This window comes from Burkholderia sp. Tr-20355, from assembly GCF_017104685.1.
In the GTDB taxonomy this organism is placed as follows: Bacteria; Pseudomonadota; Gammaproteobacteria; order Burkholderiales; family Burkholderiaceae; genus Burkholderia; species Burkholderia seminalis.
The window spans coordinates 1-41,560 of record NZ_JAAGPK010000067.1; the positions used below are offsets into that span (position 1 = coordinate 1).

At 67.4% G+C, this 41,560-nt stretch carries 31 protein-coding genes and 1 tRNA gene; 23 read left to right on the plus strand and 9 right to left on the minus strand.

Features of this window, described 5'->3' with window-relative positions; genetic code table 11:
• From G3N62_RS18675 to G3N62_RS18690, 4 genes are all read left to right on the plus strand, one after another.
• Positions 1-251, plus strand: a 251-nt coding sequence (locus G3N62_RS18675; RefSeq protein ID WP_206141278.1) for an SPOR domain-containing protein, incomplete at its 5' end; no start/stop codon positions are given.
• 4 nt (positions 252-255) lie between these two features.
• Positions 256-750, plus strand: coding sequence for a CvpA family protein (locus G3N62_RS18680; RefSeq protein ID WP_124668865.1), 495 nt, complete (start codon positions 256-258; stop codon positions 748-750).
• Positions 751-801: 51 nt separating this feature from the next.
• A complete protein-coding gene (purF, locus tag G3N62_RS18685; RefSeq protein ID WP_034185821.1) occupies positions 802-2,334 on the plus strand; it encodes an amidophosphoribosyltransferase in 1,533 nt (510 codons plus the stop codon).
• Between the two features lie 248 nt (positions 2,335-2,582).
• Positions 2,583-3,773 (plus strand): O-succinylhomoserine sulfhydrylase, encoded by a 1,191-nt coding sequence (locus G3N62_RS18690; protein WP_034185822.1) that lies wholly within the window; start codon positions 2,583-2,585, stop codon positions 3,771-3,773.
• Positions 3,774-3,879: 106 nt separating this feature from the next.
• Here the strand turns inward: G3N62_RS18690 and G3N62_RS18695 are convergent, their stop codons facing one another.
• The 4 genes from G3N62_RS18695 to G3N62_RS18710 form a co-directional block, all read right to left on the minus strand.
• Positions 3,880-4,842 carry an NAD-dependent epimerase/dehydratase family protein gene (locus G3N62_RS18695; RefSeq protein ID WP_124668866.1) on the minus strand — a complete coding sequence of 321 codons (963 nt, stop codon included), beginning with the start codon at positions 4,840-4,842 and terminating at the stop codon, positions 3,880-3,882.
• Positions 4,829-5,875: a GDP-mannose 4,6-dehydratase gene (gene gmd, locus G3N62_RS18700; RefSeq protein WP_124668867.1), complete on the minus strand. Its 1,047-nt coding sequence runs from the start codon at positions 5,873-5,875 to the stop codon at positions 4,829-4,831. The genes G3N62_RS18695 and gmd overlap by 14 nt, the downstream gene beginning before the upstream one ends.
• A gap of 35 nt (positions 5,876-5,910) precedes the next feature.
• Positions 5,911-6,975, minus strand: a complete 1,065-nt coding sequence (locus G3N62_RS18705) for an acyltransferase (protein WP_034185825.1) — start codon at positions 6,973-6,975, stop codon at positions 5,911-5,913.
• 75 nt (positions 6,976-7,050) lie between these two features.
• Positions 7,051-7,443 carry a hypothetical protein gene (locus G3N62_RS18710; protein ID WP_080287701.1) on the minus strand — a complete coding sequence of 131 codons (393 nt, stop codon included), beginning with the start codon at positions 7,441-7,443 and terminating at the stop codon, positions 7,051-7,053.
• A gap of 23 nt (positions 7,444-7,466) precedes the next feature.
• On the opposite strand from G3N62_RS18710, the gene G3N62_RS18715 reads away from it, so the two are divergent.
• Genes G3N62_RS18715 through G3N62_RS18725 form a run of 3 tightly spaced genes read left to right on the plus strand, consistent with a single transcriptional unit; the run spans position 7,467 to position 13,628 of the window.
• The gene (locus tag G3N62_RS18715) at positions 7,467-9,659 is read left to right on the plus strand and encodes a hypothetical protein (RefSeq protein WP_185733029.1); all 2,193 of its coding nucleotides are present in this window, start codon (positions 7,467-7,469) and stop codon (positions 9,657-9,659) included.
• Between the two features lie 40 nt (positions 9,660-9,699).
• Positions 9,700-11,166: a flippase gene (locus tag G3N62_RS18720; protein ID WP_034185827.1), complete on the plus strand. Its 1,467-nt coding sequence runs from the start codon at positions 9,700-9,702 to the stop codon at positions 11,164-11,166.
• Entirely contained in the window at positions 11,163-13,628 is a 2,466-nt protein-coding gene (locus tag G3N62_RS18725; RefSeq protein ID WP_034185828.1) for a glycosyltransferase family 4 protein, read from the plus strand. Before G3N62_RS18720 ends, G3N62_RS18725 begins: the two co-directional genes overlap by 4 nt.
• A gap of 343 nt (positions 13,629-13,971) precedes the next feature.
• Here the strand turns inward: G3N62_RS18725 and G3N62_RS18730 are convergent, their stop codons facing one another.
• The gene (locus G3N62_RS18730) at positions 13,972-15,150 is read right to left on the minus strand and encodes an acyltransferase (RefSeq protein WP_034185829.1); all 1,179 of its coding nucleotides are present in this window, start codon (positions 15,148-15,150) and stop codon (positions 13,972-13,974) included.
• 216 nt (positions 15,151-15,366) lie between these two features.
• Here G3N62_RS18730 and G3N62_RS18735 point away from each other — a divergent pair, with 216 nt between their 5' ends.
• Both G3N62_RS18735 and galU read left to right on the plus strand, forming a co-directional pair.
• Positions 15,367-15,510: a hypothetical protein gene (locus G3N62_RS18735; protein ID WP_006479318.1), complete on the plus strand. Its 144-nt coding sequence runs from the start codon at positions 15,367-15,369 to the stop codon at positions 15,508-15,510.
• Positions 15,511-15,739: 229 nt separating this feature from the next.
• Positions 15,740-16,627 carry a UTP--glucose-1-phosphate uridylyltransferase GalU gene (galU, locus tag G3N62_RS18740; protein WP_034185830.1) on the plus strand — a complete coding sequence of 296 codons (888 nt, stop codon included), beginning with the start codon at positions 15,740-15,742 and terminating at the stop codon, positions 16,625-16,627.
• A 307-nt stretch (positions 16,628-16,934) separates the two neighbouring features.
• On the opposite strand, the gene G3N62_RS18745 is transcribed toward galU, so the two are convergent.
• The gene (locus G3N62_RS18745) at positions 16,935-18,053 is read right to left on the minus strand and encodes an acyltransferase (RefSeq protein ID WP_124668871.1); all 1,119 of its coding nucleotides are present in this window, start codon (positions 18,051-18,053) and stop codon (positions 16,935-16,937) included.
• 257 nt (positions 18,054-18,310) lie between these two features.
• On the opposite strand from G3N62_RS18745, the gene G3N62_RS18750 reads away from it, so the two are divergent.
• Both G3N62_RS18750 and G3N62_RS18755 read left to right on the plus strand, forming a co-directional pair.
• Positions 18,311-18,760 carry an HU family DNA-binding protein gene (locus G3N62_RS18750; RefSeq protein ID WP_034185832.1) on the plus strand — a complete coding sequence of 150 codons (450 nt, stop codon included), beginning with the start codon at positions 18,311-18,313 and terminating at the stop codon, positions 18,758-18,760.
• Between the two features lie 294 nt (positions 18,761-19,054).
• Entirely contained in the window at positions 19,055-19,846 is a 792-nt protein-coding gene (locus tag G3N62_RS18755; RefSeq protein WP_034185986.1) for an AadA family aminoglycoside 3''-O-nucleotidyltransferase, read from the plus strand.
• A 70-nt stretch (positions 19,847-19,916) separates the two neighbouring features.
• Here the strand turns inward: G3N62_RS18755 and G3N62_RS18760 are convergent, their stop codons facing one another.
• From G3N62_RS18760 to G3N62_RS18770, 3 genes are all read right to left on the minus strand, one after another.
• The gene (locus G3N62_RS18760) at positions 19,917-20,390 is read right to left on the minus strand and encodes a VOC family protein (protein ID WP_069705043.1); all 474 of its coding nucleotides are present in this window, start codon (positions 20,388-20,390) and stop codon (positions 19,917-19,919) included.
• Between the two features lie 381 nt (positions 20,391-20,771).
• Positions 20,772-21,929: a porin gene (locus G3N62_RS18765; RefSeq protein WP_034185834.1), complete on the minus strand. Its 1,158-nt coding sequence runs from the start codon at positions 21,927-21,929 to the stop codon at positions 20,772-20,774.
• Between the two features lie 395 nt (positions 21,930-22,324).
• Positions 22,325-23,263: a YihY/virulence factor BrkB family protein gene (locus G3N62_RS18770; RefSeq protein ID WP_059558658.1), complete on the minus strand. Its 939-nt coding sequence runs from the start codon at positions 23,261-23,263 to the stop codon at positions 22,325-22,327.
• A 142-nt stretch (positions 23,264-23,405) separates the two neighbouring features.
• Here G3N62_RS18770 and fdnG point away from each other — a divergent pair, with 142 nt between their 5' ends.
• From fdnG to G3N62_RS18830, 12 genes are all read left to right on the plus strand, one after another.
• Positions 23,406-26,477, plus strand: coding sequence for a formate dehydrogenase-N subunit alpha (gene fdnG, locus G3N62_RS18775; protein WP_082744713.1), 3,072 nt, complete (start codon positions 23,406-23,408; stop codon positions 26,475-26,477).
• 10 nt (positions 26,478-26,487) lie between these two features.
• A complete protein-coding gene (gene fdxH / locus G3N62_RS18780; protein WP_034185837.1) occupies positions 26,488-27,402 on the plus strand; it encodes a formate dehydrogenase subunit beta in 915 nt (304 codons plus the stop codon).
• Positions 27,399-28,025, plus strand: coding sequence for a formate dehydrogenase subunit gamma (locus G3N62_RS18785; protein ID WP_034185838.1), 627 nt, complete (start codon positions 27,399-27,401; stop codon positions 28,023-28,025). Before fdxH ends, G3N62_RS18785 begins: the two co-directional genes overlap by 4 nt.
• Positions 28,026-28,134: 109 nt before the next feature.
• Positions 28,135-29,070, plus strand: coding sequence for a formate dehydrogenase accessory protein FdhE (gene fdhE / locus G3N62_RS18790; protein WP_185733018.1), 936 nt, complete (start codon positions 28,135-28,137; stop codon positions 29,068-29,070).
• A 74-nt stretch (positions 29,071-29,144) separates the two neighbouring features.
• The gene (selA, locus tag G3N62_RS18795; RefSeq protein WP_124668873.1) at positions 29,145-30,584 is read left to right on the plus strand and encodes an L-seryl-tRNA(Sec) selenium transferase; all 1,440 of its coding nucleotides are present in this window, start codon (positions 29,145-29,147) and stop codon (positions 30,582-30,584) included.
• Positions 30,581-32,506 carry a selenocysteine-specific translation elongation factor gene (gene selB, locus G3N62_RS18800; protein ID WP_124668874.1) on the plus strand — a complete coding sequence of 642 codons (1,926 nt, stop codon included), beginning with the start codon at positions 30,581-30,583 and terminating at the stop codon, positions 32,504-32,506. The genes selA and selB overlap by 4 nt, the downstream gene beginning before the upstream one ends.
• 30 nt (positions 32,507-32,536) lie before the next feature.
• A tRNA-Sec gene (locus tag G3N62_RS18805) sits at positions 32,537-32,632 on the plus strand.
• Between the two features lie 794 nt (positions 32,633-33,426).
• Positions 33,427-34,428, plus strand: coding sequence for an FHA domain-containing protein (locus tag G3N62_RS18810; RefSeq protein WP_124609409.1), 1,002 nt, complete (start codon positions 33,427-33,429; stop codon positions 34,426-34,428).
• Between the two features lie 17 nt (positions 34,429-34,445).
• Positions 34,446-38,453: a TOMM system kinase/cyclase fusion protein gene (locus G3N62_RS18815; RefSeq protein ID WP_124668934.1), complete on the plus strand. Its 4,008-nt coding sequence runs from the start codon at positions 34,446-34,448 to the stop codon at positions 38,451-38,453.
• 33 nt (positions 38,454-38,486) lie between these two features.
• Positions 38,487-38,831: a BMA_0021/BMA_0022 family TOMM bacteriocin gene (locus G3N62_RS18820; RefSeq protein ID WP_049029779.1), complete on the plus strand. Its 345-nt coding sequence runs from the start codon at positions 38,487-38,489 to the stop codon at positions 38,829-38,831.
• A 16-nt stretch (positions 38,832-38,847) separates the two neighbouring features.
• Complete coding sequence (locus tag G3N62_RS18825; RefSeq protein WP_124668935.1) at positions 38,848-39,210, plus strand: BMA_0021/BMA_0022 family TOMM bacteriocin; 363 nt, start codon at positions 38,848-38,850, stop codon at positions 39,208-39,210.
• 80 nt (positions 39,211-39,290) lie between these two features.
• Positions 39,291-41,528, plus strand: coding sequence for a TOMM precursor leader peptide-binding protein (locus G3N62_RS18830; protein WP_124668936.1), 2,238 nt, complete (start codon positions 39,291-39,293; stop codon positions 41,526-41,528).
• Positions 41,529-41,560 lie beyond the last annotated feature (32 nt).

Sequence of the window (41,560 nt, forward strand, 5' to 3'; positions counted from 1 at the left end):
TCGGCGACGCGTCGTCGCCGGCATCGCCGGCCGGTGCGCGCTTCGCGGTGCAGCTCGGTTCGTTCAAGGACGACGCGACGGCCCGTTCGTGGGCAACCAAATTGAAATCGGCGGGAGTGCCCGCATATGTCGAGCATCGCAAGCAGGCGGACGGCAGCACGGCTACACTGTTGCGTGCGGGCCCGTTCGCGGATCGCTCGGCGGCCTCCGCCGCGATCGCGAAGGTGCGCGAAGCCGGGTTGACGCAGTAACACGATGCTGACGGCTTTCGACTACGCTGTATTGGCGGTGATTGTGTTGTCGGCGCTGCGCGGGGCGTGGCGCGGCTTCGTATCGGAGATATTCGGGCTGATCGGCTGGATTGCGGCGGTCGTGATCGCGGGCCGCTACGTCGGGCTGGTCGTGCCGTACATTCCGGCGAATTGGCCGGGCGGCGCGCTGACGCAGTGGGCGATCGCCTTCGCGCTGCTCGTGATCGGCGTCGTGCTGGTCGCCGGTGTCGCCAACGCGCTGCTGTCGCGGATCGCGCAGGCCAGTGGCCTGGGCGGCGTCGACCGCTCGCTGGGCATGATGTTCGGGCTCGTCCGCGGCTGTGTGCTGGTGGTGCTGCTGGTCGCGGCGGCCGGGCTGACCGAACTGCCCAAACAGGATTTCTGGCGCAATGCGCTATTGCGTCCTTTCGCCGAACAGGGCGTGCACGAGCTGAAGCAGCTCCTGCCCGACGGCATGGCCCAGTACGTACGCGTGTGACGACGCGGCTGGGCAGGACGGAACCGTTTTTGTCATTCTGAAGGACATGCCATGTGCGGCATCGTAGGCGTTATCTCCCAATCCCCGGTCAATCAGCTGATCTATGACAGCCTGCTGCTGCTGCAGCATCGCGGTCAGGACGCGGCGGGCATCGCGACGGCGGACGGCAGCAATTTCCACATGTACAAGGCGAACGGCATGGTGCGCGACGTGTTCCGCACGCGCAACATGCGCAGCCTGCCCGGCACCTACGGCATCGGCCAGGTGCGCTACCCGACGGCCGGTTCGGCGTCGAGCGAGGCCGAGGCGCAGCCGTTCTACGTGAACGCGCCGTTCGGGATCATCCTCGCGCACAACGGCAACCTGACGAACTGGCAGCAGCTGAAGGACGAGATGTTCCGGATCGACCGCCGGCACATCAACACCAATTCCGACAGCGAAGTGCTGCTCAACGTGTTCGCGCACGAGCTGCAACTGTCGACCACCGGCCTCGAGCTCGATCCGGCGTCGGTGTTCAAGGCGGTCTCGGGCGTGCATCGCCGCCTGGAGGGGTCGTACGCGATCGTGTCGCTGATCGCCGGCTACGGCCTGCTTGCGTTCCGCGATCCGTTCGGCATTCGTCCGCTCTGCATCGGCAAGCTCGAGACCGAGCACGGCACCGAATGGATGGTCGCGTCGGAATCGGTGGCGGTAGAAGGCATCGGTTTCGAATTCGTGCGCGACCTGGAGCCGGGCGAAGCGATCTTCATCGACAAGGCCGGTAATTTCCACAGCCAGCAGTGCGCGGAGAACCCGACGCTGAATCCGTGCATGTTCGAATACGTGTACCTTGCGCGTCCGGATTCGTGCCTCGACGGCGTGCCCGTCTACAACGTGCGCCTGCGCATGGGCGACTATCTCGCCGAGAAGATCAAGCGCGAGCTGCCGAACGTGCCGATCGACGTCGTGATGCCGATTCCCGATTCGTCGCGCCCGGCCGCGATGCAGGTCGCCGCGAAGCTCGGCGTCGAGTATCGCGAAGGCTTCTTCAAGAACCGCTACGTCGGCCGCACGTTCATCATGCCGGGGCAGGCCGTGCGCAAGAAGTCGGTGCGCCAGAAGCTCAACGCGATGAGCATCGAGTTCAAGGACAAGAACGTGCTGATCGTCGACGATTCGATCGTGCGCGGCACGACCTCGCATGAAATCGTGCAGATGGCGCGCGATGCGGGCGCGAAGTCGGTGATCTTCGCGTCGGCCGCGCCGCCCGTGAAGTTCCCGAACGTGTACGGCATCGATATGCCGACGCGCGGCGAGCTCGTCGCGCATGGCCGCACCGACGAGGAAGTCGCGAAGATGATCGGCGCCGACCACCTGATCTACCAGGACGTCGACGACCTGCGCCGCGCGGTGCGCGACATCAACCCGAAGCTCGAGCGCTTCGAGGCATCGTGCTTCGACGGCAACTACATCACCGGCGACGTGACGCCCGAGTATCTGGATGCGATCGAGCGCGCGCGTCTCGCGCCGGCGTCGCAGGCCGATCGCGATACGGCCGGCGACACCGAACGTTCGCAGATGAACCTGCAGCTGTCGGTCGAGTGACACCGGCGCACGCTTGTATCGAGGCGTGATAGGATGTGGCCTTGCGTCGATTTGATATCAGCTTGCGGACGCGGGGCACCTTCCCAAAACAGCTAAAGCGAAGGCCGGCGGCAGCCGGCCCGAGTCGATCGCTGTCGTACCGCACCGAAGCCCGCTGATGCCGACGCATAGCGGGCTTTTTGTTTTTTTGGCCTGGTTTTGATCTGGCCTGCGCGACGCGCGCGGCCATCGGATACGGAAAACGGAACATGGACGACTCCCTCAACTTCGACACGCTTGCCGTGCGCGCAGGCACGCTGCGCAGCGACTTCAACGAGCACTCGGAAGCGCTGTTCCTCACGTCGAGCTTCTGCTTCTCGAGCGCGGCCGATGCGGCCGAGCGCTTCGCGAACTCGGAAGACTACTTCACCTATTCGCGCTTCACGAACCCGACCGTCACCATGTTCCAGGAGCGTCTCGCGGCGCTCGAGGGCGGCGAGGCGTGCATCGCGACGGCGTCGGGGATGGCCGCGATCATGTCGGTCGTGATGTCCGCGCTGCAGGCGGGCGACCACCTGGTCAGCTCGCGCAGCCTGTTCGGCTCGACGCTCGGGATGTTCTCGCAGATCTTCAGCAAGTTCGGGATCACGACGACCTTCGTCGACCCGACCGACCTCAACGCATGGCAGGAAGCCGTGCGGCCGGAAACGAAGATGTTCTTCCTCGAGACGCCGTCGAACCCGCTGACCGAACTCGCCGACATCGAGGCGATCGGCAAGATCGCGAAGGCCGCGAACGCGCTGTTCGTCGTCGACAACTGTTTCTGCAGCCCGGTGCTGCAGCAGCCGCTGAAGCTCGGCGCGGATGTCGTGATGCACTCGGCGACGAAATTCCTCGACGGGCAGGGCCGCGTGCTCGGCGGCGCGCTGGTCGGCTCGAAGGAATTCATCATGGGCAAGGTGTTCCCGTTCGTGCGCAGCGCGGGCCCGACGTTGTCGGCCTTCAACGCATGGGTGCTGCTGAAGGGAATGGAGACGCTGTCGCTGCGCGTCGAGAAGCAATCGGCGAACGCGCTGGAAATCGCGCGCTGGCTCGATTCGCATCCGGCCGTGGCGCGCGTGTTCTATCCGGGCCTCGAATCGCATCCGCAGCATGCGCTCGCGAAGCGCCAGCAGAAGGCTGGCGGCGCGATCGTGTCGTTCGAGCTGAAGGGCGACACGCCCGAGCAGCAGCGCGCGAACGCCTGGCGCGTGATCGACAGTACGAAGCTGGTGTCGATCACCGGCAACCTCGGCGACACGCGCACGACGATCACGCATCCGGCCACCACGACGCACGGCCGCATCACGCCGGAAGCGCGCGCGGCGGCCGGGATCACCGAAGGGCTGATCCGCCTGGCGGTCGGCCTCGAGCACGCAGCCGACGTTCGTGCCGATCTGGCGCGCGGCCTCGAAGGCTGAGTCGAGCGGCCGGTTTCCGGGCCGGCATGAATGACACGGGCCGCTCGAAAGAGCGGCCCGTTGTCGTTTCGGCGCACGCGACGGCGCGTGCGATTCGTTGCCCGGTTCAGCCGGCGTGCGCGGGCGGCGCGTCGCGCATCGTGTCGACCATCCATCGCAGCGTTTCGTCGAGCGGCGTGACCGGCAAGTCGCCCACCGCGCGCCGCAGCTTGTCGCGCGACCCGCTCAGGCTTTTCACCTCGTTGTGCCGCACGAAGCGCGGATCGATCGTCACGTCGATCACGTAACCGGCGATGCGCGACAGCATCGCGAGCACTTCCTTCAGCGAATACGCGCGCTCCGAGCACACGTTGAACGTCTCGCCGGCCGGTGCGGCTTCGACCAGCTTCAGATAGGCGGCCGTCACGTCGCGTACGTCGGAGAAATCGCGGCTCACGTCGAGGTTGCCGAGCGAGATCCGCGGGGCGTTGCGCGCGTAGTGCGCGACGAGCTTCGGCAGCAGGTAGGCGTCGCTCTGGCCGACCCCCGTGTAGTTGAACGGCCGCGCGATCACGATCGGCAGCCGGTCGGCCCACAGCTTCGCCGCATATTCCATCGCGAGCTTGCTGACCGCGTAGTCGTTCGCCGGGGCCGGCGCGACGGTTTCGTCGAGCACGCCGGCCGTCGAGTTGCCGTAGATGTTCGCGCTGCTGGCCAGCAGCACGGCCGACGGGCGGCGGTCGAGGCCCGCGAGCGCGGCCAGCAGGTTGCGCGTGCCGGTGATGTTGACCGCGTAGGTCTGCGACGGCTCGTCCTGCGCGACGTGCGCGCGCGCGGCGAGATGCACGACCGCATCGGGACGCGCGTCGGCCGCGGCCGCGCGCATCGCATCGGCGTCGAGCAGATCGACGGGCAGCAGCGTGCAGTGCGCGAACGCCGGATCGTCGGGCCGCGGCGCGCCGGGCGCGACCGTGCCCCAGACGTCATAGCCGGCCGCCTGCAGGCGTTCGGCCATGTAGCGGCCCGTGAAGCCCGTCAGGCCCGTGACGAACGCACGGCGCGACGGGCGTCCGGTTTCAGAACGTGTCATGGTGTTGGTTCCGCGTCAAATCCGCTTCGACCATCATCTGGCAAAGTTGTTCGAGCGTCGTCTTCGGTGCCCAGCCGAGCTTGGCCTTGGCCTTGTCCGCGCAGCCGATCAGCAGGTCGACCTCGGCAGGGCGGTAGAACTTCGGATTCACTTCGACGAGCACGGTGCCGGTCGCCGCGTCGAGGCCGCGCTCCTGTTCGCCCTTGCCGGCCCATTCGATCTGGTAGCCGGCCGCCGCGAAGGCCATCCGCACGAAGTCGCGCACGGTCTCGGTGCGATTGGTCGCCAGCACGTAGGTGTCGGGCTCGTCGGCCTGCAGCATGCGCCACATTCCTTCGACGTATTCGAGCGCGAAGCCCCAGTCGCGTTTCGCATCGAGGTTGCCGAGCTCGATGCGCGTCGCCTTGCCGAGCTTGATCTTCGCGATCGTGTCGGTGATCTTGCGCGTGACGAACTCGCGGCCGCGCAGCGGCGACTCATGGTTGAACAGGATGCCGCTGCTGCCGAACAGGCCGTACGACTCGCGGTAGTTCACGGTCATCCAGTGCGCGTACAGCTTCGCGACGCCGTACGGGCTGCGCGGATAGAACGCGGTCGTTTCGGTCTGCGGAATCGCCTGCACCTTGCCGAACATCTCCGACGTCGACGCCTGGTAGAAACGCGTTTTCGGGCTCACGACGCGGATCGCCTCGAGCAGGTTCAGCGGGCCGATGCCGGTCACCTCGGCGGTCGTCGCCGGCTGGTCGAACGATACGCCGACGAAGCTCTGCGCGGCGAGGTTGTACAGTTCGTCGGGCTGCGTGCGTTCGAGCAGGCGCAGGCTCGAGCCGGCGTCGGTCAGGTCGTGTTCGACGAGCGTGAGGTTCGGGTGCGTGTCGACGCCGAGCTCGGCGATGCGCCAGAAATTCACCGAGCTGGTGCGGCGGTAGGTGCCGGTGACCTCGTAGCCCTTGTCGAGCAGCAGCTTGGTCAGGTACGCACCGTCTTGGCCCGAAATCCCGGTGATGATGGCCTTCTTGCGAGTTTGGCTCATGGCGTTGTCCTGGTAGAAACGATGGATGGTGAAATTCAGGCGGTCGTGCCGGCGGCTGCCGGCAGCGCGCGGCGTGCGGGGCCGCGCGTCAGGCGCCGTTCGAAGCCGTACCAGCTCAGGGTCGCGTAAGCGAGCGTGATCGCCAGCGCGAGCGCGGCCGTGACGAAACGGTTCAGGTGCAGCGGCCAGAGCGCATACAGCACGCTCAGGTGGATCAGGTACACGGTGTAGCTGACGGTGCCGACGTAGACGAGCATCGGGTTCGTCAGCACGCGTTGCACGAGGCCGCGCCCGCGCAGCGCGATCACGACGATCGACGTGCACAGCAGCAGCGAGATGCTGTAGAGCGCCGCATTCGACAGCGGCGTGTTCGCGGCGCGAAAGCGCGGGAACGACAGGTGCAGCCAGCCGAGGATCGCGAGCGACACGAGCGCGCCGACGATCGCGAGCGGGTAGAACGGCTCCAGCGCGCGCCGGTCGCGGCGCAGCACGATCGCGAGCAAGGCGCCTGCCGCGAGCAGGTCCATCCGGAACGGCGTCAGGTAGTAGATCGGCCAGAACGAATCGAACCACGGCGTCGCGATCGCGCGCAGCACCGGCGCGGCGACGATCAGCGCGGCGGCGATCCACAGCAGCGCGCGCTCCGAGCACCACAGCACGACGAACGGCCAGAAGATGTAGAACTGCTCCTCGACCGCGAGCGACCACAGCACGTTCAGGCTGTCGTGGCCGATGCTGCCGAGCGACAGGCCGATGTTGGTCGAGAAAAATGCAAACCACGGCCAGTGCGGCAGCCAGCTCGCGCCGAACAGGAGCGTCGACACCACCAGCAGCAGCACGTACGGCGGCAGGATGCGGCGCACGCGGCGCGCATAGAAGTGGCTGAAGTACGACTGCCCGCGCGCCTTGCGATCGAGCAGGATGCCGGTGATCAGCAGGCCGCTCAGCACGAAGAACAGGTCGACGCCCATCCACAGCGGCGCTTTCAGCGCGTGCTGCAGGAACACGGCGCCCACCGCGATCGCACGCAGCCCGTCGAGCTGCACGATGCGGCCGTGTTGCGGCGGGGTCAGGTCGGCGGTTCGCGAGGTGCCCGTCATCGCGCCGCTCCTTTGCGACGCGCGGCGCGGGCCGCGGCGTGTCGCACATCCGATGCGTGAACGTAATGCATGCCTTTAAATGAAATATCGAGTCGAAATCGATTCTAGGGAAAAGAAATCGGCAAAAAAACGCGCGCCATTTATCTGACGGAAAACATTCAAATGCCGATTATTCCGGTCTCGAGATGAAAGATTGACGCCGGAGGCCCGCGGCAGGCGGTGCGGAGCGGCATTTTCTACGCGGTGGCGAGCGCAAGGCGGTCGATATTGCCGTTTTCGGATGCCGATTACTGCATGTTTCGCTTCGATATCTCCGGCAGAAACATCCCCAAATATTTCCAAATTTCTTGTGATTATTTTTGCTTGTAACCTGCATCGCGACGTTTGAAACCCATTTAGCGGCAGGGTGCGCCGGCGGTAATCCGCGGCGGCGCCGGCCGCTGTTGCATCAAGTCTGGAGAAGCGCATTGCGACGTCTGATTCTGGTAGGCATGACGGTAGGCGCGGCGCTGCTGACGAGCACCGCGCCGGCCGAAACGGTGTTGCCCGCGACGACGTCGTGGATCGGCAACACGTTCGGCTATGGCGATGGCAGCTGGACGCAAATCGACATCCGCGCGATCGCGGTGACGCCTGACGGCAAGGTGTATACGAATGCGCCGTGGGACGAGAGCGGGGCCGAGGCGAGCGTCTACCAGGACGGGAAGATGCTCGGCTTCGCCGGCGGCACGCACGGCTGGGGCAATCTCGGCGGCAATGCCATCGCGGTGAACGGCAAGTACGCGTATGTCGCGATCGGCGTCGGCAACGAGCGCGGTCACCTGCAGTCGCCCGGCATCTGGCCGGACAAGGGCAAGCAGTGGTTCGGCATCTCGCGGCGCACGATCGGCGACATGAAGCAGCCCGCGCCGTTTCGCGCGTCGCCGCAGGTCGCGCCGGGCGGGCGCGCCGACGCCGGCCGCGCGCGGATGGCCGCGAGCTTCATGATGATGAACGAGGTACCGGCCCCCGCGCGCTCGGAAGTGGGCGAGGCGAAGGCGGAAGTGGGCGGCCTCGCGGCCGACGACAAGACGTTGTTCGCGACGAATCCGTCGCGCGACGTCGTGGATGTCTACGACGCCGAGACGATGCAGCAGAAGGGCACGTGGAGCGCGCACGAGCCGGGCCGCATCGCGCTCGCCGGGGACGGCACGCTGTGGCTGCTGACCGATACGCTGACCGGGCCCGCGCATCTCGTGCACGTGCGCGCCGACGGCCGCAAGCTCGACGATGCGCCCGCGCTGCCGGAAGGTACCGACGCCGTGGACGTGGCGGTCGACGCGAAAGAGCGCGTGCTCGTCGCGGACAACGGGCCGCGCCAGCAGATCCTGATTTTCTCGAAAGGCGGCAAGGGTTATGCGCAGTCCGGCACGTTCGGCGAGCGCGGCGGCATTTTCGCGGGCCCCGTGCCGGGGCGTCCCGGGCCGCAGCGCTTCAACGGGCTGACGGGCGTCGGCGTCGACCGCGCGGGCAACATCTACGTGTCGATGAACGGCATCGGGCCGCGCCACGACACGATCGGCGCCGGGCTCGGCGCGGTGCTCGAAAGCTACACGCCGGACGGCAAGCCGCGCTGGCAGGTGCAGGGGCTGCTGTTCGTCGACGGCGCGTGGCTCGACCCCGCGCGGCCGAACAGCGTGTACACGGGCAACAAGCGCTTCGAGCTCGACCTGTCGAAGCCGCCGGGCCAGGACTGGAAATACGTCGGCTTCCTGTCGAACCGCTTCAAGTATCCGGACGACCCGGTGTTTCACACCGATCAGTATCCCGGCATGCCGCTCGCGCGGCGGCTCGACGGCCGCACGCTCCTGTACCTGACCGACATGTACGCCGATCACCTGAAGATCTACCGCTTCGACGCGAAGCGCGACGGCGAGGTCGCGATTCCGTCGGGCCTGATCGCGGGCCGCGCGCGGCCGGTCGACAAGGTGGCGAACAAGCCGCCTGGCGGCGACTGGCTGTGGCGCGACGCGAACGGCAACGGCCGGCTCGACGCCGACGAATTCACGACCAACACGACGACCAAGGCGAGGGCGGGCGGCTGGGGCTGGTGGGTCGACACGAAGGGCGACATCTGGCGCACGAGCGACGTACGCGGCATTCACCGCTTCGCTTACGGCGGGCTCGACAAGGCCGGCAACCCGGTCTACTCGTACGACAAGGTCACGACCTACCCGATGCCGCAGCCGTTCACGCAGCTGCGCCGCGCGATCTACGACGCGCAGACCGACACGCTGTACGTGACCGGCTACACGGCCGATGCGCCGCCGCAGCCGGGCATCAACAAGGAAGTCGGGCGCGTGCTGGTGCGCTTCGACAAGTGGTCGACCGGCTCGCCCGTGGTGCGTTACACGGTCGCGCTGCCGTGGCAGCTCGATGCGAAACCGATCCTCGACCTGATCGGGATCACGGTCGAGGGCCGCTACATCTTCACCGTGGAGCCGGTCGGCAAGATCCACGTGTACGACAAGGACACCGGCAAGGAAGTGGGCGTGATGAGCCCGGGCGCCGAGGTCGGCAAGGCATCCGGCTGGGTCGACGTGCCGTTCGGCATCAGCGCATTCCGGCGCGAGAACGGCGAATACCTCGTGTTCGTCGAGGAAGACGCGCGCGGCAAGGTGCTCATGTATCGCTGGAAACCGTGACGGGCGGCGCGCCGTCGTCGACGTCACTCAAGGCTCAAGCATGGACAAAGGCATACTCAAGAACGTTTCGATCAACTTCATCGGGCTGATCCTGCCGACCTTCGTGTCGCTGGTGACGGTGCCCGCCTACATCCACGCGCTCGGCGTCGAGCGTTATGGCGTCGTCAGCCTCGTGTGGACGCTGATCGGCTATTTCGGGATCCTCGATCTCGGGATGAGCATGGCCGCGCAGAACCACATCTCCAAGGCGCTCGCGAGCGGCAATGCCGACGAAAGCGCGCGCGTGTTCTGGAGCGCGTTCTGGCTGAATCTCGGCACCGGCATCGTCGGCGGGCTGCTGATCTATTTCGGCGCGTTCGTCTACACCGCGTACTTCACGAAGGTGTCGGCCGCGATGCAGCACGAGGTGTATCTCGCGTTGCCGTGGCTCGCGCTCGCGATTCCGCTCGCGAACGTGTCGTGGGTGTTCGCCGGCGCGATCAACGGCGCCGAGCGGTTCGGCGTGTTCAACACGAACCAGACGATCGGCACCTTCCTGTTCCAGCTGCTGCCGCTCGGCGCCGCGTGGTGGATCGCGCCGAACCTGCAGACGGTGCTCGCGGCGGCCGTCGTCGCGCGCCTGATCGCGGCGGTGATGCTCGGCCAGGCCAGCATCAAGGTGCTCGGCATCCGGCGCATCGATCCGCCGCAGTGGGGCACCGCGAAAGGGCTGTTCAACTTCGGCGGCTGGATGCTGATCGCGAGCACGACCAGCATGATCGCCGACACGCTCGACCGCGTGATGCTCGGCGCCGGCATGGGCGCGAAGTTCGTTACCTACTACACGGTGCCGCAGAACCTCGTCACGCGCCTGAACATGCTGCCGAACGCGCTCGTGCGCACGCTGTTCCCGCGCCTGTCGGCGGTCGGCCGCGACCATGCCGACACGCTCGCGCGCCAGTCGCTCGAATTCCTGAACGGCGTGTTCACGCCGGTCGGCATCGTCGCGATCTTCGCGCTCGCGCCGTTCCTCACGCTGTGGGTCGGCGCCGATCTCGCCGCGCATTCGGCGCCGGTCGGCCGCGTGCTGGTGATCAGCGTGTGGCTCGTCGGCCAGGCGAGCGTGACGCGGATCCTGATCCAGTCGCAGGTCAATCCGGCCCGCGCGGCATTCGCCGGGCTCGTCGAGATGCCGTTCTTCGTCGGCGGCCTGTGGTTCGGCATTCATCACTTCGGGCTGATCGGCGCGGCGGTGGTCGTCGCGGCGCGCGCGCTGGTCGACTACGGCGTGCTGCTGTACCTGTCGGCGATCCGGATGCGCGCGATCGTGCTCGACATGCTCGCGCACCTCGCCTTCCTGCTGGCGAGCCTGTTCCTGGCGCAGGCATGGCCGGGGCTCGGCGAGTCGATCGGCATGTGCGCGGTCGTACTGGTGCTGAACGTCGCGTGGTCGCTCACGATGACGCCGGGGTTGCGTGCGCTCGTGCGCGACCTGTTTGTCCGTCTCAATGCGAGGAAAACCGTATGAATCGCGATCTGGCGGAACACGCCGTATTGAATCTCTCCACGGCCGATGCCGCCGTGGCCGAAGCCGGCGACGTCGCCGCCCTGCGCCGGCCCGTGCCGGCCGGGCGCGCCAGCGCGCGGCAGCCGTCGCGCGCGCTGCGCGTGGCGATCGTCCACGACTGGCTCGTCACCTATGCCGGCGCCGAGCGCGTGCTGGAGCAGATCGTCGCGTGCTTTCCCGACGCCGACCTGTTCAGCCTCGTCGATTTTCTCGACGACCGCGCATTCGTGCGCGGCAAGCCGGTGACGACGTCCTTCATCCAGAAGCTGCCGTTCGCGCGCACCAAGTACCGCGGCTACCTGCCGCTGATGCCGCTCGCGATCGAGCAGCTCGACGTGTCCGAGTACGACCTCGTGATCTCGAGCAGCCACGCGGTCGCGAAGGGCGTGCTGACGGGGCCGGACCAGGTGCACATCAGCTACGTGCATTCGCCGATCCGCTACGCGTGGGACCTGCAGCACCAGTATCTGGAGCAGTCGAATCTCACGCATGGGCCGAAATCGCTGCTCGCGCGGATGATTCTCCACTACATCCGCAACTGGGACACGCGCACCGCGAACGCGGTGGACGGCTTCGTCGCGAATTCCGCGTTCATCGCGCGACGCATCAAGAAGGTCTACCACCGCGACGCGGCGGTGATCTTCCCGCCGGTCGACGTCGACGCGTTTTCGCTGAACGCCGACAAGGAGGATTTCTACCTGACCGCGTCGCGGATGGTGCCGTACAAGAAGATCGACCTGATCGTCGAGGCTTTCTCGCACACGCCCGAGCGCAAGCTCGTCGTGATCGGCGACGGCCCCGAGATGCAGAAGATCCGCGCGAAGGCCGGCCCGAACGTCGAGATCATGGGCTATCAGCCGTTCGCGGTGCTGCACGACCGGATGCGGCGCGCGAAGGCGTTCGTGTTCGCGGCCGAGGAGGATTTCGGGATCTCGGTCGTCGAGGCGCAGGCGTGCGGCACGCCGGTGATCGCGTACGGCAAGGGCGGCGCGCTCGAGACCGTGCTCGACCCGCAGTCGAACCCGAACCCGACCGGGCTGTTCTTCGACGAACAGACGCCGCACGCGATCGTCGCGGCCGTCGACGACTTCGAGCGCGCGCCGCAGCGCTTCACGCCGGGCGCCTGCCGCACGAACGCGGAGCGGTTCTCCGCCGATACGTTCCGGCGGCGTTTCCTCGACTACGTGGAGGCGGCGCTGCCCGGTTCGACCGCGCAGCGCGGCACGGCGATCGCACCGATGCCGGCCGCGCGCGGCCCGGCGACGCTCGTGCTCGACCAGAGCGGCGTGCTCGGCGGCGCCGAGCTGTCGCTGCTCGAGATCATGAAGCACATGCGCGCGAACGCCGACGTGCTGCTGTTCGACGACGGCCCGTTCCGCGCGGCGCTCGACGAGATCGGCGCGCGTGTCGACGTGGTCGACCAGGGCGCGCTCGCCGGCGTGCGCAAGCAGGGCGGCGTGTCGTTCGGCGCGGTGAAGCAGCTCGTGCGGCTGGTGCGCGACGTCGCGCGCCGCGCGCGCCGCGCCGAAGTGATCTATGCGAACACGCAGCGCGCGATGGTCGTCGCCGCGCTGGCCGGGCGGCTCGCGCGCAAGCCGGTCGTCTGGCATCTGCGCGACATCGTCAGCACCGACCATTTCGGCAGCAAGCAGTTGCTGGCGATCAAGTATTGCGCACGGCTCGGCGTGACGCGCGTGATCGCGAACTCCGACGCGTCCGCGCAGGCGTTCCGCACGCTGACGGGCTTCACGCCGCAGCACGTCGACGTCGTGTTCAACGGTATTTCGGCCGAGCCGTTCGACGCGCTGGAAGGCGTCAACCCGGCCGCGCTGCGCACGCGCCTCGGGTTGCCCGAGCACGCGTGGCTCGTCGGCTCGTTCAGCCGCCTCGCGCGCTGGAAAGGGCAGCACGTGCTGCTGGAGGCCGCCGCACGGCATCCCGACATGCACGTGGTGCTGGTCGGCGCGCCGCTGTTCGGCGAGGACGAATACGCTGCGCAGCTGCACGAATTCGTCGCGCAACACGGGATGGACGAGCGGGTGCATTTCCTCGGGTTCCAGCGCGACGTGGCCGCCTGCATGACGGCGGTCGACGTCGTCGCGCATACGTCCATCACGCCGGAGCCGTTCGGGCGCGTGATCGTCGAAGGGATGCTCGCGCGCCGGCCGGTCGTCGCGGCCCGCGCGGGCGGCGTCGTCGAGATCATCGAGGACGGCGACAACGGGCTGCTTTGCGAGCCGGGCGATGCGATCGCGCTGGCCAGCGCGCTGGAGACGCTGAAGCGCGACGGTGCGCTGCGCGAGCGGCTCGTCGCGAGCGGGCGCGCGACGGCGGTGCGCCGCTTCGGCACCGAGACCTATGTGGAGCGCGTCGAGAAGATCCTTGCGGATACGGCGAAGGCCGCGAAGGCGAAGAAGCGGTAGCCGTTGCCGGCGCGCGCCGGCGGGAAACGAGCCCTCATGCGGCGGTGCGCCGCGTGAGGGCTTTGCTTTTCAGCGGGCATGATGGGTCCGGCGAGCGCCGGGCCGGGCGGTTTGCGGCGCGCATGACGCGCAAGACCGGCCGATCGCGTCTGGATGGCGACCATGAAGCGGGGCAGCCGCGCGGCGGAAACCGGCCGGGAACGGCATGGGCGGGCCCTGGCGCGGTCGGACGACGGCAGGCTGCCCATCCCCGCACACCCCGGCATGCAACCGCGTGCCGGCCATGAAAACGCCCCCGCACGGCGACACGCCGCACGGGGGCGCCGATACCCGGCCGACTGCGTCAGACGGCCCGTTCGGGCCCCGGCGCGACGACGCGGGCCGGGCGGGTCGGCTTGAAGCTGGCCGACCACATCATCGCCGGCCGTTCGAACAGCCGGTAGAACAGGTACGCGACGGGGATCGCGGCGGCCATGAACGCGAACGACGGCCAGATCGACAGCTGCAGCTCGGAGTGGAACAGCACCGAGCCGAGGCAGACGAACAGCGGCAGGTGGACGAGGTACAGCGAGTAGCTGAAGTCGCCGAACCAGCTCAGCACGCGCAGCGGCGGCGTCGGGCGCGGCGGGCGGGCGAGCGCGCGGTACAGGAAGCACGCGAAGCCGGCCGACCACAGCTGGAACGCGCCGTACTGGCCGAAATGGAACGCGCCGCAGCCGGCGGCCAGCAGCACGGCGGCCGCGGCGTACCACGCGCGCGACGGCACGGGGGCGGCCGCGCCGCGCGCCTGCTGCGCACGCACGTCGGCGATCCATGCGCCGATCGTCCAGGACAGCCAGTACGACGTGAAGAACTGCAGGTCGTGCCGTTCGAGCAACCACGCCGACGCGACGTTGACGAGCGCGATCGCGGCCACGACGGCCGGCATGCCGATGCGCCGGCGCAGCGCGAACAGCAGCGGGTAGATCGCGTAGAACTGCACCTCGAGCGACAGCGTCCACAGCGCGCCGTTCGACCCGTACGTGTAGCCGGCCACGCCTTGCAGCGAGAACAGGTTCACGAGGAACGCGACGATGCCGACGTCGCGGATCTTGTGGCTGACGGGCTCGATCTGCAGGCTGACCGAGTCGAGCGCGAGCGTGAACAGCAGCGCCGCGAGCAGCACCGGATAGATGCGCGCGAACCGGCGCACCCAGAAGTTCGGCGCGTCGAGCCGGTACGCGGGATTGGCCGCGAGCTTGAGCGCCGCGTTGCGGTGGATGCAGTAGCCGCTGATCACGAAGAAGATCGGCACGCCGGCGGAGCCCCACGCGAACGGGAAGGTCAGGTAGCCGGCGATCACGCCCGGGTTCAGGGCATGACCGTAAGCCTGATGGAAGCTCTGCATGCCGACCCAGACGACCTGCCGGCAGTGGAAATAGGCGACGAGCAGCGCCGCGAAGCCGCGCATCGCGTCGATCACGTGTTCCTTGTGATCGGTGACGGGCGGCGCGGCCAGAGACGATCCGCTGAAAGCTTGCATGCGATTCGATTCCTTGCGACGGATGGAGGGGAAGTTTCACCCCATCGTAATGCGCAAGAATTCGATCAATGAATAAAAAAATCTTGCCCGGAAATAACGGTTTTCCACATGATGGATTTATCCCGGTCTGAAAGCGGTTCCGCGGGCGCGTCAATTATTTACCGATTTTTTTCTGATAGTTTGAAGTTCCAGATGATTGATGCAAGGAGCGGCAAGATGGACATGCATTGGATCGCGAGCGCTGCAGTACTGCTGGTCATGGCCGTGCTGTCGGCGTACCGGGAGGCGCTGAAGAACGAACCGATTCGCCCGGGTCTCGAACGGGGCGGCGTGCCCTATATCGAGGAATTCGAATCGTAAGAATTTGTATCCGGAAAATCGGTAATTTGTTTCTGTATCGGCACTCGGTCCGGCAATATCGACCGAATGGAAGGGATTATATTTTTTTCGGAATCATTGGGCAATCGTCCATATCGATAATGAGCGGAGTGGAATTGGCAGTGCCGTCGATTCTCGATATGCCGTTCGGAACACAATCGCGCCGGGTCGCGGGTCGACGCGGCGCAGTCAACGCAATCAGGATGCGAACATGTTGAAAGTCACCAAGGCCGTGTTCCCCGTTGCCGGTCTCGGCACGCGGTTCCTCCCGGCAACGAAGGCGAGCCCGAAGGAAATGTTGCCCGTCGTCGACAAGCCGCTGATTCAGTACGCGGTCGAGGAAGCGATCAACGCCGGTATCACCGAGATGATCTTCGTGACCGGGCGCAGCAAGCGCGCGATCGAGGATCACTTCGACAAGTCGTACGAGATCGAGGCCGAACTCGAGGCGCGCGGCAAGGAAAAGCTGCTCGAACTGGTGCGCGGCATCAAGCCGAGCAACGTCAACTGCTTCTACGTGCGCCAGCCGGAAGCACTCGGTCTCGGCCATGCGGTGCTGTGCGCGGAGAAGCTCGTGCACGGCGAGCCGTTCGCGGTGATCCTCGCCGACGACCTGCTGCATGGCGAGCAGCCGGTGCTCAAGCAGCTCGTCGACGTGTTCGACCACTATCACAGCTCGGTGATCGGCGTCGAGACGATCGCGCGCGAGGACAGCCGCTCGTACGGCGTCGTCGAAGGCCGCGAATGGGAAGAGGACGTCATCAAGCTGTCGGGCATCATCGAGAAGCCGGCGCCCGAAGATGCGCCGTCGAATCTCGGCGTGGTCGGCCGCTACGTGTTCATGCCGACGATCTTCGATCATCTGCGCAAGCTCAAGCCGGGCGCCGGCGGCGAACTGCAGCTGACCGACGCGGTCCAGTCGCTGCTCGCGAACGAGCAGGTGCTCGCGTATCGCTACTTCGGCACGCGCTTCGACTGCGGCAGCAAGATCGGCTATCTCAAGGCGACCGTCGAGCTCGCGCTCCAGCATCCGGAAGTGAGCCGCGAATTCGAGGCCTACCTGCGTACCTGTTTGCCCGCGCTGGCGGCTGTCGCATAGGCCGCTGCGCGCTCCGTCGTTTCAGGTGGTGGTTGTTCCGTTGGCCCCGGCCGCTCAGGCGCCGGGGCTTTTTTGCGTCCGCACGTGCGTGCGCGGTCGTGGTGCGCGAAGGCGGTGTGTCGTACCGGATTCGGGCGTGGGGCGCGGGGGCGCGGTACCGGCGCGGTGGTGCGCCGCGGCTGAAACCGGTGCCGAAGGGCCGACCCCGGGTGTATGCGTCGGCGGTTCCGAGAGCGTCACACACACGACGTGCGTGAAGGCGGGGCTGTTTTTCCGTCGTCGGACCGGAGGCGCGTCTGCGTGACCTTCAGCGCGGCGACGCGCTCGGTTGCGTGGCGAAGTGCCGGGCGAGCATCGTGGCGATCGGCTTCTTGAAGTCGAGCAGCCGCTTTTCGAGATAGCGCCAGGACAGGTGCGCAAGCAGCACGGCGAAGGTGAATTGCAGCATCTCGGGCAGTGCTTCACGGACGAATGCCAGCATCGGCACGTGCGCGAAGGACGCGGGCAGCACGCCGAAGCGCGTCGGAATCAGGTTGTGGAACAGGTAGAAGCCGTAGCTGATCGTGCCGAGATAGACGAGCGGGCCCCAGTCGAGCAGCGCGACGACGGGGTGGTCGGGCTCGCTGACGAGCCACAGCATCAGCGCGCCGAGCGACGCGGACAGGCCGAGGTCCGCGAGCCCCGCGACCGCGTCGGGCAGCGTCGTGCACGCGGGCAGCACGAGGAAGAACACGACGCCGGCCGCGCCGAGCCAGCCGGGCGGCACGCGACGCACGGCGGCCGTGCCGCGATCGGCAAGCGCCATCGCGCCGACGCCGCCGAGCGCGATCAGTGCGAAATTCCACGGGGAAAACGCGTAGATCAGCACCGGCGACGCATCGGACAGGTAGAGCGCGAGATGCGCGAGCGCGCACAGCGCGACGGCCGCGATGCCGAGCGCGACGTGTCGCGCGGCCGGTACCGCGAGCAGCGCGAGCGGCGCGATCAGGTAGAACTGCTGTTCAACCGCGAGGCTCCAGAAGTGCGACGTGGAGCCGGGCCAGCCGTCCTTCACGACACCGATCCAGTAATTCGACAGGAACACCGCGTGCCACGCGAGCCCCAGGTTGACGCCGCGCTGGTAGAACAGCGCGTGCGCGATCGCGAGCGCGGCGAGCAGCAGGTAGTACACGGGAAAGATCCGCAGCGCGCGCTTCGCGAGGAACAGCGCGAGCGCGTGGCGGCGCGTCATGGTGCCGCGTTCGACGGCCTGGCGGTTGCGATGCAGCTCGCCGACGATCAGGAATCCGCTGATGAGGAAAAACGTCCACACACCGAGCTTGCCGACGTCGACGGCAAGGACGTGGCCCTTGTGGGACAGGAAAACGAGGATGACGGCGAGGGCTCGCAGGCCGTCGAGTCCTTTGACGTATCTGACTTCGCGCATGGAGGCATCCGGGCATTGAGCGTGCCCAGTATAGGTGCGCAAATATCGAACGTAATTCGCGTTCCGACGTATACGTGAAGGCGTTTTTTGATGCTCGAGCGTCGATGAAGTCGGTCGCGCGCAACAAAACCTGCGGGAAACCCCGCGAAAACGCATAAAAGTACTGCACGAAGCGTCAAGGCGCTTGTAGAATCCGGCGTTGAAGCGCGCGCGTTGCACGCTTCGTGTATCCAACGACCACACCTGGTAGGAGAAACATGGCGACTTCCGCAAAAAAGGTGGCCAAGAAGGCTGCCGCACCGGCGACCAAGAAAGTGGCTGCCAAAAAGGCTGCGCCCGCGAAGAAAGTAGTGGCCAAGAAGGCTGTCGCGAAGGCAGCACCGGCTGCTCCGACGCCGCTGAAGGACAAGTTCACGAAGGCATCGCTCGCAACGCACATCGCTGAGCGCGCAGCTGTCGAAGTGAAGGCGGTCAAGGCAGTGCTCGCCGCACTCGAGAACGTCGTGCTGGGCTCGGTCCACAAGAAGGGCGCAGGCGAATTCACGCTGCCGGGTCTGCTGAAGATCACGGCACAAGTCGTGCCGGCGAAGAAGAAGCGCTTCGGCAAGGATCCGTTCTCGGGCGAAGAGCGTTGGTTCCCGGCGAAGCCGGCCAGCGTGCGCGTGAAGGCTCGTGCGCTGAAGAAGCTGAAGGACGCGGCAGCGTAATGCCGCGCAACGACTGCCGAATACGTGTCGGCAGCCGTTGCGGAGTCCAGCGATCCCCGTACGCGAAAGCGTGCGGGGATTTTTATTGTGCCGCGCCATTCGCGCGGCGGCGAAGCGGCGGCGCGGCGACGATGCGCGCCACGACGTGCGACGCGCGTTGCATCGCGTGCCGCCCACGCGCGATACCGAATGGCGAACTGCGAACCGCAGTGGCGCCGGACGCGGTTTCGCCGCAGCCCGGCCATGCGCCGCTCGCGCCGCGGCCGTTGCGTGTGCATCGCAACGCACGCAGTCGTGACTGAATTCATCCCGGACGAAATCGCCGGACAGGTCGGCACGGCACGCGCCGCGATCGAGCGGCATCTCGGCGCAACGCTGGCAGCCATCCACCTGTTCGGATCGGCGCTCGACGGCGGCTTGAAACCGCGCAGCGACATCGACCTGCTGGTGACGGTGGCGGCGCGACTCAACGAAACGGTGCGGCACGCGTTGATGCACGATCTGCTCGCCGTGTCGGCGCCGCCGCACGGCGCAGGCGGCTTGCGCGCACTGGAGGTCACCGTCGTCGCGCACGGCGACGTGGTGCCGTGGCGTCATCCGGCGCGGCGCGAACTGCAGTTCGGCGAATGGCTGCGCCGCGATCTCGAGGCCGGCATCGTCGAACCGCCGCTCGTCGATCACGATCTGGCGATCCTGCTGACGAAGGCGCGGCAGCACAGTGTCGCGCTGGCCGGGCCGCCCGCGGCCGCGCTGTTCGAGCCGGTGCCCGCGCGCGATTTCGCCGCCGCGCTGCTCGATACCGTTGCGCAATGGAACGCCGAGCCGGACTGGCGCGGCGACGAGTGCAACGTGGTGCTCGCACTCGCGCGTATCTGGTACAGCGCCGCGACCGGCACGATCGCCCCCAAGGACGTTGCCGCGGCATGGGTGCTGGCGCGCCTGCCGGACGCGTATCGGCCGGTGGTGGCCGCCGCGCGCGACGCCTATCTCGGGGGCGACGCAGGCGCGGCAATCCTGGCCGGCGAACCGCTCGCCGCCTTCATCGGCTACGCACGGCGGGCCGTCGAGTCGATGCTGCGGGCGTAGCGGCGGATGCCGGTCGTGCGATCGGCGATCGGCGATCGGTCACGCATGCGCCGCAGCCCGGCGGGTGTCGTCAGCCCGCCGTGCCCGCGAAGGCGGCTTTCAACGCGGCGTCGTCGAACTTGACCATCTGCATCATCGCCGCGGCCACGCGCGCCGCCTTGACCGGGTCGCGATCGGCCATCATCGGGATGAGCGCTTCCGGAACGATCTGCCACGACACGCCATAACGATCCCTCAGCCAGCCGCAGGCGTCGGCCGTGCCGCCGTTGTCGATCAGCGCGTTCCAGTAGCGGTCGAGTTCCGCCTGGTCGGCGCAACTGACCAGCAGCGAGATCGCGTGATTGAACGTCTCCGTACGCGGGTGGCTCATCGCGAAGAACGGCTGGCCGAACAGTTCGAATTCGACCATCCGTGTGCCGTCGGTGCCGGGTACTGCCGTGACGCGCACGATGCGCGAATCCGGAAAGATGCCGGCGTAGAAGGCCGCTGCTTCTTCGGCTTCCGTCGAATACCAGAGGAAGGGCGTGATCTTCTGAATCGTCATGGCGTATCTCCTGTATGAATGGGGCGACGCGCGAATCGCGTGCCGCCATCGACACGACGGAGGACGGTTGCCGAAATCGACACGCTGCGGCACATCGCGATCGCATCGGACGAGCGGCGCCGGCGGTGCGGAGGATAGTCGCTCGGCGAACGGATGGCGATCGGCGCTCCGCAAACGGCGTTCCCGGCGCTTTGCAGCCGTCAGGCGCCGCTGCCGGCCGGTCGGCGTGCGTGGGGCTCGGGTTCCGGCCGCCGGCCCGTGCAGCGGCTGCCGGCGCGCGGGAGACGGACGAAAAAAAGCCAGCCGCGGCCGAAACCGGGGCTGGCTTTCCAGGTCGGCGGCAAGGCGTCGGAGACGCCGTGCACGCCGGAAACGTACTTCTTAGAACTTGTGACGCAGGCCGAGCGCGACGATTTCCTGCGAGCTCTTGCCGGCGATGCCGTAGGAGCCGACCGACGCTTGCGCATCGGTGCCGTCGGCGTTGTGGCCGCTGGCGTGCTGGTATGCGCCAACCAGGTACACGTCGGTGCGCTTCGACAGCGAGTAGTCCGCGCCGAGCGAAACCTGATGGTACTTGGCGTCCGTCTGGCCGCTACCCTTCGTGTAGATGTAGCCGACGCCCAGCAGCAGCGGTGCCGATGCCTGGTACGTGACGAATGCGCGACCCGTGTTGTACTTCTGGTTCGTGCCGAAGCCCGAGTTCGCGTCAGCCTTGTACTGTGCGTTGCTGTAGCCGAGGCCGAACGTCACCGGGCCGAATGCATACTGGCCGGCAACTTGCGCGATCCCGATCGACGATGCCGACGTGTACGCGTTGTTGATGAAGCTGCCCGAGCCGTCGAAGATCGCGTCCGACGTGCCGGCCCAGCCGGTGCGTTGGCCAACTGCATTCAGCGGCGACGAGTTGTTGGCGTGGAAGTAGCCAGCAGCCAGGCCGAGCGGGCCGTTGTTGTAGGCTGCAGCTGCCGCCCACGTCTGACCCTTGCCGGTTGCGCCGGCGACACCGCCGAGTGCGTACATCGCTTCGACCTGCAGGCCTGCCCAGACCGGCGACGTGTACTTGATCGCGTTGCTGACGCGCAGGCTGTTGTCGTTGTTGTCGACGTCGCCCGGCGTGGCGAACACGCTGCCGAAGTAGTTGTCAGCCGTGACTGCCTGAACCAGGTCGACCAGCGGGTCGTACTGGCGACCCAGCGTCAGCGTACCGTACTGGCTGCTTTCCAGGCCGACGAAAGCCTGGCGGCCGAACATGCGGCCACCCTGGCCCAGTGCACCCGATGCCGAGTTGAAGCCGTTTTCCAACTGGAAGATCGCCTTCAGGCCGCCACCGAGGTCTTCGGAACCCTTGAGGCCGAAGCGGCTGCCTTGCAGGTTGCCGCTACCCATCGACCACGAATTGTTACCTTGACCGTCGTTACCGTGAACGTACGTGATCGACGTGTCGATCACGCCGTAGAGCGTCACGCTCGACTGAGCCTGAGCAGCACCGGCAGCGCCCAGCAGGGCGAGCGAGAGGGTCGAGAGAGCAAGTTTCTTCATCGTTGAGTTTCTCCACGCAAGTGATTCATCGTTATTTGTTGCGGATTGGAGAATAGCTCAGTGCCATACACGCAAGAAAGCTTAAAAAATAAAGTGTCTCGAAAAGGTAACAGCGTGAAAAAGTCCATATATATCAAGCACATCAACGACTGTTCCTGTTTTTGAAACAGTTGACAATTGCTGCGTCGCGATTGTTTCAAAAGTTGATGCACCGGACGGCCTGGTGCCTGTTTTGCGGGGTTCCGTCATGGAAACGAGGGTGTGCAAACGTTTGCCGTTGCAGCAATGTTCGTGTGGGCACGCAAGGTGCGTGGGTCCGCCGCGCAAGGGCGCGGCGGGGGCAGCGGGGTGGCGGAGGGGCGCGCGGGGGCGGGCGTGCGTTGTGCCGGGCGCCGTCAGTTGCCGCGCGTGAGGTCGTTGCCGGCACCGGGTTGCGGTTCTGCGGCCGCCGCCGCCGCGGCGCCGGCCGGCCGATGCGCGTTGCCGCGCGCCGCCGCGAATTCCGCGCCGAGCAGCAGCACGATCGCGGAGAAGTACAGCCACATCAGCAGGACCGCGAACGATCCGGCCGCGCCGAATGCGCTGGCCGTGCCCGCATGCGCGAGGTACAGCGCGAACAGCTTCTTGCCGCCGGAGAACAGGATCGCCGACACGATGCCGCCGACCGCGGCGTCGCGCCACGCGACGCGCGCATCGGGCAGGAACTTCATCAACGACGCGAACGCGGCCGCGAGCACCGCGATGCCGACGAAGAACTGCACGAGGTTGGTGACGACCACATACGGCGAATTGCCCAGCAGCCAGGTGCCGACGAACGTGATCGCGGTATCGAGCACGAGCGACACGATCAGCAGGAACGCGACGCCGAGCACGAGTCCGAACGAGATCAGCCGCACGCGCACGAGCCCGAGCATGCTCGACCAGCGGTTCTCGGTGGCCGGCCAGATCACGCTGAGCGCGGCGCTGAGCGACGCGAACGTGGCCGACGCGCCGATCGCGAGCGCGGCGAACGAGATCAGCGTGGCCAGCCCGCCGCGCTCGCCCGCGCGGTGCGCGTTCTGCACGATGGTCTGGATGCTGGCCGCCGCGTCGTCGCCGATCAGCTGGTGCGCCTGCTCGAATACCTGGCCGCGCGCGGCATCGTCGCCGTAGAACCAGCCGGCCACCGCGATCACCATCACGAGCGTCGGCGCGAGCGAGAACGCGGAGAAAAACGCGATGCCGGCAGCCATCGCGGAGCAGCGGTCGGACGAGAAGCGCTTGAACGCGGTGAGGGCCCAGTTGGCCTGTTGCTGGGCGAGACGGGTTGCTTCGGAAGTGATCTGTCGTTTCATGACGGGTCGGTTGTGCGCGGCGCGCGGATCGTCGGGGTTCATCGGATTATTCGGTATTGATCCGAGGATTCGATCATAGTTGCCTGAACTGTCTATAATTCCTTTCAGTTTCACCCCACCCCACAATAACGCCGAGACCGCCATGCTACAAATGTCCCGGCGCCAGTTCCTGAAGGTGACGGCCACGTCGCTTGCCGGATCGAGTCTTGCCCTGATGGGCTTTTCTCCGTCCGAAGCGCTTGCCGAAGTCCGACAGTACAAGCTGGCGCGCACCGTCGAAACGCGCAACACCTGTCCTTACTGTTCAGTGGGTTGCGGCATCCTGATGTACAGCCTCGGAGACGGCGCGAAGAATGCGCAGCCGAGCATCATCCACATCGAAGGCGATCCCGACCATCCCGTTAATCGCGGCACGCTGTGCCCGAAGGGCGCCAGCCTGATCGACTTCATCCACAGCCCGAACCGCCTGACGCACCCCGAGTATCGCGCGCCCGGCTCGGACAAGTGGGAACCGATTTCGTGGAACGACGCGCTCGACCGCATCGCGAAGCTGATGAAGGCCGACCGCGACGCGAACTTCGTCGAGACGGCCGAAGACGGCTCGAAGGTCAACCGCTGGCTCACGACCGGCATGCTGGCCGCGTCGGCGGGCAGCAACGAGGTCGGCTACCTGACGCACAAGACTGTCCGCAGTCTCGGGATGCTCGCATTCGACAATCAGGCGCGTGTCTGACATGGCCCGACGGTGGCAGGTCTTGCCCCGACGTTTGGCCGTGGAGCGATGACGAACCATTGGGTCGACATCAAGAACGCGGACGTGATTCTCGTGATGGGCGGCAATGCAGCCGAGGCCCATCCGTGCGGTTTCAAGTGGGTAACCGAGGCGAAGGCGCACCGCAAGGCGCGGCTGATCGTCGTCGACCCGCGCTTTACGCGTACGGCCTCGGTGGCCGATTACTACGCGCCGATCCGCACCGGCACCGACATCGTCTTCCTGGGCGGGGTCATCAACTATCTGCTGACGAACGACAAGATCCAGCACGAGTACGTGAAGAACTACACGGACTTCTCGTTCATCGTGCGCGAGGATTTCGCGTTCAACGACGGCATCTACTCCGGTTATGACGCGGAGAAGCACGCGTACCCGGACAAATCGAGCTGGGACTACGAGCGCGGCGACGACGGCTTCGCGAAGGTCGACCCGACGCTGCAGCATCCGCGTTGCGTGTACAACCTGCTCAAGCAGCACTACGCGCGCTATACGCCGGACATGGTCCAGCAGGTCTGCGGCACGCCGAAGGAGAAATTCCTGAAGGTGTGCGAGATGCTCGCGACCACGGCCGTTCCCGGCCGCGCCGGCACGGTGCTGTACGCACTCGGCTGGACCCACCATTCGACCGGCGCGCAGATCATCCGCACCGGCGCGATGGTGCAGTTGCTGCTCGGCAACATCGGCATCGCCGGCGGCGGGATGAACGCGCTGCGCGGCCACTCGAACATCCAGGGGTTGACCGACCTCGGGCTGATGTCGAACCTGCTGCCGGGCTACATGACGCTGCCGATGCAGTCCGAGCAGGATTTCGACGGCTACATCAAGAAGCGCACGCAACTGCCGCTGCGGCCGAACCAGTTGAGCTACTGGAAGAACTACAAGGCGTTCCACGTCAGCTTCATGAAGTCGTGGTGGGGCGACGCGGCGACCGCCGAGAACAACTGGGGCTACGACTACCTGCCGAAGCTGGACAAGCAGTACGACCTGCTGCAGGTGATCGAGCTGATGAATGCCGGCAAGATGAACGGCTACATCTGCCAGGGCTTCAACCCGCTCGCGGCGGCGCCGTCGAAGGTGAAGACGGCAGCGGGCCTCGCGAAGCTGAAGTGGCTCGTGATCATGGATCCGCTCGCGACCGAGACGTCCGAGTTCTGGAAGCATCACGGCGACTACAACGACGTCGATGCGTCGAAGATCCAGACCGAGGTGTTCCGTCTGCCGACCACGTGCTTCGCGGAGGAAAACGGCTCGCTCGTGAGTTCGAGCCGCGTGCTGCAGTGGCACTGGAAGGGCGCGGAGCCGCCGGGCGACGCGAAGAGCGACCTCGAGATCATGTCGGGGCTGTTCCTGCGCATGCGCAAGCTGTACCAGAAGGACGGCGGCAAGTATCCGGACCCGATCGTGAACCTGACGTGGCCGTACGCGAACCCGGAAAGCCCGACGCCCGAAGAGCTCGCGATGGAGTTCAACGGCAAGGCGCTCGCCGACCTGCCCGACCCGAAGGATCCGGCCAAGACGCTCGTGAAGAAGGGCGAGCAGCTGGCCGCGTTCGCGCAATTGAAGGACGACGGCACGACCGCGAGCGGCTGCTGGATCTTCTGCGGCGCGTGGACGCAGGCCGGCAACCAGATGGGGCGGCGCGACAACTCCGACCCGACCGGCATCGGCCAGACGCTGAACTGGGCGTGGGCGTGGCCGGCGAACCGGCGGATCCTGTACAACCGCGCGTCGTGCGACGTCGCCGGCAAGCCGTTCGACCCGACCCGCAAGCTGATCGGCTGGAACGGCAGCGCGTGGAAGGGCGCCGACGTGCCGGACTTCAAGGCGGACGAGCCGCCCGAAAACGGGATGGGGCCGTTCATCATGAACCCGGAAGGCGTGGCGCGCTTCTTCGCCCGCGCGGGGATGAACGAAGGTCCGTTCCCCGAGCACTACGAGCCGTTCGAGACGCCGCTCGACGCGAACCCGCTGCACCCGAACAACCCGCAGGCGCTGAACAACCCGGCTGCCCGCGTGTTCGCGGACGACCGCGCGTCGTTCGGCAAGGCGGCGGAGTTCCCGCACGTGGCGACGACGTACCGGCTGACCGAGCATTTCCACTACTGGACCAAGCATGCGCGGCTGAACTCGATCATCCAGCCCGAGCAATTCGTCGAGATCGGCGAAGACCTCGCGAAGGAAGTCGGCGTCGCGCACGGCGAGCGCGTGAAGGTGTCGTCCAAGCGCGGCTACATCATCGCGGTCGCCCTCGTCACGAAGCGGATCAAGCCGCTGACGGTCGACGGCAAGAAGGTCCAGACGGTCGGCGTCCCGTTGCACTGGGGCTTCAAGGGTCTGACGAAGCCCGGCTATCTCGCCAATACCCTGACTCCGTCCGTGGGTGACGGCAACTCGTACACACCGGAATTCAAGTCGTTCCTGGTGAAGGTCGAAAAGGCGTAAGGGGAAAGAGATGGCATTGCAATCGCTGGATATCAAGCGCGTCTCGGCCACCACGACGCCACCGCCCACGGTGCGCGAACCGGTGACCGGGAGCGTCGCGAAGCTGATCGACGTATCGAAGTGCATCGGCTGCAAGGCATGCCAGACGGCGTGCATGGAATGGAACGACCTGCGTGACGAGGTCGGCACCAACGTCGGCGTGTACGACAACCCGGCCGACCTGACCGAGCATTCGTGGACGGTCATGCGGTTCTCCGAATACGAGAACCCGGCGGGCGACCTCGAGTGGCTGATCCGCAAGGACGGCTGCATGCACTGCGAGGATCCGGGCTGCCTGAAGGCGTGTCCGTCGCCGGGCGCGATCGTGCAGTACAACAACGGGATCGTCGACTTCCACGAGGAGAACTGCATCGGTTGCGGCTATTGCGTGACCGGTTGCCCGTTCAACGTTCCGCGGATCTCGAAGAAGGATCATCGCGCGTACAAGTGCACGCTCTGTTCCGACCGCGTCGCGGTCGGCCAGGAACCGGCCTGCGTGAAGACCTGCCCGACCGGCGCGATCGTGTTCGGCACCAAGGAGGACATGAAGCAGCACGCGGCCGAGCGGATCGAGGACCTGAAGGAGCGCGGCTTCGAGCATGCGGGGTTGTACGACCCGCAGGGCGTCGGCGGTACGCACGTGATGTACGTGCTGCACCACGCCGACAAACCGTCGCTGTACCACGGGCTGCCCGACAACCCGTCGATCAGCCCGATGGTGAAGCTGTGGAAGGGCATCGCGAAACCGCTCGCGGTCGCCGGCCTCGCGCTGACCGCGCTTGCCGGGTTCTTCCACTATGTCCGGGTCGGTCCGAACGAGGTGAGCGAAGAGGAAGAATCGGCCGCGCGCGACGAGGCGCGACGCATCAAGGAGGACGCGAAATGAACCACGACGACCCCAACCTGATCGTCCGCTACTCGGCGAACGAGCGCACGAACCACTGGATCACCGCGATCACGTTCGTGCTGCTCGCGCTGTCCGGGCTCGCGCTGTTCCATCCGTCGATGTTCTGGCTGACCGCGCTGTTCGGCGGCGGCCAGTGGACGCGGATCCTGCATCCGTTCGTCGGGCTCGTGATGTTCGTGTCGTTCGCGATCCTCGTCGTGCGCTTCTGGCACCACAACACGCTCGACGCGGACGATCGCCAGTGGCTGAAGCAGATCGGCGACGTGCTGACCAACCAGGAAGACAAGCTGCCGCCTGTCGGGCGCTATAACGCCGGGCAGAAGCTGCTATTCTTTACGTTGGTGGCGTGCCTGCTGCTGCTCCTGCTGTCGGGAGTCGTGATCTGGCGGCGCTACTTCTCGTTCTACTTCCCGATCGGGGTGATCCGCGCGGCCGCTGTCGTGCATGCCGTGGCGGCCTTCGTGCTGATCGCGAGCATCATCGTGCACATTTACGCGGCGTTGTGGGTGAAGGGCTCGATCGGCGCGATGGTGCGCGGCACCGTCACGCTGGGCTGGGCCCGCAAGCATCACCCGAAGTGGTTCCGTGAAAGCGTGAAATAACGCACTGGAGCGGAGCGCCTCGCCGATCGCGGCGGGCCGCTCCGCGCCTTCGCCGGAACTGCCCGAAAGCGCCGATGCGTCGGCGCTTGTTTTTTTGGAAGACATTTCTGTGACACAACGCATTCTCGAACCGACCGAGATCTCGGCACTCGATCATTCGGCCATTCCGCGCTTTCGCCTGCCGGAGCGCGCGACCGCGTTCGCGGCGCGCGCCGCGCGGCTGCGCAAGCTTGCCGACCTGAACCCGATCAGCGGCTACCTGCGGCTGATGGCCACCGTCGCCGACGCGCAGCATGCCACGCTGCAGACGCTGGACCTGCCGCTGCCGTCGAAGGAAGCGATCGCGCGTGCGCAGGAGCACTCGATGCCGCTCTTGCCGGCGCTCGACGGCGAGCGCGACGCACGGTGGCGCGCCGTGCTGTACGAACTGCTCGACCGCGTCGAAGGCGCCGGGCTCGTCAATCCGCAGCTCGCGAAACTGCTCGACCGGTTGCGCCTGATGGCGCCCGCCGAACTCGACGCGCAGGCCGACGCGATTCTCGCGCTGCGCTTCGCCGAAGTCGACCCGGCCACCGCGCCGTTCGTGATGGCCGCGCTGCAGGCGGTCTGGACGGACCTCGCGAGCCGCGTGACGCCGGCCGATGTCCCGTATCTCGACCAGCCGGGGCTGTGCCCCGTGTGCGGCACGCACCCGGTCGCGAGCGTCGTGCGGGTCGGCGGCCCGTACCAGGGCTACCGGTTCCTGCAGTGCGGGCTGTGCACGACCGAGTGGCACATGGTGCGCACGAAGTGCTCGCACTGTGATTCGACCAAGGGCATCGCGTACCACGGGATCGAGGGCGGCAGCGAAGCCGTCAAGGCCGAGTCGTGCGACGAGTGCAAGACCTATCGCAAGATCGGCTATCAGGAGAAGGACTACGAGTTCGAGCCGCTGGCGGACGATCTCGCCAGTCTCACGCTCGACCTGCTGATGAACGAGGCCGGCTATCAGCGCAGTTCGCCGAACCCGCTGCTGTGGCCGGACGTCGCGCGGGAAGCGGACTGACGGCACGGGCCGGGGGCGGCGCGCGAGCGCCGGCGCCGGCCGACTGCGAAGCATGAGACTGGAGCCACAACGACGTGACCGAACCGGGTGTGAATGAATTGAATGCGGTGCTGGCGCGCGTGCCGTCCGTCGAGCGCGTGCTGTCGTCGGCACCGTTGCAACCGCTGATCGCGGACTATGGCCGCACGCGCGTATTGAACGCCGTGCGCGCCGAACTGGAGCGTTGGCGCACCGCCGCGCAGCACGATCCGGCCGCGGCCGAGCCGCTCGACGAGCCGCGCATCGCCGCCACCCTCGCGCGCACGCTGGCCGCGCAGAGCACGGGCGCCGTGCGTGCCGTGTTCAACCTGACCGGCACCGTGCTGCACACGAATCTCGGGCGCGCGCTGTTGCCCGACGACGCGGTGCGCGCGGTGGTCGACGCGCTCACGCAGCCCGTCAACCTCGAATTCGATCTCGCCACGGGCCGCCGCGGCGATCGCGACGACCTGATCGACGCTTTGCTGTGCGAACTGACGGGTGCGGAAGCAGCGACCGTCGTCAACAACAACGCGGCGGCCGTGTTGCTGACGCTGTCGGCGCTTGCGGCGAAGCGGGAAGTCGTCGTGTCGCGCGGCGAGCTGGTCGAGATCGGCGGCGCATTCCGCATTCCCGACATCATGAGCCGCGCCGGCGCGAAGCTGCGCGAGGTCGGCACGACCAATCGCACGCACCTGCGCGACTACGCGGACGCGATCGGCCCGCGCACGGCGCTGCTGATGAAGGTGCACTGCAGCAACTACGCGATCAGCGGCTTCACGAAGGAGGCGACGCTCGCCGAACTCGCGCCGCTCGCGCGCGAGCGCGGCGTGCCGGTCGCCGTCGATCTCGGCAGCGGCACGCTTGCCGACCTGTCGCAATGGGGGCTGCCGCATGAAACGACCGTGCAGGAAACCGTCGCCGCCGGGGCAAACGTTGTCACGTTCAGCGGCGACAAACTGCTCGGCGGGCCGCAGGCCGGCCTGATCGTCGGCGACCGCGCGCTGATCGCGAAGATCAAGAAACACCCGCTCAAGCGCGCGCTGCGCGTCGGCAAGCTGACGCTCGCGGCGCTCGAACCCGTGCTGCGCCTGTACCAGTCGCCCGAGTTCCTGCGCGACCGGCTCACGACGCTGCGTCTGCTGACGCGGCCGCAGCGCGAGATCGCCGAAGCGGCCGAGCGCGTGCGCCCGGTATTGCAGGCCGCGCTCGGCAGCGGTTTCGACGTGGCGGTCGAGCCGATGTTCAGCCAGATCGGCAGCGGCGCGCTGCCGGTCGACCAGTTGCCGAGCGCCGGGCTCGTCGTGCGCACGGCGGACGGCAAGCGCGGCGGCCGTGCGCTCGTGCAGCTCGAGAAGCGGCTGCGCGAATGGCCGCGTCCGGTGATCGGCCGCATCGCGGACAACGCGCTGCGGCTCGACCTGCGCTGCCTCGAAGCCGCCGACGAAGCGGTGCTCGTCGCGCAATGCTCGCCGCTGGCGGGGCCCGCTGCATGATCGTCGGGACCGCGGGACACATCGACCACGGCAAGACGACGTTGGTGCGCGCGCTGACGGGCGTCGATACCGACCGCCTGAAGGAAGAGAAGGCGCGCGGGATTTCGATCGAGCTCGGTTACGCGTATACGCCGCTCGACAACGGCGACGTGCTCGGCCTGATCGACGTGCCGGGCCACGAGAAGCTGATTCATACGATGGCGGCGGGCGCGTGCGGGATCGACTTCGCGCTGCTCGTGATTGCCGCCGACGACGGCGTGATGCCGCAGACGCGCGAGCATCTCGCGATCCTGCAACTGCTCGGCGTCACGCATGGTGCCGTCGCGCTGACCAAATGCGATCGCGTCGACGGCGAGCGTGTGGCCGAGGTGCGCGACGAGATCGCCGCGTGGCTGCACGACTCGACGCTGGCCGGCGTGCCGATCTTCGAAACGCAGGCGACGGCAGCGGACGATCCGGGTGTCGCCGCGTTGAAGCGTCACCTGGCCGACGCGGCGATCGCGTGGCGCGCGCGCCGCGACGACGGGCTGTTCCGGCTCGCGGTCGACCGCGTGTTCACGCTCGCGGGGCAGGGCACGGTCGTGACGGGTACCGCGTTCGCGGGCCGCGTCGCGACGGGCGACACGCTCGCGATCGTGCGTACCGGCGGCGCGGCGCGTGTGCGCAGCATCCATGCGCAGAACCGGCCGGTCGAGATCGGCCGCGCGGGCGAACGGTGCGCGCTGAATCTGGCCGGTGTCGACAAGGCCGACGTCGAGCGCGGCGATACCGTCGCCGATGCGCGGCTCGCCGCGACGTCGCCGCGTCTGGACGTCGAGCTGACGCTGCTCGCGGATGCAGGGCTGTCGCTCACGCACTGGGCGCCGCTGCACGTGCATCTCGGCACGCTGCACCGCGTCGCCCATGTCGCGCTGCTCGACGGCGACACGCTCACGGCCGGCCAGCGGATGCGCGTGCAACTGGTGTTCGACGAACCGGTGTTCGCGCTGCCGGGCGACCGGTTCATCGTCCGTAATCCGCAGGCGACGCGCACCGTCGGCGGCGGCCGGGTGCTCGATCCGTTCGGGCCGGCCCGCAAGCGTCGTACGCCTGCCCGCCGCGCGTGGCTCGATGCGCTGGCCGCGTGGCTCGACGAAGGGCGTCTCGATGCGCTGCTCGCGCAGGCACCGCTCGGCATTGCGCGCGCAACGCTCACGCATCTGACGGGCTTCGCGCCGAATGCGCTGGCGTTGCCGGAAGACGCGCGGGCGATCGGGCAGCGCGACGCCGCGTCGAACGACGGCGCGGTGATTTCGCATGCGCACTGGCGCACGCTGCAGACGCGGGCGGTCGACACGCTGCGCGCGTATCACGAACGCATGCCCGACGAGCAGGGGCTCGACGCCGCGCGCCTGCGGCGGATGGCCGCGCCGCTCGTCGGCGATGCGCTATGGCGCGCGCTCGTCGATGCGCTGGTGGCCGGCGGCGAAGTCGCGCGCAGCGGGCCGTGGCTGCATCTGCCGTCGCATTCGGTGAGCCTGGAGCCGCGCGAGGAAGCACTCGCGCGGCAACTGTTGCCGCTGATTCAGGCGGGGCGCTTCGATCCGCCGTGGGTGCGCGACCTGGCGCGCGACACGGGCGCGGCCGAGGACGCGGTGCGCGCGTTGCTGCGCAAGCTCGCGCGGCGCGGCGACGTGCACCAGGTCGTGCGCGACCTGTTCTATCACGCGGACGTCGCGCGCGAGCTGGCGGCGCTGGTCGCGCATCTCGCGCCGTCGCGCGGCGGCGGGCTCGATGCCGCGACATTCCGTGATGCGACGGGGCTCGGCCGCAAGCGTGCGATCCAGATTCTCGAGTTCTTCGACCGGGTTGGGTATACTCGCTTCCACCGCGATCTTCACTACCTGCGGCCTGACAGCGGTTGGGTGGGTATTCAGGCGTAGGCGCTCGTTGTTCTTGGGTTCTTTTCCCACGGAAGGCATTCGTATCCGGTGGTACGGCCGGGCTTCAAACCCGGTTGGGGGTGTCAGACACTCCCGGGTCAGTTCGACTCTGGCTGCCTTCCGCCACCGCGATTCCCCGCGATCGGTGCGCGCCGCACGGCGCATCGCGTCTTGATCCGCTCGTCTTGAATCTTCCTCGTGGGAACCACGCACCGAGCAGCAAGCGGTGACGGCAAGGCGGCGTACGCGTTGCTTGTCGCGAACGAGGAAAATCCATCTCTGCCGTCGCGGGTCCGCAGAATTTTTCCGATTCGAATCCCGAAATAAAAGAAGGGTGAATTGCCGTGGGCCCGGCCTGTAAAGCAGGATTATCTTTCGTGGACTGAAGCGGTGTGCGTCGATAATTGAATAAGTGAAGAATATCGCAATCAAAACGCTAATGGTGATTGTGCGATTTCCAGAAACTATCAAACTGATTTTGATCCCGATTCCGATCGGACCGGTTTTGTGACGCGGGTTTGCAAGCTTGGCCGGGCGCATTGTCGGACGTCGGGCGGACAGGATGCCAACGCCGTCGCGCCGTGCGTGCCGCGCTGCTCGACCCTTCAACTTTTCCGGAAATCTGTCGACAATGTAAGGCGTTGCATTCCGAAATCGAGAACTGATTATTCCGGTTGCTGTGCGTGGTTTTATTTGGCAGGATTTTCATCACGTTGCCCGGTCCTAAAAAACAAAGCGGTCGATAATTCAATTAACGTAAATGACACGTTCCGGATGAGCGACGGTTTGACGGAAAGACGACAAGAAAAGTGAAGAGGCGGCGAACAGGCGGCATCGTTCGCAATTGGTGAATCAATCGCTTGCCCGGCAATGTCGATGCATCACGCCATCGATCCGGGTGAATCCGACACGGGGCGGTCATGGCGATACTCAAGAACGATTCTTCCGGGGAAGCGTGCCTGCTGCGCGCGTATCACGTGTTTGGCCGCGATGCCGCGCGCTGCGACACGGTCATCCGGGACGCATCGGTGTCCCGGGTCCATGCCCATATCCGCTGGAGCGGCGGTCTGTGGGAACTGCACGATCACAGCAGCAACGGCACGTCGGTATCGGGCGTGCCGTTGCGCGACGGTGAGCACGCGGTGCTGCGGCCCGGCGACGTGATCCGGTTCGGCCAGGCCGGTACCGCGCCGTGGCGCGTCGATGCGCTCGACGATCCGGCCGATACGCTGTGGCCGATACGCGGCGCCGCGCCGCCGATCGTGCTTGCGCCGAGCCAGACCCTGCCTGCCCGTGCCGCGCGGCCGATCACGATCGTCCGGTCGGCGGCCGGCGAATGGCTGTGCGACGATACGTTGCCGCCACGCACGCTCCATGACGGCGACGAAGTGTCGAGCGGCGACTGCACGTGGTGCGTGACGCTCGTGAGCCGCGGCTCGACGATGATGCTCGCCGCGCCCGCCGATCCCGCCCTGCCGGGGCATCTGCTCGAATTTTTCGTCAGCCGCAACGAAGAGCACGTGCGCATGCTGCTGCACGTGCGCGGCGGCGTGGTCGACCTCGGCGAACGGGCTCATCACTACAGCCTCGTCACGCTTGCGCGTGCCCGCTCGGCCGACATGCAGGCCGGCTACGACGCCGTCTCGCAAGGCTGGATCGACCTCGGTCGGCTGGCGCACATGCTGGGTATCGATCCGTCCCATGTCAACGTGCAGATTCACCGCGCGCGGAGCCAGTTCGCGGCGCTGCCGGGGCTCGACGCGAGCCAGCTCGTCGAGCGCCGGCGCGGCAGCGTCCGTTTCGGTGATTTTCCGTTCCGCATCATGCGCGGCGAGCATCTCGAATGCCAGTCGGTGCCGGGCGTCGCGCTGCGTATCGGCGCACTTCGTCCCGTGTCGGGCCCGGTCGTCCATTACTCGTGAACGCGGGGGAACAGGCCATGTTGCCGACCGTGTCCCGCACGCCCGAATCGCGGCAGCCCGTCGCGCCTTTCGCCGAGCTTGCCGGCAAGCGGCACTACCGGCTCGGCCCGCTGCTTGGCGAAGGCGGCAACGGTGTGGTGTTTCGCGCGACCTGCGGCGAAACGGGGCAGGCGGTCGCGATCAAGCTGATGCGCGACGATGCCGCGCGGACCGCGTCGGAGCGCGCGCACCAGCGCGCGCGCTTTCGGCGCGAGACGAGCCTGTGCGAAGCGCTGCGGCACCCGAACATCGTGGCGCTGCTGGACCGGGGGGAAGCGCCGGACGGGCGGCTGTTCGCGGTATTCGAGCTGGTGCAGGGCCTGACGGTGCGCGACCGGCTCGCGGCGCAGGGGCCGCTGTCGGCCGTCGACACCGGGCGCCTGATGACGGAAGTGCTCGACGCGCTCGCGGCCGCGCATCGGCGCGGCATCGTGCATCGGGACCTGAAACCGCAGAACATCGTGATCGCGATCGCCGATGACGGGCCGCACGCGAAGCTGCTCGATTTCGGCATCGGCGCATTGCTGCCCGGCGCCGAAGACGTCGCGCGCCAGACCGCGACGCTGGCGACCGAGGTGCTCGGTTCGCCGTCGTATTGCGCGCCCGAGCAACTGCGCAACGAGCCACCGACGCCGAGAAGCGACCTCTATGCATGGGGCCTGGTCGTGATCGAATGCCTGACGGGCAATGTCGTCATGCACGGCGCGAGCGTGGCCGACATTCTTTATCAGCAGCTCAGCCCGGTGGATGTCGCGCTGCCGCCGTCGATCGCGTCGCATCCGCTCGGCGCGGTGCTGCGGCGCGCGCTGAACAAGAATCCGGAGCAGCGCGCCGCGTCGGCCGACGAACTGGCGCGGCAGTTCCGCGCGCTGAACTTCGCGGCGCTCGTCGGCCAGTTCGACGCCGGCCGTGCAGGCCGGCAGCTGCGCCCGCACCCGTTCGCGCCGCGCGGCGACACGATCGCGGCGGCCGGCGAGTACCGGCAGGTCACCACGCTGTGCTGTTGCGTGGCGATTGCCGGGGAGGGCCGGCAACGCCACGCGGGAGCCGATCATGGCGACCTGCTCGACGGCTACGAGGAGCAATGGCTGACCAAGTGCGCCGACATCGCCGTCGGCTACGGCGCGCACGCGGGCGGGCGGCTCGGCGATACGCTGCTGTTCCATTTCGGCTTGCAGGGCGACATCGACCGGCCCGCCCGCCGCGCGGCGCGCGCGGCGCTCGACATGGTGCGGGTGGCCGAGCGCGCGCGGCTGCCGGTACCGGCGACGGCCGGCGGCATCGACGGCGGCGGCGACGGCTGGCGGGTCGAAGTGGCCGCCGCGATTCACGTCGGGCAGGTGCTCGCGCATGCATCGCACATGTCGGGCGTATCGACGCCCGCCGCGGCGTCGCGATTGTTGAGGCTCGCCGGACCCGGGCAGATCCTGGTCAGCGACGATGCGCGGCTCGCGCTCGATCGGCATGCCGACCATCGGCCGACCGCGTTGCGGCTGGCGCGCGCGGGCCTCCTGCCGCAGCCGGTCCATGAATTGCTCGGCGAGCGCCGCGCCGATACGCCGTTCGATTCGCTCGACACCGGCGTGCGGGTACCGATGGTCGGCCGCACCCACGAGCTCGACGCGCTGTTGCGCCATTGGCAGGAGACGCTCGCGCGATACCGTCGCGCGATGCGCGGCGAGCCTGCGCCGCACGGCGTGCCGCGGCTCGTCGTCGGTGAAGCGGGAATCGGCAAGTCGCGCCTCGTGCACGAGCTGTGCGAGGCCGTGCGGATCCAGGGCCACGCGTTCGCGCATTGCGGGTGCCTGCCGGAACGCGAGAATCATGCGTTGTTTCCGGTCCTGAGGTTCATCGGCGCGCATTGGCATATCGACGCCGACAGTCCGGCCGGCGGCGCGCTCGACGCGATCGACACGATGATCGCGCCGCTTGAGTGCGATCATGCGGCGGCCCGCGCCGCGCTCGCCACCTGGCTGGGGCTGCCGTGCGATGCGAAGGGGTTCCTGTGGTCGAGCGTACGCGAACGGCACGCGCTGTTCGACGTCCTCGAACAGTTGATCGTGTCGCTCGGCAACGGCGCGCCGGTGCTGCTCGTCGTCGAGGACGTCCAGTGGATCGACCGCGCGACCGAGGATTTTCTCGCCTACCTGCAGCGCTCGCCGCGCGCGGCGGCGCTCGCCGTCGTCTTCACGTCGCGCCCCGAGAAACTTGGCCGGTGGCGCGCCGCGACCGAGCGCCTGGTGCTGCGCCGCCTGCCGCGTGCCGACGCGCAGCGCCTGATGTCGGCGTACCTCGGGCAGGGCGTGCCCGATCCGGCCTGGCTCGACCCGCTTGCCCGCCGCACGGCCGGCATCCCGTTGTTCATCGAGGCCGTCGCGCGCGAGTTGACGACGAGCGGCGCGGACGGCGCGCTCGCGGGGCCGCGGGCAACGGATCCCTTTCCGCTTCCGCTGAGTCTCGGCGGCATGCTCGGTCTCGCGTTCGACCGGATCGACGATGCGCGCGACACCGCGCAGCTCGCCGCGACCATCGGGCTCGAGGTGGATGCGCAATTGCTCGCCGATGCATCGCCGCACGATCGGACCACGCTCGACGGGCATCTGCGGCTGCTGCTCGAAGAGCGGATCGTGTACGCGCAACATCGGCGCGATCGGGTGTTCTATGCATTCCGCCACGCGTTGATCCGCGACGCGGCCTATGAATCGATGCCGCCCGCCGTGCGGCGCGGCAACCATGCGCGGGTCGGCCGCGCATTGATCGCGGAAGCCGATCGGGGCGCCGGTGCGCACACGTTCGGTGTCGCCGGGCACTTCGCGCGCGCGGGTGCCCTGGCCGACGCGATCGCGCACGGCATCGACGCGGCGCGCCGTGCGCTCGAGGGCGCGCGGTACGATGACGCGATCCGCTACGGGCAAGCCGTGTTCGAATGGCTCGGCAATGCCGACTACGCGCAACGCGAACACGACAGCGCACGCATCCGCACGACGCTGACGCACGCGACGATGGCACGGTTCGGCTGGGCGGACCCGCAGGTGCGCGAGCATGCCGAGCTGCTGCTGCGGCAGGTGCGGACGCTCGACGACCCGGGGCTCGAGATCAGCGCGCTGTGGACCTTGTCGACCTACTACCACGTCGCGGGCGACCGTCCCACCGTGCGCGGGATCGGCTTGCGGCTCGACGCGCTCGCGACCGAGCGCGGCGATGCCGGCGTTCAGGTCGCGGCGGACGCGATGCGCGGCATGAGCCTGTGGGTCGACGGGCACTATGCGCGCGCCCGCGCCGCGTTCGAGGCGGTGCTCGCGGGCTACGACGTGCGGCGCGACGCGAACCACCGGCGCATCCTCGGGCTCGATACGCGTGCATGGACGATGGCGTCGCTCGCAAGCGTGCGCTGGTGCATGGACGACGATCCGCGGGCCGCGCTCGCGATGGCGCACGACGCGGTGTATTGCGCGACCTGCCTCGACCATTTGCCGACGCTCGGCGTCACGATGATGTACCTCGCGCGCACGTACCAGCTTGCGGGCGATCGCGATGCGGCGCTCGCGCTGTCGGACGCGATTCTGCGCCTGTCGGAGATTCACCGGCTGCGCGCGGTCGAGCACTACGCGGCGATCATTCGCGCGTGGGCGACCGGGGATCGCGCGGGTGTCGTCGAGCATCTCGACGCGCAGCGGCAATCGGGCGGGCGGCTCGGGCTGACCTACTACGCGTCGCTGCTGGCGGAACTGGATGCCGCGCGCGGCGAGTACGGCGCCGCGCTTGCCCGGATCGACGAATGCCTCGCACGGTGCGAATCGACCGGGGAGCGCTATTACGAAGCGCAACTGCTGATGAAGAAATGCGAATACTTGCGCCTGGCCGATCCGCGATGCGGCGGCGTGGCCGCGCTGGACGCGTGCCGGCGCGCAGTCGAAATTGCAACAGCGGCGTGCATGGGCCGCGTCGCCAGGCTCGCCGGAACGCTGTTGCAGTCGTTGCCGTAAGTGGTTCCATTCGTCCATCAGGAGAACAGAGAGATGAGCAAGGATCTTCGACTACCGACGTACGAGCAGTTTCTGGAATACCGCGCAACCGTCATCCGGGCGATCGCGCTGGCGTGGCATTCGCCGGCGTTTCTCGACGAACTCGAGGCCGACCCGATCGAGGCGCTGCGCGAGCATTTCGACTATCACTTTCCGTTCCGGCTCGACCTGAAGGTGCAGCCGAAATCGTCCGAGTGGACGCCGACCGTCAACGGCGACTGGACGGCCGGCCGGAGAAACAAGCTCACGCTGTACCTGCCGCCCGCGCCGGCGGACAAAGCGCAATTCGCGCAGGCGCTGGCCGCCTACAACGCGAACCACATCACCATCATGGAATGACCGCGGGGAAACCGACATGGCCAACAACAACGCGAATCCGACGCTCGAATCGATGCTGGAGTTCCAGAAGGTCTATCTGCGCGCGATCGCGCTCTCGTGGCGGGATCCGGAATTCAAGGACGAGCTGCTGGAGCGGCCGCTGGAGACGCTCGCGAAATACTTCGGTTACCAGTGTCCGTGGATCGTCGACATCGAGGTCGTCAAGACCCATGGCGATCATGGCTGGAAGAGCCATGCCAACGGCGGCGGGAGCTGGCACCTGCCGCGCAACGCGATGACGGTCGGCATACCGGAGCAGCCGTTGGGCCTCGACGAGGAGGCCGTTGCGCTCGCGGCCTACTGCGACGCCGGGCCGAGTTACCTGTTCACCTGCTGCTGACGCGGCGCGGCCGCGCCGTGTACCGTCGCGCGGCCCCGGCGCCGCGCGACGTTCGTTTCCCCGCCGCATGGAACCCGACGATGCTCGACGACCCTTCGCGCGTGTTGCGCTTCAAGCCGCATTTGCTCGTGCTCGATGCCGGGCCCGAGACCTTGTTCGTCGTCGACGAATTCAAGCGCGTGATGCTGTCCGGCGCGATTTTCGTGCGGATCGCGGCGTGCCTGCGGGCGCGGATGACGATCGCGGAGACCGTGACGTCGCTTGCCGGTGCGTTCGGCGAATGGGACGTGCTCGCGCGTCTCGATCAACTGGTGCGTCGCGGGTACGTGCGCGCGGACCTGCCGCACGACGACGATGCGGCGCGCGGCTTCTTCGAGCGTGCGGGGCTCGACGGCGACGCGGCTTGCGGGCACGTCGCGCAACTGCGTGTCGCGATCGAGCGGTTCGGTGCCGACGATACGGCGCTCGGGCGCGCGCTCGACGCAGCCGGCATCGACGTCGTGACGGAGGCCGGGCTGACCGTCGCGATCGCCGATACGCACGATCGCGACGATCTCGCCGCGTGCGCCGCCCGCGTCGCGGCGCGCGGCGGGGCGTTGCTCGTCGTGACGACGGGCGGCGTGCAGACGCTGATCGGACCGTTGCTGGCCGGCGGCGACGCGCTCGCCGACGCGCCGTGCATCGAATGCGTGCGCTACTGGATTCGCATCAACCGGCCCGTCGAAGCGCTGCTCGCGCGCCATCACGGCCGCGACGCGGCGCGTCTGCCGCCGGCGGCGTCGCGTGCGGCGGCCTTTGCCGCGGCGGCGCTCGTGGCGGCGACGGTCGAGCAGATCGCCGTCAACCCCGCGGCGTCGGCACGGGCGCAGACCCATATCGTGGCGCAGCGCATCGACACGCTGGCCGCCGAGCGTCACCGCGTGCTGAAACGTCCGCAATGTCCGTGCTGCGGCAATCCCGGGTGGATGCGCGAACAGGCGGCGCGCGCGCCGCGTCTCGCCGATCATGAACCGCTGGCGCGCGCCGACGGCGGCTACCGCATCGCCGATCCGCAGCAGGTGTTCGCGCGTCATGCCCATCTGGTCTCGCCGGTCAGCGGCGCGATCGCTTACCTGCATCCGATGCCTAAGCGGCACGCGGGCCTGCGCAAGGTCTACGCGTCGGGCTTTCTCGTGTGCCCGGCGGCCGTGCCGGGCAGCAACCGCTTCGACAGGATCTGCGCCGGCAAGGGCCGTACCGACGATCAGGCCCGCGCGAGCGCGCTGTGCGAGGCGCTCGAGCGATTCAGCAGCGTGTACCAGGGGGACGAGGCGACGCTGACGGGAAGCCTCGAAAGCCTGCTCGCCGATCCCGCATGCGACGCCGCCCCGATCCACGTGAACGCCCTTCAGCAGTTCAGCGAACGGCAATTCGACGCGCGCGACGCGATCAACGCGTTGACCCGCGATGTCCGGAAACAGGTGCCGCCGCGCTTCACGGCGCACGACGTCATCGACTGGACGCCGGCCTGGTCGCTCGTGACCGGCCGGCGTCACCTCGTGCCGCTGAGCTACTGCTATGCGGAAACGCCGGACAGCGCGCGGGCGCCGGCCGCGTGCGTGCACAACCCCAACGGCTGCGCGGCGGGCTCGAGCCTCGACGAGGCGATCCTGCAAGGCATGCTCGAATTGATCGAGCGCGATGCGGTCGCGATCTGGTGGTACAACCGGATCGCGCGGCCCGGCATCGAATTGTCGAGTTTCGATGATCCGTATTTCGACGCGCTCGTGCGCGAATACGCGACGCTCGGATGGCGTTTGTGGGCGCTCGACATCACCGCCGACCTCGGGGTGCCGACCGTGGCCGCGCTCGCGGAAAATCCGCAGGACGGGCGCTTCTCGATCGGCTTCGGCTGCCATCCGGACGGCGCCATCGCAGTGAACCGGGCGCTGACCGAAGTCAACCAGTTGCTCGATGTCGCCGCGGATGCGCCGGACCCGTGGGATCGCGGCAAGCTGGCGGACACCGGATTCCTGTATCCGGCGGCCGATTTGCCCCGCACGAGCCGCTCGACGTGGCAGCCGATCGGCGCCGCGTCGCTGCCGGCTGCGATCGCGCAGGGTGTCGGGCGCATCGCGGCGGCCGGCATGGACGTGCTCGTCGTCGACAAGACGCGACCCGACCTCGGCCTGTCCGTCGTGCAGGTGATCGCGCCGGGGCTGTGCCATTTCTGGCCGCGCTTCGGCGCGCAACGGCTCTATTCGGTTCCCGTTCGACTGGGTTGGCGGGGCCAGCCGAGCCGCGAGACGGAGTTGAACGAGGCGCTGCTGTTTCTCTGACGGGCCGGTCGCCGCGGCACGACGGCCCGCCA

Bases quoted from the DNA above. Each gene is read 5' to 3' on its own strand.
- G3N62_RS18680 (WP_124668865.1), top strand. From the start codon at position 256: ATGCTGACGGCTTTCGACTACGCTGTATTGGCGGTGATTGTGTTGTCG.
- purF (WP_034185821.1), top strand. From the start codon at position 802: ATGTGCGGCATCGTAGGCGTTATCTCCCAATCCCCGGTCAATCAGCTG.
- G3N62_RS18690 (WP_034185822.1), top strand. From the start codon at position 2,583: ATGGACGACTCCCTCAACTTCGACACGCTTGCCGTGCGCGCAGGCACG.
- G3N62_RS18695 (WP_124668866.1), bottom strand. From the start codon at position 4,842: ATGACACGTTCTGAAACCGGACGCCCGTCGCGCCGTGCGTTCGTCACG.
- gmd (WP_124668867.1), bottom strand. From the start codon at position 5,875: ATGAGCCAAACTCGCAAGAAGGCCATCATCACCGGGATTTCGGGCCAA.
- G3N62_RS18705 (WP_034185825.1), bottom strand. From the start codon at position 6,975: ATGACGGGCACCTCGCGAACCGCCGACCTGACCCCGCCGCAACACGGC.
- G3N62_RS18710 (WP_080287701.1), bottom strand. From the start codon at position 7,443: ATGCGCTTCTCCAGACTTGATGCAACAGCGGCCGGCGCCGCCGCGGAT.
- G3N62_RS18715 (WP_185733029.1), top strand. From the start codon at position 7,467: ATGACGGTAGGCGCGGCGCTGCTGACGAGCACCGCGCCGGCCGAAACG.
- G3N62_RS18720 (WP_034185827.1), top strand. From the start codon at position 9,700: ATGGACAAAGGCATACTCAAGAACGTTTCGATCAACTTCATCGGGCTG.
- G3N62_RS18725 (WP_034185828.1), top strand. From the start codon at position 11,163: ATGAATCGCGATCTGGCGGAACACGCCGTATTGAATCTCTCCACGGCC.
- G3N62_RS18730 (WP_034185829.1), bottom strand. From the start codon at position 15,150: ATGCAAGCTTTCAGCGGATCGTCTCTGGCCGCGCCGCCCGTCACCGAT.
- G3N62_RS18735 (WP_006479318.1), top strand. From the start codon at position 15,367: ATGGACATGCATTGGATCGCGAGCGCTGCAGTACTGCTGGTCATGGCC.
- galU (WP_034185830.1), top strand. From the start codon at position 15,740: ATGTTGAAAGTCACCAAGGCCGTGTTCCCCGTTGCCGGTCTCGGCACG.
- G3N62_RS18745 (WP_124668871.1), bottom strand. From the start codon at position 18,053: ATGCGCGAAGTCAGATACGTCAAAGGACTCGACGGCCTGCGAGCCCTC.
- G3N62_RS18750 (WP_034185832.1), top strand. From the start codon at position 18,311: ATGGCGACTTCCGCAAAAAAGGTGGCCAAGAAGGCTGCCGCACCGGCG.
- G3N62_RS18760 (WP_069705043.1), bottom strand. From the start codon at position 20,390: ATGACGATTCAGAAGATCACGCCCTTCCTCTGGTATTCGACGGAAGCC.
- G3N62_RS18765 (WP_034185834.1), bottom strand. From the start codon at position 21,929: ATGAAGAAACTTGCTCTCTCGACCCTCTCGCTCGCCCTGCTGGGCGCT.
- G3N62_RS18770 (WP_059558658.1), bottom strand. From the start codon at position 23,263: ATGAAACGACAGATCACTTCCGAAGCAACCCGTCTCGCCCAGCAACAG.
- fdxH (WP_034185837.1), top strand. From the start codon at position 26,488: ATGGCATTGCAATCGCTGGATATCAAGCGCGTCTCGGCCACCACGACG.
- G3N62_RS18785 (WP_034185838.1), top strand. From the start codon at position 27,399: ATGAACCACGACGACCCCAACCTGATCGTCCGCTACTCGGCGAACGAG.
- selB (WP_124668874.1), top strand. From the start codon at position 30,581: ATGATCGTCGGGACCGCGGGACACATCGACCACGGCAAGACGACGTTG.
- G3N62_RS18810 (WP_124609409.1), top strand. From the start codon at position 33,427: ATGGCGATACTCAAGAACGATTCTTCCGGGGAAGCGTGCCTGCTGCGC.
- G3N62_RS18815 (WP_124668934.1), top strand. From the start codon at position 34,446: ATGTTGCCGACCGTGTCCCGCACGCCCGAATCGCGGCAGCCCGTCGCG.
- G3N62_RS18820 (WP_049029779.1), top strand. From the start codon at position 38,487: ATGAGCAAGGATCTTCGACTACCGACGTACGAGCAGTTTCTGGAATAC.
- G3N62_RS18825 (WP_124668935.1), top strand. From the start codon at position 38,848: ATGGCCAACAACAACGCGAATCCGACGCTCGAATCGATGCTGGAGTTC.
- G3N62_RS18830 (WP_124668936.1), top strand. From the start codon at position 39,291: ATGCTCGACGACCCTTCGCGCGTGTTGCGCTTCAAGCCGCATTTGCTC.